Source organism: Pseudoalteromonas sp. T1lg76 (assembly GCF_002964725.1).
Classification (GTDB): domain Bacteria; phylum Pseudomonadota; class Gammaproteobacteria; order Enterobacterales; family Alteromonadaceae; genus Pseudoalteromonas.
On the sequence record NZ_PQCE01000007.1, the window covers coordinates 1 to 57,671 of the forward strand.

Here is a 57,671-nt window from a genome sequence, read left to right on the forward strand (position 1 = left end):
AAATGGTGCCCGGGGCCGGACTTGAACCGGCACGCTGTTACCAGCGAGGGATTTTAAATCCCTTGTGTCTACCAATTCCACCACCCGGGCATCGGGTTGCTTGCGCATGTGGATAGTGTTGAGAAAATGGAGGCGGAACCCGGAGTCGAACCGAGGTGGACGGATTTGCAATCCGCTGCATGGCCACTCTGCCATTCCGCCATCAAAGATTGGAGCGAGTAACGAGGTTCGAACTCGTGACCTCAACCTTGGCAAGGTTGCGCTCTACCAGCTGAGCTATACTCGCATCCTACAGTGAGACATTCTCACTGCACGAAAAGCTTGGCTTTTCGTTTACTTTGATTGGGCTAGCGCCCTCTCAACACCGACGCATTCTACAGAGATTATTAAACGCGTCAATACAAAAAATATCAGTTTTGAATCGTTTGCTTAATTTTTATCTAAAACGGTGTGTAATTATACATTTAGCCGTTATCGGCCAGTAAACTATGACGTGCTGCCATTAAATATTGCACCATAGAACCAAAGGTCAACAAGGTAGCAATGTATAACAACACATAGCTTAAACTCACCATCCAGGGCTGGAACTGCCAAATCAAGCCGATAATGGCTAACATCTGAGCGGCGGTTTTAATTTTCCCTAGCTGGGATACGGCCACTTGACCCCGCTTACCCTGTTCGGCCATCCATTCACGCAATGCGGAAATGACGATTTCCCGAGAAACAATGATGATCGCCGGCACCGTCATCCATAAACTCTGATAATGACTAACCAGTAACACCAAAGCAACACTGACCATGACCTTATCGGCTACAGGATCCAAAAAGGCACCAAAGGGAGTCGACTGATTTAAGCGTCGCGCCAGATAGCCATCGAGAATATCCGTGATCGACGCCAACCAAAATACAAATGCCGCTGCGAAAAACGCCCATTGATAAGGTAAATAAAAAATAACTAAAAAAATTGGAATAAGGCACAACCTAAAGGTTGTTAACGTATTGGGAATGTTCCACATAACTACTAGCAGCGTCTTCTTTTTTTTAATATTCGCACGAAGGGCTATGCCTTGTCATGCAAATGGTTAAATATCTTTTCAGCCATGGCCTGGCTGATCCCCGGAGCTTGGCTCAACTGCTCCCTCGTTGCATTCTTAACTCCCTGCATTCCTCCTAGGTATTTGAGCAGCGCCTGGCGTCGTTTTTGGCCCACGCCACTGATTTCTTCTAGCACCGAGCGGTTACGCTGTTTCTGGCGCTTGTTGCGATGCCCAGCAATGGCAAATCGGTGGGACTCATCCCGTATATGCTGGATCAGATGCAGCGCAGGCGAATCACTACTTAAATTCACTGTTTTACGCCCGGCATCGATCAACAAGGTTTCTAGGCCTGGCTTTCGGCTGGTGCCTTTGGCCACCCCAACCAATAAGGGCTCTTTTTCAAAGGGCCAATCACTAAAAAATTCAACCGCCTGATTTAACTGCCCTTTACCGCCGTCGATAAAAATCACGTCGGGGATCTTGGTTTCATCCACCAGCTTGGAATAACGCTTTTTCAAAGCAAATGCCATGGCCGCATAGTCATCCCCAGGGGTGATATCGGTTACATTAAAACGCCGATATTGGGACTTATTTGGCCCTTGGGCGTCAAACACCACACAAGAGGCAACCGTGTTCTCCCCCATGGTATGGCTGATATCGAAACATTCCATGCGGCTAATATCATCTAGATTCAACGCATCTTTTAACAGCGCATAGCGTTTATTGATGGAATCCTGGGTGCTTTGTTTCACCTCCAGGCTACTACGGGCATTTTTATTTGCCAGTTGCAGGTATTGTGCACGCTCCCCCCTTTGCACCGTCACCAGCTTGACCGCTGCCGATTTTAGCTCACTCATGGCCGCTGCCAATTCGGCTTGCTCATCAATGGCAAAGGGTAAGATCAGCTCCTTGGCGATGCGTCCACTGGCTCCCGGTGTGCAGTAGTATTGAGCAATAAAAGAGGTGAGCACTTCATCGTCGCTGCTGTTTTTAGGTACCTTAGGAAACAGAGTCTTGCTGCCCAGCACCTTATGATCGCGCACCATAAGAATATGTATGGCGATCAAGCCATTATGGGAGTAATAACCTATGGCGTCGAGCTCGGCATGCTTACCCGATACCGATTGTTGCTCCTGCACCTTACGCAGCAGCTGGATTTGGTCGCGATATTTGGCTGCCTTCTCAAACGCCAACTCCTCGCTGGCCTGCTCCATTTTTGCTACCAGCTCGGCGATCACCTCTTGGGATTTGCCGCCCAAAAACTTGCGCACAAAGTTTACCTGAGCATCGTAATCTTCATCACTAACCTTACCCACGCAAGGGGCACTACAGCGTTTTAACTGATACTGTAAACAAGGACGACTGCGCGCTTTATAGTAACTATCCTCGCACTGACGCACCGGAAACAGCTTTTGCATTAAGCGTAAGCTGTCGGACACCGCGCTGCTACTGGGAAAAGGACCAAAATATTCGCCCTGAATTTTACGGGCGCCACGGTGGAAAGCTAAACGAGGGTGCTGGTGCTTAGTCAACAGAATATAAGGGTAAGACTTATCGTCACGCAGCAGGATGTTATAACGCGGCTGATACTTTTTGATCAGGTTATTTTCGAGCAGCAAGGCCTCGGTTTCGGTGTTAGTCAGAGTTACCTGGATATCACAGATATTACTCACCAAGACCTGTGTCTTAGTATCTAAACCGGTTTTACGAAAATAACTGGAAAGGCGTTTTTTTAGATTTTTAGCTTTGCCGACGTATATCACCTGCTCTTCTTTGTCGAGCATACGGTATACGCCGGGTTCTTCAGAGACCGTTTTAAGAAACTGGTCAGCAGCAAAGGTCATAAGGTTTGATCAGTGATCGCTATCAATATCGATCATTTTATGGCGGATAGCCAAATGTGTCAGCTCTACGTCGCCGTTCACCGCAAGCTTTTCGAAAATTCGATAACGATAACTGTTGACTGTTTTCGAACTCAGATTCAGCTGCTCGGCAATGCTTTGCGCCTTATCACCCTTAGTGATCATCAGCATAATTTGCAGTTCACGATCGGACAGAGTCTGGAAAGGGCTCTCATCGGTACGACCACTAAACTTGGCCAAAGCTATCTGCTGGGCGATTTCCGGAGCAATGTAGCGCTGACCGGCATTCACGGAGCGAATGGCTTGGATCACTTCTTCCGAGCCGGCGCCCTTAGTGAGATAACCATGGGCACCTATTTGCATCACTTTGCTAGGGAAAGGATCTTCACAGTGTACGGTCAATACGATGACCTTTACATCGGGGCAATACCGGCAGATCTTCTTGGTCGCTTCCAGGCCACCAATACCGGGCATATTCATATCCATCAAGACGATATCCGGCTCATTCTGACGGCAAAACTGCACCGCTTCTTCACCGGTTTTAGCTTCGCCTATCACCTTAAAGCCACGAACATCGTCAAGAATACGTTTAATTCCTGTACGTACCAGTTCGTGATCATCTACAAGTAATACATTAATCAACAGGATTACCCTCTTTAGTTACGCTCAAGTAATTCCTTGTTACCCGAGCGTACCTGTAAACACCTTACTCAAGCCTCTGTTTTAACAGAAAAACGGTCGACCCACAATGCTATGATGCCATCACCGGTAACATTACAAGCGGTACCAAAACTGTCTTGAGCTAAATACAAGGCGATCATAAGCGCAATTGCCGCATCATTAAAGCCCAACATGCTAGTTAGCAGACCCAAGGCCGACATCACAGCACCACCAGGAGCGCCAGGAGCCGCGATCATCACTATGCCTAGCATAAACACAAAGGGCAGCATCTCGGTTAAACTACCAACGCTCATACCCGGCGACAAGGCCATCACTGCCATGGCACAGGTCACTATGGTAATAGTCGAACCGGACAGGTGAATGGTGGCACACAGGGGCACGCTGAAGTTGGCAATATTTTCTTTTACGCCATTGTTTTTACTTGCCTGCAAGGACACAGGAATAGTGGCTGCACTGGACATGGTACCCAAGGCGGTAAAATACGCAGGCAACATGTTTTTAATTAGTTCTAGCGGAGAGCGGCCAAGCAAAATGCCCGTGCCCACATACAACACGGTCAGCCATAACCAGTGCATTACCAATGCAATGGCCAATACCACAGCAAAGGTTTGCAAGGTCGAGGCCACGGTACCGGCGACCGTCATATCGGCAAAGACGCCGGCGATATAAAAAGGCAGCGCCGGAATGATCACCTTGGCCAATAAGGCATCGATCACTTCTCGGCCTTGGTCAACAACCGTTTGCAGCTCACTTAACTGGCGCTGGCTGATGGCTATACCAAAGGTAAAAGCGGTGGCCAAAGCCGTCATCACACCCATTAAGGGTGGGATTTGAATATCAATAAAGCTTTTTAGTGCGCTCTCTTCAGAGCCGGAAAAACTGATGCTACCGCTTAGGTGTGGCGCCGCCCAGATCATCACTAAAGTGGCCAAAGTACCGGCGATAACCGTTGAGCCATAGGCAAACCCAACGGTTTTACCCAACAAGTGATTGGCTCCACGGGGCAACCCGGCAATACCTGAACAAATGTAAAACAGGATGATCAAAGGAATGGTAAAACCAATCAGCTCGCCGATCAGGGCTTTTACCGTGTACAACACCCGCGCCACCAATTCAGGAGCAAAGGCACCAATAACAATCCCCAACAGGATGCCGGCTATCAATTTAACAATAAGCTTCATAATATTAGAATCTAATTTAACAATACTGATGTTTTACCATCTTTTAACACTTATGTACGCATAAATCCGTTCAATCACGCATCGGATGAGTAAGGATTGAACAAACAACTGCCTTATACGCATGCCACTCATGTATATAGAGAACTGGCAAAACGCCCTAGCATGCGCCAGAATTATTTCACCTTCTGGTAAGGAACTGCGAATAAAATTAAAGCATCAGGAATATCAAACTTTGTTTTTATACCCTGCTGTTATAACCGATTAGCTATATCATATAGCCAATCTTTCCTTTAGTTTTGCGCTTCAAATAGTAAAGTGAAGGCATTACCGAATATACGGTCACATTTAGCTAGGTACTGAATATGTCAAAGATTTACGAAGATAATTCGCTTTCAATTGGAAACACCCCGTTAGTCAAACTTAACCGCGTCACCTCTGGTAATGTTTACGCCAAAATCGAAGCTCGCAACCCGAGCTTTAGTGTTAAATGCCGCATCGGTGCGTCAATGATTTGGGAAGCCGAAAAATCTGGCGAATTAACCGAAGGCAAAGAATTGATCGAGCCGACATCAGGTAATACAGGTATCGCCCTGGCCTTTGTTGCTGCATCTCGTGGCTATAAGCTAACCCTAACCATGCCCAACACCATGAGCTTAGAGCGTCGTAAGCTGTTGAAGGCATTAGGTGCAAACCTGGTACTTACCGACGGCGCCAAAGGCATGAAAGGCGCTATCGAGAAAGCCAAAGAAATTCGCGATAGTAACCCTGAAAAATATATTTTATTGCAACAGTTTGAAAACCCAGCTAACCCTAAGATTCACTTCGAAACCACAGGCCCGGAAATCTATGATGCCCTAGATGGCAAGATTGATTTCTTTGTTGCCGGTGTTGGCACAGGCGGCACCATCACAGGTGTGAGCCGCTACTTGAAGCAGGAAAAAGGCGTGGATGTTAAGTCTATCGCCGTTGAGCCAAGCGACTCACCAGTGATCAGCCAAACCATGGCCGGTGAAGAGGTAAAACCGGGCCCCCATAAAATTCAGGGCATAGGTGCCGGCTTTATTCCTGGCAACCTGGATTTAGAATTGCTTGATGGCGTTGAACTAGTCAGTAATGAAGAATCCATGGAGATGGCCCATGAGCTGATGAAACGTGAAGGTATCCTTGCGGGTATTTCATCTGGTGCTGCCGTGGTAGCTGCCAAGCGCATCGCCGAGCGTCCTGAAAACGCAGGTAAAAACATTGTGGTTATCTTACCTAGCTCAGCTGAGCGTTATCTATCTAGTGCCCTGTTTGCCGATGAATTTAGCGACCAAGAGTTAGTACAATAACTCAGCTTATGATTCTTTATTCGTAATTAAAAGGCGCTCAGGCGCCTTTTTCTTTGCTTGTGATTCGGGCTAATATCCTACAGCGGCTAAATCTGAGCCGGACATTAAAAAAGGGCCTAGTGGCCCTTTTTAGTAGTTATTGAACTTGGCTAGGCAAACTCATCGGCGTCAAAAACATCGACGGCTATCACTTTTTGCCTTAATTCCTCAGCCTTGGATAACAAATTATATTGCTCCTCGGTGATCTTCTCTTTTTCTTTTGCATCCTCAATAAGCTCGGCCAGAGTTAACCCGCGGATCTCTTTGTCGCGTTTAAGTTTATTCAGTGCTTTGTAAGCAGATGCAGCTTGATGCTGGGCTTCGAGTGCCGCTTCAAGCACGCCAGTGCCATTTTTTTCATCAACCACGCACAAGTGGGTTAAGCGCTCGCGCACTACACCTATTTGAGTCATGTGCTTGGCCACGGCTCTAGCAACCTCGTCTTTTGGCATTTTAAAGTGATTGCCTAAGGGGAACACCACCAGACGTAACAGGCTACGTAGCGCTAAGCCACCAACATTAGTGATGAACTCGTCAAAGGCCTTGGCGCACAGATACAGGTTACGTTCTACCGAATATTGCACAAAAGGCAGGTCAGCATGCTGATGCCCTTCGTCTTCAAAACGCTTCAGCACAGCAGAAGCAAGATAAAGGTGACTTAATACATCACCCAAACGGGCCGAAAGCATTTCTTTGCGCTTAAGCTCGCCACCAAAGCGCAGCATGGCGATGTCAGAACAAAACGCCAAGGCTCTAGAGAAACGGCCAAGATAACGATAGTAATGTGCTGTGGCACCACCTACGGGGGTACGGGCAAAGTAGCTACAAGTCAAGGCGTGCACAAAGGCCATGGCGCCATTGTTCGCGCTATAGAGGATATGCTGACACAAGAGAGGATCAAATTCCTTCACCCCTTTTTCGCCATCCTCATGTGCGGCGGCCGCCATTTCATCGAGCACATAAGGGTGACAGCGAATGGCACCCTGACCGAAAATCATCAGGTTACGCGTGAGAATATTCGCGCCCTCAACTGTGATCGAAACTGGCGTGCCCATATAGCAGTGTGCCAAATAATTCGAGGGTCCCATTTGAATGCCCTTGCCGGCATGAATATCCAAGGCATCATTGATCACCTGGCGACCCATTTCCGTCATATGGTATTTGGCGATAGCAGTGATCACAGCGGGGCTCAGTTTTTGATCTATGGCCGTGGCAGTTAGCACCCGGGTGGCCTCAAGCTGATAGGTTAAGCCACCGATACGCGCAAGGGCTTCCTGTACGCCTTCAAACTCGCCAATGGCCACACCAAATTGTTGGCGCAGCGCCGCATAAGCACCACTTGTGCGGGCACTTAAATGTCCGGTTGCGGTACTAAGCGCGGGTAAGGAAATGCCCCGCCCCGCTGATAAACACTCGACCAGCATACGCCAGCCATTACCGGCCTGCACTTCACCACCGATAATCCAGTCAAGGGGAATAAATACATCTTCACCCGTGGTGGTGCCGTTAAGGAACCCCATATTCATGGGCTTATGACGCATACCCGTATTCACCCCGGGGTGATCCGTGGGGATCAGGGCGCAGGTGATACCGATATTCTTGGTGTGCCCCAATAGGCCATCTGGGTCGAACATCTTAAATGCCAGGCCAAGCACCGTGGCTTTAGGCGCCAGAGTTATATAGCGTTTTGACCAGTTGAGTCTTAAACCCAGTACTTCCTCCCCCTGGTATTCGCCCTTACAAACGATGCCCGTATCCGGGATGGCGCCGGCATCGGAGCCCGCATCCGGTGCGGTTAGCGCAAAGCAAGGCAATTCTTCGCCCTTGGCCAGCTTAGGAAGCCAAAGGTTTTGCTGCTCCAAAGTACCATAGTGCAATAACAACTCAGCCGGGCCCAAACTATTGGGCACCATCACGGTTACCGCCGCACTTAAGCTCTTAGTGGCAATTTTCGCCACTATGGTGGAGTTTGCTAAGGCCGAAAATTCATGACCACCGTGCTCTTTAGGAATTATCAAAGCAAAAAAGCCTTGGTCTTTAAGGTATTGCCAGACGGGCTCGCTTAAATCCTGATTCCGGGTGATCTCTTCGTCATCAAGCATGCTGCACAAGGTAGCCACCTGATTGTCGATAAACTCACGCTCTTCGCTGCTTAATATGGTGGTTGCGTATTGATGCAGGGTATGCCAGTTGGGATTGCCGCGAAAAAGCTCGCCATCCCACCAGATATCCCCCGCTTCCATAGCATCACGCTCGGTTTGCGACAGCGGCGGCAATGCATTTTTAAACCATTTAAACAACGGCCGGGTAATAATATTCATGCGAATATCACGCACCCCAAACACCACAATAATGGCGACCAAAATAAGGATAAATAACCAACTCATTGCTTTGTTCCTTGATACTCGATCTTAGCCCTCAGTATGGACGAACTATCAAGATTTACAATCATTTGCGACATCTGCATTGTACCAATTCGCAGCGCACTGCTATTATTCTGCTGCTTTAACCGGGATATTTAACCCGGGTCTAACAACAAGAGGAATCTTCATGACCAATTTGCCATTTAAACCAAGCCTAAGCGCCTTGGTTGTCTGCGCGGCGCTCGGCCTAACTGCCTGCTCGGATGCCAACACCGCAGAAACAAAACAACAAGGTGTTGCTAAAACCCAGGTGAGTGTTGCCGATGCTCAGCGTTTCTTAGATAAAACCGAGCAAGACCTAGCCGCCCTATATCTTGAGTCAAGCCGTGCCGAGTGGATTTACGCCAACTTTATTACTCATGATACCGCCGAGCTTTCTGCCGAAGTAAACCGCAAGATGACCGAAACCGTGGTGCGTCTTGCCAACGAAGCGGCTAAGTTTGACAGCTTGGAACTTGATTATGATGCCCGTCGTAAGCTCGACAAGCTTAAGCTTGCTTTAACTCTGCCTGCACCTCAGGATGCCGAGAAAACAGCCAAACTTTCTCAGTTGGTTGCCGAGTTAGGCGGTTTATACGGTAAAGGTAAATATTGTAAAGAAGACGGTACCTGTTTAAGCCTGGGCGAGATGACCGCCACCATGGCCACCAGCCGTGATTACAACGAACTGCTGGACTTATGGCAGGGCTGGCGCCAAGTGTCTAAACCCATGCGCCCGCTTTACGAGCAGCAAGTAGCACTTACCAATGAAGGTGCACAGGAGTTGGGTTATGCCGACACCGGCGCCATGTGGCGCAGCAAATACGATATGCCAGCCGATGACTTCGCCAAAGAGCTAGATCGCATCTGGGGTCAGGTAAAACCGCTTTATGATTCACTGCACTGCCATGTGCGCGCCAAATTGGGCGAAAAATACGGCGAAGACAAGGTACCGCAAGATCAACCTATCCCGGCTCACCTGCTAGGTAATATGTGGGCGCAAACCTGGGGTAACATTTATGACGTGGTCGCCCCGGAAAATGCCGATCCTGGTTATGATGTTACCGAACTGCTCGCCAAGCATAACTATGACGAGATCAAGATGGTCAAAGGCGCTGAGAAGTTCTTCACTTCTATGGGCTTTGCACCGCTACCACAAACCTTCTACGAGCGCTCCTTGTTCACTAAGCCTCAGGACCGTGATGTGCAATGTCATGCCTCGGCCTGGAACATCGACAGCAAGGACGATCTGCGTATTAAGATGTGTATCCAGCGCACCGGTGAAGAGTTCTCTGTTATTCACCACGAACTGGGCCACAATTTCTACCAGAGAGCCTACAACACGCAGCCGCTTTATTATCAGGAAAGCGCCAACGATGGTTTCCATGAGGCCATTGGCGACACCATAGCCCTGTCTGTGACTCCGGCTTACCTAAAAGAAATCGGCCTGCTTGATGAAGTGCCGGATGAGTCAAAAGACATCGGCCTGCTGATGAAGATGGCATTGGATAAAGTAGCCTTTATTCCTTTCGGTCTGCTCGTTGACCAATGGCGCTGGCAGGTATTCTCAGGTGAAATTACTCCTGAGAACTATAACCAAGCCTGGTGGGATCTGCGTGAGAAGTATCAAGGTGTACAAGCGCCTATCGCCCGCTCTGAAGCCGACTTTGATCCCGGTGCGAAATACCATGTACCAGGCAATACGCCATACACGCGTTATTTCCTAGCGCATATTCTGCAGTTCGACTTCCACCGTAGCCTGTGTGAAATCGCCGGTAACGAAGAAGCGATTCATCGCTGTTCGGTATACAACTCGAAAGAAGCCGGTGAAAAGCTTAACGCCATGCTAGAGATGGGTTCAAGCCGCCCATGGCAAGAAGCCCTGGCCAGCGTGACGGGTAAAGAAGAAATGGATGCCACCGCCATCCTGGATTACTTTGCCCCGCTTCAAGCTTACCTTGATGAGCAAAACAAAGGCCGTCAGTGCGGCTGGTAATTTTCTAACCAAAGGTTGAAAACAAAAAAGCCGCGATAATCGCGGCTTTTTTTATTCCTAAAGCGAAGCAGATTAGAACTGCGCCGTGGCTTTTAGGTAGTACTGATCTAGGCCTGAGTCATCCCAGTTGTTACCATAACCAGCAGTCACAGCAAAGTTAGTAGTGAAGAAGTGCTTAGCACCAAAACCGTAGTTGTCTTCTTCATCAAACTCAACGAATGCCGAAGTTGCTTTGCTGAAGTAGTAGCTAGAGCCAAGTTGCCAGTAGCTGTCTCCATCTTCAATATCGATAAATGTCCCTTCAACCGTTAGGTAGTTACCGTGCTGCAGGTCTTTAAAGTATTTTGCACTTACTTCACGATGATCGAATCCGTCATCAATTTTTGCAGTGAAACCGATGTAATCGGTGGCGTTTAGCGCGTGATTGTATTGACCTGAAAAGTAGAAAACGTCGCTTGCCTGTTCATAATCTTCACGTTCAACTTTGAACAACAAGTTGTCGTTTACCAGGTAACCTAGGCTTAGTGTATAACCATCGATGTCACCGAAATCATCGTAGTCTGTTGTGTTATATGACGCGCCAAATACAAAGCTGTTGTAGAAGTACTCACCGCCTACATTGTAGCTAGTGGCGAAGTCACTATCAGCAAGACCGCCGTATACATTGGTGGTTTTGTTGATGTATTCAAACTGATCCAACGGGCCAAGTACTTGCTTAGGCGCGAAATAGTACTTAGAGCTTAAAGAAACAAAGTCATCAGAGTCGAAGTTAACGTATTCAAGGTCGGTGATCGACTGATAAGACTGGGCGAATGCAGCGCCTGAGAAAAGTACAGATGCGATGGCAACAGTTAGTTTTTTCATAATAGATTTCCCTATATCTAAATAAAGCAGCGCCACTCTAGCGCCGCTGAACTGAATTATAACTTAACTAACCATTTGATTGTTTTAATTAAATGTTAGGGATTGTTAGATATGGGTACAAATTCTTACAAAGCATAGCGTGACAATATTCGATAAACCTCATTAATGTTGTCGCCAGCCTTGAAGTTTTTCGTCAACGGCTCCTTATCCGAGCCAATCCAGATTTTCAGCTCCGCATCCATATCGAAGTGACCGGCGCTTTCTTTACTGAATTTAGTAATTTTGCCGTAAGGAATGCTCAACACTTCCATTTTTGACCCTGTCATACCTTGTTTGTCCACCAAGATTAAGCGCTTGTTGGTAAACAAGAATAAATCGCGGATCACCTTGTACGCTTTTTCCAGATTCTCTCCCGGGGCAAGAATTTCTTCGAGCAGGGTTTCCAGCTCCTCACCGTCCACTTCACTGGCATTACCCATTAGTCCGCTTAAAAGTCCCATATTAGGCTCCTGTTGCAAAAAGTTGATTTTCTAGAGTGTGACCATTAACCAGCGCACGATACTGCCACCCTTGTTGATGACATAATCTTAGCACCTGAATGTCCATGGCCTCAGAATTGACCTGATGTTCGTAGCCGATCACAAATTCATTACTTTGACTATTACTCACCTCAATCACCCGTTCAAGGGTTTTTAGTCGCTCTACGACTTGCGCATCTTGCGCTCGCAATTGCAGGGTAAGATACCTCAGCTGCGTGCCGCCTTGATTAAGTTCGTGGGTTGCCAATTGCCCCTGGCGTAAATATAAAACGCGATCACATAAGCGTTCTAGCTCGGATAAATCATGGGAGCTGAGCACAAAGGTGGTGTGGTCGCTGTGCATACTCACCAGCTCACGAATAGCCCTGGCATTGACCGGATCAAGCCCCGCGGTGGCCTCATCCAACATCACCAGTTTAGGCGAGCCGATCAGCGCCTGCGCTATGCAGATACGTTTTTTCATGCCGTGTGACAGCTCATTGGGACGGTTATTTAAAGTCTCGGGCAGACTCACCAGCTCCAATACCCGCTCACATTCGCTTCGCGCCTCGGCGCGGCTAAATCCTTGCAATCGCGCGAACAGATTTAACTGTTCACCAACGCTAAAATCCGGGCTTAGCAAGGCATCTTGGGGCAAGGCCGCAAGCTGACCAAACAAGGCAGCACTGCCCGGCTTATGACCAAGCACGCGCAACTCACCCCGGCTCGGTTGCAAGTAGCCGCAGATTAAACTGAATAAGGTGGTCTTACCGGCACCGTTAGGGCCGACCAGGGCAATGGGCTTACCCGCAGTCAATTCGATATTCACGTCTTGCAGCGCTTGCTTGGCACCGAAGAAATGGCTGACGCCCTTGGCTTCTATTAAAAAACTCATAGACTGCCTCGCTGAAATTTATAAAAGCCAAGCCCTAGGAAGAGCCCCGTTTGCACCAGCGGCCACAACACCGCGCTCATTAAGGGCGGGCGTAAGGTCGCAATCTGGTCGAGCGGCTCACCGGGGAACAAATAATCCAGCGCCTCGGGCACACCCAGTTTCACCTGCAGTATGGATAAGATCAGCAAGCCCAGGGTGTAGAGCAAGATCACGTAAATCAGTGCCATTCGCGATGAGCGCGCCACGGTGTTGAGCAAAGACATAAGAGCAATAAAGGGCAGTAAATTAACCAGCAGTAAGAGTTCAAACTGCAGGGCATGCCAAAGCGCTTGTGGAAGAATACTGATATCGCGCAGCGCCACCAAAATAAGCGCCCCGCACAAACTAATGGCAATCAAGAATGCGGTACTTAAGGCGTGGCCGAAAAAGCGTCCCAGTACGATTTCCAAACGTGTGGCGCGCAAAGCAATAAAACGCAGAGTGCCGCGCTCGCGATCGCTGACAAACTGATCGCTGCACAAGTAAATGATAAAGGGTGGAAAGGTGAGCATGGCGATTAGGCAATACACCGCCATCTCGGCGTCGGGCCAATGTAACAGACTCTGCAGACCCAGGTTGCCAAACACGGCTAAAATAAACTGCTCAAACTCCGGCTGAGCCAAGATATTCACCGCTTCATACACGCCATAGCGGTAAATCATCAGCCACACTAGGGCAAAGGCCAACAGTGCCAGCCAGGCTTTCTTAGTTAAAAAATGCCGCGCTAGCTCAAACTGCATAAGCTTGCCGATACGCACAGGGTCCATGGCGTTATCCTTATTATTATACCAATTTTATTAAAGTTCTTATCATTCTTGCGAGCTAAATAACCCACTTACATCGTTTAAAATTACAGATGTAGAACAACTACATACTGAAATTTTCGCCTTGTCATTGGGCCATTTATCTGACGCCATAATAGACCATCTATTTAATGCAATTGGTATTATTAATTGCTTACCACTATAAATGAAAAAAGCGCTCAAAAGTATGAGCGCTTGTAAAAAGATGTTTCAGTAAAGTCTACGGCTTATGGACACTAAGCCTGAGCACAAACCTTGGCGTACACATCCAGGCCCTGACTCAGGTCGTCAATCAAGTCATCAACATTCTCTAAACCAATATGCAGACGAATAATTGGCCCATGCGCCCATCCGGTGACGCTGCGCAGCGGTGCCATGGTAAGGCCTGTGGTGATCAGGCTCTCATAGCCACCCCAGGAAAAGCCCATTTTAAAGTGATGCAAGGCCTCAACCAAGGCATCCAGCGCCGCCTGATTGCCCTCTTTCATCACCACGGAGAACAACCCATTGCTGCCGTGAAAATCGCGCTTAAAGTGCTCATGTCCCGGGCACGTTGATAATGCAGGATGACGCACATGGTCGACCAGCGGGTGCGTACTTAACCAGTTCGCTACTTCTAACGCCGCCTGCTCATGCTGCGCCAAACGTACCGCCATGGTGCGCAGGCCACGCAGTGCCATATAAGCATCATCGGCGCTGCAACACTGACCAAGCAGGTAGGATTGCTCGCGCAAGGTTGGCCAATAGTGCTCGTTAGCAACGCTGACACCCATCATCACATCGCTGTGGCCGACGATATATTTGGTTGCCGCCTGGATGCTGATATCAACACCGTGATCTAAGGGACGAAACTGCAGGCCATTGCCGTATGTATTATCGAGCATGGTGATTAAACCATGATCTTTGGCCACCTTAACCAGGGCCGGTACGTCCTGCACCTCCATGGTGATGGAGCCGGGAGATTCCATAAACAGCACTCGGGTGTTGTCTTGAATTAGCTCGCTCATGCCTGCGCCTATCATGGGATCGTAATAGGTGGTGTTTACGCCCAATCCGCTCAGTACCTTGTTGCAAAAATCACGAGTCGGCTCGTAAGCGGTATCCATCATCAGGATATGATCCCCGGCCTTCACAAATGACAGCAGGGTATTGGCGATGGCCGCTGCGCCGCTTGGGTACAAGGCACAACCAGCGCCGCCTTCAAGCTCGGTAATGGCTTCTTGCAGGGCAAAGTGGGTATTGGTGCCGCGACGACCGTAAAATAAGGCGCGATTACCGCGATTTTTAGCCGCTTCTTTAAATTCGGCCACGCTGTCGAATACCACGGTGGATGCCCGCTGCAATACCGGGTTCACAACCCCCTGAGTGTACTTTTTACTGCGCCCGGCGGCGATCAGTTGTGTTTCTTTTTTCATTCCTGGTCCTCATTCTGTGCTATCCAAGAGTCGATCAAAAACCGTGAGATAGAGTCTTTACGGGGCAATTTGAAATGCTCGCCCTCGTCCCCCCAGTTACCGAAATCGCGCAGCTCCTGGCGGGAAAACCATCTCGCCTCACTTATTTCATCCTGGTCGATAAATATATCTGTGCTATTTGCCTTAGCCATATAACCCAGCATTAAAGAGCTTGGAAAAGGCCAAGGCTGAGAGGCGATATACCTGGGACTTTCAACAGCCACTCCAGCCTCTTCCATCACCTCACGAGCCACTGCAGCCTCTAAGGTTTCGCCCGGGTCTACAAAACCAGCCAAGGTAGAATAAACGCCTTGAGGCCAACTCGCCTGGCGGCCCAGTAAACAGCGTTCAACGCCATCGCTAAAGGGATAATGAACCAGCATGATCACCGCAGGATCGGTTCTTGGGAAGGTTAAATGACGGCAGTCTTTGTTGCTGCATTTACGCGCATGACCGGCTTCTGCAATAAAGTTTTGGGTGCCACAGCGACCACAAAACTTATGCGTTTTATGCCAGTGACACAGACCTCGGGCCAGCACTAAAATGGCCGCATCATGGGCATCAACCACAGGCCCGTATTTGCGGATATCAACGAATTCATAGCCGGCGAACTGCCTCTCTTCGGCCAGCGGCACGCTTACATCCAGGGCAAAATAATGCTGCTGCTCATGCTCGCCCAGATAGATGGCATTATCCACATCAAACTCTTTTACGGCTTGGTAATCGACAAAAGCGGCGATGGGTGAGTCTGCGATAAACAAATTATGGTCGTTATTGATAAGCACATAACGCCCACCTTGGCGCTTGTTAATAAGCCAATTTGGGTCTTTGCGGTCACTGGAGTGACGGTCGAGGGGCAACTGGGAGTATTGCAACATCTAAATCTAAACACGGGCCAAAAAATCGAATGCCCCTACCCTAGCATATTTGCGCGCCCCCGACAGCGACAATAAAAGCTCATTTTAATCTAGCTAATGAAGAAGTTATCTTTTGCCAAGGCGCTTTAACAGCTTTTGGTTTTCGGCTTCAATATGTTTGTAGAAATCTACATCCGCCAATTGACTTGCCGCAGCCTCATCTATCACCAGCACGGCGTTTTGATGCATTTGCAGCGCCGATGCCGGGCAAGCGGCACTGAGTGGCCCTTCGACCGTAGCGGTAATGGCCGCAGCCTTACTCTCGCCAGTTGCCAGTAATACCACCTTCTTGGCATCCAATATGGTGCCTATGCCCATGGTGATGGATAAATGGGGCTGGTATTCGCCTTCGGCAAAGAAGCGCGCATTATCGGCAATGGTTGCTTTGGTCAGGGTTTTTACCCGGGTACGCGAGGTCAAGCCGGACGAGGGTTCATTAAAACCAATATGGCCGTTGCGACCAATGCCAAGTAGTTGCAAATCAATCCCACCTGCCTCTGCTATTTGCCGCTCGTACTGCTCGCAGGCCGCAATGGGATCGTCCGCATTGCCTGGCGGCACATGGGTGTTGTTAATATCTATATCAATATGATTAAACAGCTGCTGATTCATAAAGTAGCGGTAACTTTGCGGATGTTCACCGGGCAAGCCCAGGTATTCATCGAGGTTAAAACTTTGCGCCTGAGCAAAGCTTATGTCCCCTTGCTGGTTTAGCTTGATAAGGTTTTGATACAAGGCCACGGGCGTTGAACCGGTCGCTAAACCCAATACCGAGGCAGGCTGTTTGTTTAACTGCGCCGCAAACAACTCACTGCCATAGTGAGCAACCGCCGCCGCGTCTTTTAGAATCACAATTTGCATGTCTAGCTCGTTGTTAAAGTTGAAAAAAATGGGATCTATGGTCAAGCGCTCCGTGCAATTGGCCCATGACCATAGATCAGCACCTAATAGGATGGTTATTAGGTCACACCATTATGACAACGTTGTCATTTTTACCTTTTTCATTTCCCCTTGTAAAGCCAAAGCGACGAAACAGGCATGGATTTTTGATTTAGCTTTGTTCGCTGTTACCTACGCCGGATAAAGGCCTAGACACTGACAAAGATCTTGCGCCTATACATCCAGTGTAGCACCAGCAACTGTACGCCCAGCAGCGCTATTACACCGACCAAGGGCTGCCAGGGCTCGGGCACGGCACGTATCACGCCGCCGAACAGACTTTTCGATATATGGCTCCAGCTCACCAGGCTTGAGGCCAGGTAAATAATGATGGAATTGGCGCCGATAATCACAAAGGAATACGCCCATTTTTGCAAGCCAAGTACGTCCACTAGCACATAGAACAGTGCCAACAGCATGGCACTCCAGCCTACTGTCACCAGCACAAAAGAGCTGGTCCAAAGCTCTTTGTTAACGGGAAAAATTCCATCCCATAACCAGCCAAGCATCAGGCTAACAAGCCCGCTGCCGAATAAAATAGCGGCTATTCGCCACTGCCCGCGCTCCTGTGCCTGAGCTATCAGACGCCCGGCAAAGACTCCCATCATGGCGTTGGCCACGGCGGGAATATTCGACAATATCCCCTCAGGATCAACCGGCCTATTCTGATAACTAATGCCCGGTAACAGGCGCTGATCAATCCAGGCGTTCCAACTGCCCTCGGCACTGAGGTCACCGGCAAGGCCACCGGGCACGGGAATAAAACAAAGCCAAAGCCAATAACCCACTAAGATGCCAACCAGCGCCATCACCTGAGTGCGCATCGAGGTGTGCCAGACCAGCATGGCGGCAATAAACCAGGCAATAGCAATGCGGCCAAGCACACTGGCGTAGCGAATTTCATCCAGCGCCATAGGCATGCCCGTGCCCCAGCCATGGTTATAGAGCACCCCAAAGGCTGATAAAATAACCAGTCGTTTCAGCGCCTTTTGGTAATAAGGCAGTCGTTCCTTAAGAGGTAAATGGTCGATGCGTTTAGGGCTTAAGCCCATGGCCACGCCCGATAAGAAGATAAAGAGCGGAAAAATCAGATCATAAAAGGTGAAGCCATGCCAAGGTGAGTGCACTGTCTGGGCCTCAAATGCTTTCCAGCCCTGCCAACCCGTTAACACCAAAAGTGCGGCAAATATGCCTTGACCGCCAAGGATCCAAAACATGTCGAAGCCGCGTAAGGCATCCAAAGAGGCCAGGCGTTGCTTCTTTTTAACCGTGTCAGTTGTTGTCATATACTCTCACTAGTTGCCCGCTCGCATTTCTGGCTGGGCACAATAAAAAGCCCCGCGTTACTGCCTGCGGGGTCTCCAGGGATTAACCTTAAAGCAAGTGCCCACCCAGGTAGGTTGCCTGTGCCTGCAGTTGCTGGTCAAGCACCACAAAGTCGGCATCAAAGTCTTCCAGCAGACGCCCCTTAGTATTCTGTAAGCCCAAATAGTGCGCCGGATAAAGCGAGGCCATTCGTAACGCTTCGCCAAGGCCAATATCCAGGGTATTGACCGTATTGCGCACGGCACTGGCCATATCGAGCACACTGCCCGCCAGCTCTCCGGTACTGGAATTCAAACGATCGCCGGTGCGGTACACCTTACGACCATCGAAGAAATCAAACTCGGTGGCGTCCGTGCCAACCGGCGGCATAGCATCTGTCACCAGCATGATTTTGCCGCGCTGCTTGGTACGAATGGCCAGCTTGGCGGAGTCAGGATGCAGATGATGACCATCCACTATCAATCCACACCAGCTGTTGTCATGCCAAAGGGCTGCACCCACCACACCGGGCTCTCGGGAGGTAAAAGGTGACATGGCATTAAATAAATGAGTGAAGCCATCGGCGCCGGCATCGAGAGCCGCCATGGTGGTGGCATAATCCGCATTGGTATGGCCAAGGGAGACTTTAACACCCAAGGCCACCAGACGCTTGATGTCGGCGATACTGACATGCTCCGGCGCCAGGGTGAGCATTTTCAGACCCAGATCATCGCGCTCGTAAATGGCCATTTCTGCGGCGCTGGTAGGACGAATAAACTGCTCACTGTGAGTGCCTTTTTTGGGCAAACTCAGATGCGGCCCTTCGAAATGAACGCCGGCAATACCCGGCACCTGAGCGCTGATAGCCTGAGCAATGGCGTCGGCCGCAGCGCCCATCACCTTAATATCATCTGTGATCAGGGTCGGCATCATGGCCGTGGTGCCAAATTGACCATGGGCATGCACCATCTTCTTGAGACAGGCAAGGTTGGGCTCGGCATTAAAAAACGCACCGCCACCACCATTGACCTGAACATCGATAAACCCAGGTACCACTAAGCCCTCAAGTCGAGTGGCCTGATCTTGTGGCGATGTCAGGAAATGCAATTTTCCCGCACGCACCTGAAAATAGACGTCTGTTAAAAAACGTTCACCATCAAATAAGCGCTGAGCATGGAAGGCTGTATTCATTTTATTTATAACCTTAGAGTCTGTGGTGCCAATTTATTCTTGCGCCGATTTATTCCTGTGCCAACGATTGTTGCGCAAAGTAAACCGCCCCTAATTCCGGCGGCTGTTTGGGCGTTGCGACACGCGCGGCAATATCCGCATCCAGCCACGGCTGCAGGGGCTCTGCCAGGCCGCCAATCATGGATAAACGCGGCGGCTCAAGTGCCAACAAGCGCTTGGCCATCATGCTGATATATCGGGCACCATCTTTAACTATCTCGGTGGCCAAAGGATCGCCCTGTTGCGCCGCATCCAGGACCATACGTGCCAATTTAGCATAACTACTTGAGGGTTGGCCTGCCATTTGTTCGGCAATCACCATCGCCGATTGCGTATTAAAGTGTAAGGTAAACATAGCCGTAAGCTGGGTATGGGGCCCTAAACCATCCAAATCGAGCAACACTGCCTTTAATGCTTCAAGACCGAGCCAGGCGCCACTGCCCTTATCGCCTTGAGCAAAACCATGACCACCATAGCTTTTGCTCTTGCCCTGAACGGTGACATACCCACAGGAGCCAGTGCCCGTGATGATAACCGCCCCATCCTGCCCTTCATGGGCACCAATACAGGCGGTGTGCAAATCCGTGGTCAGGTACATTTTTTTAAAGGGGTGCTGCCAACCACTGATCTGTTCATACAAGCTCGGCAAATTAACCCCGGCCAGGCCTAAACCGGCCACCAGCTCATGAACGCTGTGCAAATTCATAGAGGCATCGCGTAACGCCTGCTGGGTCGACATTATGATCGACTCCAAGGTGCGCTCCAGACCATGCAAGGGGTTGGCGGGCCCGCCAAGGCCAGTGCCCAAGACTCCATGCGTGGGGCTATAAATGGTCGCCCGGCATTTGGTTCCCCCGCCGTCGATACCAATAAATAGCTGCTCCTGCGTTGCCGCGTCTACCCTCATTACCAGACCTCTATACCTTAATTCAATCCGGGCAAAAACGCTGTACGCGCCTTGCCTCAAACCACCTGCTCTTTCATGTTGAAATTATGTTACCCAATTAATGACAGCGTTGTCATTAACTTTTTTAGAATTTATCAACAAAAATCCCATTTGCGGTATAGCTATCTGATATCGTTATGGTTTGCTAATTTTAAGCACCTGGCTAAATACACCAAAAAGACAGGCATTCCTGGCAAGAAAAAGCAAAGCTTGTACTTTTAAGGGGGAGTAACTATATTTAGTTACAAATAAAGATGTAACTATTTTCAGTTACTTTCAATTAAGTAACCAAAATACACGGAGATCTATGTCCACGGCCAATTACACAGTACTGAGCGGCGATATTGTCGGCTCCAGCGAGCAGGCGGGCGCACAATACGACGGCCTGCTTTATACCTTGGAGCAAGGCTTGCGCGCCCTGTGCGAACGCTTTGATGGGCACTTCAACATTTACCGCGGCGATGCTTTTCAATGCATTCTTGGCAAGGCCCCTGTCCCTTTACAAGCGACCTTGATGTTACGTCTTTATTTGCGCAGCCATGCCCTTGATGCCCGTGTTAGCGAAGCTATAGGGCCAATTGATAACTATCGCCAGGATGTAAAAACCGCCACCGGCGCCGCCCTGATGCTCTCCGGTAAGGGACTGGATACGATTAAAAACAAGCGCCTGAGTCTAAGCCTCTATCAAAGCCCCTTGAGCGCCAGCTTTGCCTTAAACATCCGCTTCCTTGACCATCTAATTAACCACACCAGTCAAAAGCAGGCCCAGGCCCTGTACTGGTATCACTGGCTGGAAAACAAGGATCATGCCGCTATTGCTGCTCAGCTGGGCAGCTCACGAGCCAATGTCACCAAATTACTCAATGCCGGGCAATATCATTTGCTCGATGAATTTCTAGCGGTCGCCGCCAAGGAGTACACACATGAATGAGCAAATCGCCCTGCTGCTTGGGCTGTTGTTGGCCCATGTGGTCGCCGACTTTTTTTTACAACCCTTAAGTTGGGTTCACCAGCGCAATAAACACCATTTTAAATCCCCTAAGTTGGTATTGCATACCTTGGTGCACGGAGCTCTGAGCGGCTCCTTATTATGGGCCTGGGAGTGCTATTACGGCCTCGGTGATTGGCTCCCTGTGCTGGCGGCCACCGCACTTATTATGACCAGCCACTGGCTGATTGATGTTGCCAAATCCTACAGCAGCCGTGGCTTTGTGCCCTTTATTGTCGACCAAGGCGCGCATATTCTTATTCTTGTGGCGCTAAGCTGCTATTTAACGGATGCCGATACACTCGGCCAGTGGTTTAACGCTCAGCTGATGCACAGTAATACTTATGTGCTGTTGCTCGCCTATTTATTAGTGCTTAACCCCAGTTCCGTGGCCATTCGTATGCTGCTGGAGCGCTGGCACCTGCCCGCCAGCATCGCTGCTGATAAGAGAACAACGCTGCCACAGGCCGGGCACAGCATCGGCCTGTTAGAGCGCCTGCTTATGCTGACCTTTATCATAATCGATGAATTAGCCGGGGTGGGATTTGTGCTTGCAGCCAAGTCGGTCTTTCGCTTTGGCGATTTAACCAATGCCAAGGATAAACAACTTACCGAGTATGTGATGTTAGGCACCCTCTTAAGCGTGGTGATCACGCTCGGTATCGGCCTGGCGGCCCGTGCCTTACTGATAAGCTAAGCATTATAAATGCCAAAACAAAAAAGCCCGTTTTTAACGGGCTTTTTTTTGTGGTCACTCTATGGGCGTTATTTTACGCCGAGTTCGCGTAAACGCTCCTGCAAATAGCTGTCGGCGGTGTAACGCTCAGACAGCACCACATCTGGGCGTGGGTGCAAAAACAGGGGTAACGAGATACGCGACTTGGTCGAAGCCTTACCCGTTGGGTTAATTACCCTGTGAATAGTCGATGGGAAGTAACCACCAGATGCCTCTTGCAGCATATCGCCGATATTGATGATCAGATTACCAAAGTCGCTTGGAACATCCAGCCAGCCACCCTCTTTGGTTTGCACCTGTAACCCCGGCTCGTTCGCCGCAGGCAGCACGGTCAGCAGGTTGATATCGCCATGAGCGGCGGCACGAATGGCGCCCGGCTCTTCATCGCCCGTCATCGGTGGATAGTGCAAAATACGCAGTAAGGTTTGCTCCGAATTCTTGATCATGTCTTTAAGGTCAATGGAGAACTTAGCCTGCACATCCGCCGGCGCATGGGCCTGCACCCAGCTCAGTAATTCGCTGGCAAACTCATTGGCCAAGCGATAATACTCACGAATTTTCTCTTCCAGCTGCTCAGGTACCCGGCCCTTAGGATAGACATGGTAGTATTCTTTGATGTCTTTAACCTTGCAGCCTTTGGCCACTTCACTTATCTCGGGTGGGAAATAACCGTCCTGAGTTTGTTTATCAAAAAGAAACTCATGCTTTTGCTCTGAGTTAAAAAAAGCCTGCCAATCCTGATAAATTGACTCCACCAGCGATTGTGGGATCGGATGGTTGGTTAACACCCCAAAACCGGTATTGCGAAGCGATTCGACAAATTCGGCTGGCGCGTTCGGCGATTGATAGTCCACTGTCGGTAAGTGCATGGTTATTTCACCTGTTTGTTATAGCGCGAGAAGCACTGACTGTGCTTCATTTTAGCGCCAGAGCTTAGTCAAAGCCACTTTAGATCATAAGGACAATTGTCCGCTAAAGGCAGGGCTCTGCAACTTGCTTGCGGCAGATCAACACCCCATCATCCATCTTGGCGGCTAATCCTTACAGGCATAAAAAAACCCGATAACAAATCGGGCTTTTTCTAAGAGTAATCTGAAGCTTAGTCCTTTACCTGCCAGTTCAGCATTTCACCGGCACAAATAGGAATGACCTTGTCTTCTCCCAGCGGGTAGCTTTGCGGCACTTGCCACGGCTCACGTACCAGGGTCACTGTATCGGTATTGCGGGCAATGCCGTAGAAATCAGGACCGAAGTGGCTGGCAAAGGCTTCAAGCTTGTCCAGGGCACCGGCCTGTTCAAAGGCTTCAGCATATAGCTCAAGTGGCGCGTGCGCCGTGTATGCACCAGCACAACCACAAGCCGCTTCTTTTTTGTCCTTAAGGTGTGGCGCCGAATCGGTACCTAGGAAGAACTTGCTGTTACCACTGGTGGCGGCTTCGATCAGGGCTTCCTGATGGGTATTACGCTTAAGGATAGGCAAGCAGTAATAATGCGGACGAATGCCACCGGCAAGCATATGGTTGCGGTTATAAAGCAGGTGATGCGCGGTAATGGTCGCCGCCACATTGGCCGAGGCCGAGCTTACAAACTCAACCGCATCCTTGGTAGTGATGTGCTCTAACACCACTTTAAGCTCAGGGAAGTCCTTCACTACCTTCTTCAGTTTGGTTTCGATAAAGACCTTTTCACGGTCGAAAATATCGATACTTGAATCGGTCACCTCACCGTGAACCAACAACAGCATGCCTACTTCCTGCATGGCTTCAAGCACAGGGTAGATGTTTTCGATATCGGTCACACCTGAGTCCGAGTTGGTGGTCGCACCGGCTGGATACAGCTTGGCAGCAACGATTTTACCCGATGCCTTGGCTTTGCGAATTTCATCAGCCGTGGTGTTATCCGTGAGATACAGCACCATCAGGGGTTCAAAATGCGCCTTTGGCCCCGCAGCCATAATGCGATCACGATAAGCTAGCGCCGTGTCGGTACAGGTCGCCGGTGGCACCAAATTAGGCATGATGATGGCGCGGCCGATATAGCGGCTGGCGTCTCTTACCGTGTCTTTTAGTTGCTCGCCATCACGAAGGTGAATGTGCCAATCATCAGGACGAGTGAGGGTAATACGTTGCGGGGTATGTGTCATTGCGCTTATCCACTAGAAATTTAGTGTGATCTTATGAGGGAAGGCTGTGAAAGTAAAGGGTGAGAAAGGCTTAAAAAAGAGCGGACATTTATAACGTCCGCTCTTTTATGACTCTTTTTGCTAGGCGCTTAATTCCTGGCGCAGCTCCTTGGTGGCAATCACCATGTTTTGCAGGGCCTCACGGGTTTCCGGCCAGGCTCGGGTTTTCAAGCCGCAATCCGGGTTCACCCACAGGCGCTCAACCGGAACTTTCGCCGCCGCCTTGTGGATCAAGTCCTTGATCCATTTGACCTCAGGCACATTCGGGGTATGGATATCATACACCCCAGGGCCAATATCATTGGGGTAATCGAAGTGTTCAAAGGCATCGAGCAGCTCCATGTTCGAGCGCGATGTCTCTATGGTGATCACATCCGCATCCATGGCGGCAATGGCGCCAATAATGTCGTTGAACTCGCTGTAACACATATGAGTGTGAATTTGCGTGCTGTCATCAACGCCGCTGGCCGACACACGGAAGGCATAGGCCGCCCAATCAAGGTAACTTTGCCACTGGCTGGCTTTAAGTGGCATACCCTCGCGAAACGCCGGTTCATCGATTTGAATCACCTTAATGCCCGCATCCTGCAGATCCACCACCTCGTCGCGCAGCGCCAAGGCAATTTGCTTAGCTATGGTCGGCTTATCCAGATCATCGCGCACAAAAGACCAGAACAAAATAGTCACAGGACCCGTGAGCATGCCCTTCATATGCTTGTCGGTGAGCGACTGGGCATACTGGGTCCATTGTAATGTCATAGGCGCGGCACGAGACACATCACCCCAGATCAAAGGCGGCTTCACACAGCGGGTGCCATAACTTTGTACCCAACCGAACTGGCTAAAGGCAAAACCATGGAGCAATTCACCGAAGTATTCGACCATGTCGTTTCGCTCCGCCTCACCATGCACCAATACATCTATATCCAGTGCTTCTTGCTCACGCACCGCGTATTGAATCTGTTCCTGCATCTGCTGCTCATAAGCCTGGGCACTTAACTCCCCAGCCTTAAAGTCGCGACGGGCCTTACGAATATCCGATGTCTGCGGGAAGGAGCCAATAGTAGTAGTCGGCAACAGTGGCAATTGCAGGGCCGCCTTCTGTTTTTCAGCACGCACCGCAAACTCGCTGTGACGTTGACCGTGATCCAAACTTAACTGAGCCACACGCTGCTGCACTAGTGCGTTGTTTACCCTGCTTGAAGTACGGCGGTTTTTCACCGGTGCACTATAAGTGTCGATATCTTGCGTGTTGCAGCGCTCCAGAGCCACTTTCAGCAAATTAAGCTCTTCGCCTTTTTGCTTGGCAAAGGCCAACCAGCTTTTCAATTCACCGTCCAGCAGTTGCTCTTGCTCCAAGTCCACCGGGGTATGCAATAAAGAGCAAGATGGCGCCAGCCACAATGAATCACCACGCTGGGCGGCAATATCTTGCACCTGCTCATAGATGGCACTGAGATCGGCGCGCCAAATATTACGGCCGTTGATCACCCCAATAGACAACACCCGCTGCTCGCCAAGGGCTTTGTCCAGCGCTTCAATGTTTTGCGGTGTAGCAACCAAGTCGAAATGCGCGCCATCGATGGCATACTCACTGATATCTTTTAAGTAGGCGCTCACCTCATCAAAATAAGTCGCCAGCAGCAGCTTCACGCCCTGATTTGCCAAGGCGGCGAAGCTTTTAGTTAAAGCGCTGCGGTAGTGGGTATCCAGCTCCAAGGCCAAAATTGGCTCATCGATTTGCACCCACTCCACCCCTTGTGCCGCCAACTTGGCCAGCACCTGTTGATACACTGGCAATAGGCGCTCCAACAAGGTGAGCTTATCGAACTCTTCCCCGGCGCATTTAGCCAGGTACAAATAGGTAACCGGGCCAACCAGCACGGGCTTAACCTTATGCCCTAAATTCTGCGCTTCTTCTACCTGCTCAAAAAGTTCGTTAAAGCTCAGCGCAAACTGCTGCTCGGCACTTAGCTCAGGCACAATATAGTGGTAGTTGGTATTAAACCATTTGGTCATCTCACTGGCGGCACAGGCGCAGCCCGTTGGTGCACGACCACGGCCGATACGGAACAGGGTGTCCAGTGCATTGCTGCTGTCGCTTTGATGGCGCGCCGGAATGGCTCCTACCAGCATAGAGGTAGATAGCACCTGATCGTACCAGGCAAAATCGCCCACCGGCACAAGCTCTATGCCCGCCTCGCTTTGCATTGCCCAATTTTCTTGGCGGATTTGCGCACCGCGCTGGCGCAGCTCTTCCTGAGTAATATCGCCAGCCCAGTAGGCCTCGATAGCAAATTTCAATTCGCGGCGTTTGCCGATACGGGGAAAACCTAAGTTATGTATACGTGCCATGATGTAAATATCCGTTTAGCTGTTTAGATGGCTAAACATTACCTCTCAGATCTTGGGGACACAAACGAAGCTTACTCACATTGCTAATGAATTAAATTCATATCAGCGCGTTAACTCACCGCTGAATAAATTTAAAAACAGAGAAAATAGACATTTTTCACAATGAATTTTATCTTTTAATAGCCAACTGAGTATAAAAGTGATAATTTTTTAGCCGTCTAGACTTTTATACATTTATCCAGCGCGGTTTAGTCGCAATCATTATGAGATATGTGACTGGCTTTTATGAGATTTACTAAAGATGATTGAAATTAAACACCTTAAAACCATAGCCACCTTGAAAGAAACCGGTTCTTTAGTGAATACCGCCCGTGAATTATTTCTAACCCAGTCAGCTTTATCTCATCAAATCAAAGACTTGGAAAACAAGCTGGATTGTCAGCTGTTTGAGCGTAAAACCCATCCGGTGCGCTTTACCCCTCAAGGCATGCTGCTATTAGAACTGGCGCAGGATGTGTTACCTAAGGTCGAAGCCACCAAATGCCGCCTGAAAGAAAGTTTAAATCAGCCTATTTCGCAACTGCGCCTAAGTGTGGAATGCCACGCCTGTTTTCACTGGTTGCTGCCGACCATTAAAGAATTCAATAATTTCTGGCCCGATATACATGTGGATTATGAACGCGGGTTTAGTTATGACGCCATTCCCGAGCTGCTTGATGGGGATTTAGATCTGGTTCTGACCTCGGACATTCGTGAGCCGGATCGCTTGGAATTTGCCCACCTGTTTGATTTTAAACTTAAGCTTATCGTGGCGCCGGACCACCCCTTGGCCAATAAAGCTTATGTGACCGCCTTAGATTTAAAAGATGAGACCATCATCTCCTACCCTATTCCGCGGGAACGACAGGATATATTCAAACACTTTATTCAAAATGCCCGTTTCGATGGCACCTTAAAAACCGTGGATCAGGGCTTGTTGATTTTCCAATTGGTCAGTGCAGGCATGGGCGTGGCCGCCCTGCCGGATTGGCTGGTGACGCCCTATGAGGCGCAGGGCTTGATCAAGTCAATTCCTTTAGGCGCCCTGGGATTGAACCGCCCCATGTATTTGGCGATGAAAAAAGAAATGAAGGACAACCCGGTTTACCGCCACTTCCTTAATACCTGTAAGCAAAATAACAGCCGCAAATAATTTGTTGCAGCGACAATAAAAAAGGAGCCCCTGGCTCCTTTTAATACCAATTCTGTTAAGTATGTGATCAGATATAGCGCTGGATAAATGATGTGATAACAAGGCGGAATTTTTTTATGTAGTTATTCTCGGCTTTGGCTCCTGCGCCGCTCTACCGCCTACATCCGTGTAGGCGTACATCGAAAAATTTCAACACAGTTAGCACGATATTTAGCCCGCTAGGGTGATTAGCTATTTAAGTGAATTGGTATAATCTTTATACCGGATTGTCGATGTCAATAAAGGTTACATCCAAACCAAACTCATCCGCTAAAAACTCCCCCAGCGCCTTAGCACCATAGCGCTCGGTGGCGTGGTGCCCGGCGGCAAAGAAATCTATGCCCTGCTCGGTGGAACTATGTATGGTTTGCTCCGAGGCCTCGCCGGTCAGGTAGGCATCCAAACCTTGCGCCGCCGCCAGGTCGATATAACCCTGACCACCGCCGGTACACAGGCCTATGGTTTCAATCACCTCAGAGCGCACCACAGAGCTGAGCGGCGTGCGCCCGAGCACGGATTCAATGCGCTTGGTAAATTCCTCGCCACTGACAGGCTCGTTGAGCTTACCCCACACCGGCACGCTAACTGGTCCCGGCTCCATGCCGCCCAGGATCTCGATGCCCAGTAGCTTAGCAAGCTGGGCGTTATTACCTAGCTCGGGGTGCACATCCAAGGGTAAGTGGTAGGCGAACAGGTTAATATCCGCCGCCAGCAGCGCTTTTAGGCGGCGCTTTTTCATGCCACTGATCACTTGCGACTCACCCTTCCAAAAGTAGCCATGGTGCACAACCAGGGCATCGGCTTGCAGCTCTATGGCCTTATCGACCAGGGCCTGACTGGCGGTCACTCCGGTGACGATTTTTTTAATATGCTCGGTGCCTTCAACCTGCAGACCATTGGGACAAAAGTCTTTGATTTGCTCCGGTGCCAGCTTGGCATTCAAAATAGCGAGTAGCTCGTTGCGTTTCATAATCACCTCATGACCTAATTTAGGCCTAAATTTTCCCGTCATTGGCGGAAAAAATAAAGGAAATTAGCAATTTCGCCACAAAAAATTGAAAATCCCAGGACAAATGGGTATAAATATATACTTGTAATAAAATTAACCTGCGTTAACGACTAGGATCTTTTGATGAGTAAACTAGACAAAACAGAAGTGTTAGCTGCTTTTGAAGCTGCGTATGAAGCGGCGAATGGCAAAAAGCCAGAAATCACCACCAAGCCTGGCTGGTACAGCATTGATGGCGGCAAAAACATGCGCCTTGCTGAGGTAGCTGAACTTACTGAAGAGCTTACTTCTGGTAAAACAGAAACAGTCGCTAAAGTAGAAGAAAAGGCTCCTGCCAAAGCAAGCAAAAAAACAACAACCAAAAAAGCGGCTCCTGCGGCAAAAGCAACTGAGAAAAAGGCTGCCTTTACTGTCGTTAGTGAAAACAAAGATGGTTTCACTGCCGAAGAATTTTGGATTAAAGAGCTTGCAGAGAAAGAGCACGACTGTCGCCTACCGCGTGGCGTTGTCTAATTCACCTTCTGCTTTAATAAAAAAAGCCGCTTGAAGCGGCTTTTTTTATGTCTACTCGCCTAATTCAGGCTCTGGTACACGCACCCAGCCTTCCATTAAGCGGCGGGCACTGCGGCTCATGCTGACACTGTGCACATCAGCCTGACCATCAAGCATATTTACCGCTGCACCCACTTGCAGCGTGCCCGAAGGGTGGCCAAAGGTCAGCGACTGGCGTGCTACACCACCTGCAGCCAGGTTCACCAAGGTGCCTTCGATGGCGGCCGCGGTAGCGATGGCAACGGCGGCGGTGCCCATCATGGCATGGTGCAGCTTACCCATGGACAAGGCGCGAACCTGTACATCTATATCTGCCGCATCAATGCGCTTGCCGCTGGATGCCACATAGCTGCTTGCCGGTGCCACCATGGCGATTTTCGGCGTATGCTGGCGCGTTTTCGCCTCTTCAATATCACTGATCAGCCCCATTTGCACCGCACCATAAGCACGAATACGCTCAAAGCGTGCTAAGGCCTTCTCATCATTATTGATATCGTCCTGCAGCTCTGCCCCGCTGTAACCCAGCTCGCTGGCATTCACGAAAATAGTAGGGATACCGGCATTGATAAAACTTGCCTGTAGCTCGCCCTCGCCCGGCACCACTAAGGTATCGACCAGGTTACCCGTTGGCAGTACTGCACCATCACCGACAGGCGATAAGAAGTCGACCTTCACCTCAGCGGCGGGAAAGGTCACACCATCGAGTTCAAAGTCACCAAGCTCTTGCACCAAGCCATCACACATAGGCACATGAGCGACAATGGTTTTGTGAATATTGGCCTGCCAGATCCGCACTTCGGTGATGCCATTTTCACAAATGCGTGACGCATCCACCAAGCCATTATTAATGGCAAAGGCACCCACCGCAGCGGTTAGGTTGCCACAGTTACCGCTCCAATCGATAAACGGCTTATCAATAGCAACCTGGCCAAACAGGTAGTCAACATCATGATCCGCCTTATCGCTTTTGGATAAGATCACCGTTTTACTGGTACTGGATGTCGCCCCACCCATGCCATCGGTATGTTTGCCGTAGGGATCAGGGCTGCCGATGACCCGCAAAAGCAAGGCATCACGATAGGCGCCCGGCTGCTGCGCTTGTGCAGGCAAGTCATGCAGTGCAAAGAACACCCCTTTACTGGTGCCTCCGCGCATATAGGTTGCCGGTATTTTTAGCTGTTGTGTCATTATTAACCTCAAAAAAAGGTGAGATCCCACCTCTAAAAATGGGCTCTCACCTTCTGCAATTTATACTGAGCCTTCAAGGAAGTCCTGCGCAAAGCGTTGCAATACACCGCCTGCACTGTAGATGGACAATTCCTCTTGGGTATCAAGGCGACATTTGGTGGTAATAGTCAGCTGTTCACCATTGGCGCGGGTGATCTGCACTTGCATATCCGCACCCGGTGCTGGCTCGCCTAACACCGTATAGGTCTCGCTACCATCAAGGTTAAAGGTCTTACGGTTTTCACCCGCTTTAAACTCCAGAGGTAACACACCCATGCCAATCAAGTTGGTACGGTGAATACGCTCGAAACCTTCGGCGATGATCACTTCCACACCCGCTAGGCGAACGCCTTTGGCTGCCCAGTCACGGCTTGAACCCTGACCATAGTCGGCACCGGCAACGATACATAGCGGTTGCTTACGCTCCATATAGGTTTCAATGGCTTCCCACATACGAGTAACCTGGCCTTCTGGCTCAATACGCGCCAGTGAACCTTGCTTCACCTCACCGTTTTCATCGCGCACCATTTCGTTAAACAGCTTAGGGTTAGCGAAGGTGGCACGTTGCGCCGTTAGGTGGTCACCACGGTGCGTGGCGTACGAGTTAAAATCTTCTTCAGGCAGACCCATTTTCGCCAGGTATTCACCGGCCGCACTGCTGGCCAGAATCGCATTCGATGGTGACAAGTGGTCGGTAGTGATGTTGTCACCTAGCACCGCCAGTGGACGCATGTCTTTCATGGTACGTGGTGCCGCAAGCGCCCCTTCCCAATAAGGAGGACGACGAATATAGGTGCTCATTTCGCGCCAGTCGTACAATGGATTGTTCTTTTCACCGTAATCCACTTCTAAATCGAACATGGGTTCGTACACCTGACGGAAGTGCTCTGGCTTCACGCTCTTGGCAATAACCGCATCGATTTCTTCGTCGCTTGGCCATAGATCCTTCAAGGTAATAGGCTGACCTTGCTTATCATATCCCAGGGCATCTTTTTCGATGTCGAAACGTATGGTACCGGCAATGGCATACGCCACCACCAATGGCGGTGAAGCCAAAAAGGCCTGTTTAGCATAGGGGTGGATACGACCATCAAAATTACGGTTACCTGAAAGTACCGCCGTCGCGTAAAGGTCGCGCTCGATCACCTCTTGCTGGATTTTCGGGTCTAACGCGCCACTCATGCCGTTACATGAGGTACAGGCAAAACCCACCACGCCGAAGCCCAGGGCTTCCAGTTCAGGCAGCAGATTCGCTTCTTCTAAATAAAGTTTTACCGCTTTTGAACCCGGTGCCAGTGAGGTTTTCACCCAAGGCTTGCGCACTAAGCCAAACTTGTTGGCGTTACGGGCTAACAAGGCTGCGGCAATCACGTTGCGCGGGTTAGAGGTATTGGTACAGCTGGTGATAGCGGCGATAATGACCGCGCCATCCGGCATCAGGCCCTCTTCTTGCTCAACATGCTTGGCGATACCACGGGCTTGCAAGTCCGCCGTCGCTAAACGGGCATGCGGGTTTGATGGACCGGCCAGATTACGACCCACAGAGGACAAATCAAAGCTTAATACGCGCTCGTATTTCGCACCCGTCATGGCATCGGCCCACAAACCAGTTTCTTTGGCATATTGTTCAACCAGCTTAACCTGCTCGTCTTCACGGCCAGTCAGTTTCAAATAGTCGATAGTTTGCTCATCGATATAGAACATGGCCGCCGTGGCACCGTATTCCGGTGTCATATTCGAGATGGTGGCACGATCGCCCAGAGTCAGATGCGAGGCACCCTCACCGAAGAATTCAAGGTAACTTGAAACCACACGCTCTTTACGTAGGAATTCGGTCAGCGCCAGTACGATATCTGTGGCGGTAATGCCCGGCTGCGGCTTACCCGTCAACTCAACACCAATAATGTCCGGCAGGCGCATGTAAGAGGCACGACCCAGCATCACGCTTTCGGCTTCAAGACCACCCACACCCACGGCGATTACGCCCAGCGCATCAACATGCGGGGTATGACTGTCGGTACCTACCAGGGTATCTGGGAAGCGACTCCATCGCGTACCTGGATCACCGGCGACATCTTCTCCAGGTTGATCTGGTGCATGATGCCGTTACCCGGCGGGATCACATCAACGTTTTTAAACGCTGTTTTGGTCCAGTTAATAAAGTGAAATCTGTCTTCGTTACGACGGTCTTCAATGGCACGGTTCTTCTCGAACGCGTCTGGGTCAAAGCCTGGCGCTTCGACCGCCAACGAGTGGTCAACGATCAATTGGGTCGGTACCACGGGGTTTACCTTGGCCGGATCGCCGCCTTTGGCAGCAATGGCATCACGCAGACCGGCAAGATCCACCAGCGCCGTTTGACCTAAGATATCGTGGCACACCACGCGGGCCGGGAACCAAGGGAAATCATGCTCGCGCTTACGATAAATAAGCTGCTCAAGGCTTTGCGTTAAATCTTCAGGGTTACAACGGCGAACCAGGTTTTCGGCAAGCACTTTAGAGGTATAAGGCAAGCCATCGTAGGCGCCAGCTTCGATTGCATCAACGGCCGCTCGGGTATCGTAATAAACCAGCTCTGAGCCCGGCAGCGTCTTACGGTATTGGGTATTCATAATCATCTCTACATTGCGAATGGATGTGGTGCGCCAACGAATGTGCCGCACCGACAGGCTAGGTCGCTAAGCCGTGGCTTAGCGCTCGCTTAGCTCAGGTACAGGGCGCGCTTCTGGGCCGACATAACCCGCACTTGGGCGGATAATACGGTTGTTAGCACGCTGCTCTTTCACGTGTGCAGTCCAGCCCGTTACGCGACTCATTACAAAGATAGGCGTAAACAATTTGGTTGGAATGCCCATAAAGTGATAGGCCGAAGCGTGGAAGAAATCGGCATTACAGAATAGCTTCTTCTCGCGCCACATCACTTCTTCACAACGTACAGACACAGGGTAAAGCACATCATCGCCTACCTCTTGAGCCAAACGCTCTGACCATTTTTTGATGATCACATTACGCGGATCGCTTTCACGGTAAATCGCATGACCGAAGCCCATGATCTTCTCTTTGCGCTCAAGCATGCCCATCAGCTCCTGCTCGGCTTCATCGGCATTGCTGAAACGCTCAATCAGTTCCATCGCCGCTTCGTTAGCACCACCGTGCAATGGACCACGCAGTGAACCGATAGCACCGGTTACGCATGAATGAATGTCAGACAGGGTTGACGCACATACGCGAGCGGTGAAGGTTGAGGCGTTAAACTCGTGCTCTGCATAGAGAATCAAAGACACATTCATCACGTCTGCAAACAACTGCGATGGCGCTTTGTCGTGTAACAGATGTAGGAAGTGAGCGCCCACCGAATCGTCATCGGTTTCAACGTCAATGCGCACGCCATCGTGGCTAAAGCGGTACCAGTAACAGATGATGCTTGGGAAAATAGCAACCATGCGATCGATGGCATCATTGGCCTGGTCGAAATCGGTTTCCATTTCCAGGTTACCCAGCATAGAACAGCCGGTACGCATCACATCCATTGGGTGCGCATCTTTTGGAATGGCTTCTAGCACTGTTTTAAGTGCCGCCGGTAGGCCGCGCAGTGATTTAAGCTTGGCTTTGTATTCAACCAATTCACCTGCGGTAGGTAGCTCACCGCGCGAAAGTAAAAAGGCCACTTCTTCGAACTGTACTTTATCCGCCAGCTCGCTGATGTCATAACCACAATAAGTCAGGCCTGAACCTGTTTTACCTACCGTACAAAGGGCTGTTTGACCCGCTTCTTGACCGCGCAGACCCGCGCCACCTAATGCTTTATCTACCATAATAATTCTCCTGAATTTTTCCTGTTGAAACTCGGTTACTTATTCTTGCCTTCGGCAAAAAGGGCATCGAGTTTTTGTTCGTATTCGTGATAGCCAAGATAATCGTACAGCTCCATACGAGTTTGCATGGTGTCTATTACGGCTTTTTGATCGCCGTTAGCCAGAATCGATTTGTATACGTTTTCTGCCGCCTTGTTCATGGCACGGAATGCCGACAATGGGTAAAGCACCATGTCCACACCCCACTCGCCTAGCTCTTTGCAGTTCCACAATTCGGTTTTACCGAACTCGGTGATGTTCGCAAGGATTGGCACGTCTAAGGCGTCGGCAAAGGCGCGGTAATGCTCTTCGGTTTGTACCGCTTCGGCAAAGATACCGTCGGCACCGGCGGCCACATAAGCCTTGGCACGTGCAATAGCGGCTTCTAAGCCTTCTTGGGCAAATGAGTCGGTACGAGCCATGATGAAGAAATCTGGGTCGGTACGGGCATCTACCGCCGCTTTAATACGGTCGACCATTTCTTCAACGGGAACGATTTCTTTATTTGGACGGTGACCACAGCGCTTTTGCGCCACCTGGTCTTCGATGTGCACCGCAGCGGCACCGGCTTTTTCCATATCGCGGATGGTCTTGGCAATGTTAAATGCACCGCCCCAACCCGTGTCGATATCCACCATTAGCGGTAAGTCGCAGGCCGAGGTAATACGCTGTACATCGGCAATCACATCGTTCAATGAAGTCATACCTAAGTCAGGCAGACCGTATGAGGCGTTGGCCACGCCACCACCGGACAGATAAATAGCCTGATGGCCTAGTTGTTTAGCCATCATGGCACAGTAAGCATTGATAGTGCCGACAATCTGCAATGGCTGATTGGCTGTTAATGCGTCTCTAAATTTTTTTCCTGCGGACATTGTAAACTCCTGCTCTGTGAACGGTTGCGGTTATTGCGCCGCGTTAAATTTATTTTCTATGTTATTCATTGAATAGCTGATATGTCGCTTCATCAACATCTCAGCCAATTCGCCATCACGATTTTCAATGGCGTTAATAATAGCCAAATGTTCGTCAAATGCTTTGGAAACTCGAGGGCCCGTCATCCCCATTTGCACTCGGTACATGCGAATAAGCTGATATAAATCGTGAATTAGCAAATTAAATAGGTGCTCGTTTTTTGAACCCTTAATGATGCGATAGTGAAAATCCAGGTCGCCAGCCTCTTGGTAATAGGACTCCCCCTCTTTCACTCGTTGCTCATTAAGATGCTTGTTTAACAAGGCTTTAATATTGGCAATTTCCTCGTCGCTCATGTTCTGCGCGGCAAGCCGACAGGCCAAACCTTCGAGGGCGGCACGCACCTGATACACCTCGATAAGGCGCTCCGGCGTCAAGGCCACCACGCGACAACCGACATTGGCTTTGCGCTCAACCAGGTTGCAGGCTTCTAAACGGTTTAAGGCATCGCGCAGGGTGGCGCGCGATACACCATAGCGTTTTGCCAATTCCGGCTCGGAAATTTTCGACCCCTGTGCCACGTCTCCCTCGACGATGGCGCGGCGCAGCTCCACAAAGACTTGGTCTACTGCGGTTGTCACCTGGTTTTGCGGTTCTATTGATTCATTAGTCACGGATTGATTGCTCACGCCTTTCTCAAATTGTCGACAATCTTGGCACCTACTATGGGAGAGGATGGGGATATTGTCAACCGTACGCCCCGCATTGTCGACATAAATCCTGTTTATACCGGCTAAAGTTAGCACTTTGTGTAAAATTAAAACAAAAATGTCGACACTTTAAAAACATCGGCATTCACTATGGTGATGCGATACACTATGCCTAGATTATTTGCCCGTCATTACCCTATCTATGAACATCAACACCTATATCCCTGATGCTTTTATTGAAGATGTTAAAAGCTATTTGCCCGATCACCTTGAACTAGAAGACTTTATTAACGCCTGCCAAACCCCGCTAAAACGCGCGGTGCGGGTTAATACGCTAAAGATGTCGACCGAAGAGTTTGAGCAAGTATGTAGTGAGCGCAACTGGCAAATAGTCCAGGTACCCTGGTGTGAAGAAGGTTATTGGTTAGAGCGTCCCGAGCAGGAAGAAGAGGCCCTGCCTTTGGGCAGAACCGATTTGCACTTAAGTGGCTGCATCTATGTACAAGAGGCCAGCTCCATGCTGCCACCCACCGCCTTGAAAGATGCCTTAGACAATGCCTTTGGCGTTACCCATACAGTACTGGATATGGCTGCGGCCCCGGGCAGTAAAACCTCACAGTTAGTGGCCATGCTTGATAATGAGGGCTTCTTAGTCGCCAACGAATATTCCTCGTCACGTTTAAAGGCACTGAGCGCTACCCTTAAACGCGTCGGCGCCCATAATGTTGGGCTCACGCATTTTGATGGCGCCGTATTTGGCGATTATATGCCGGAGATGTTCGACGCCATTTTATTGGATGCCCCATGCTCCGGCGAAGGCACGGTGCGTAAAGATGCCGATGCGTTAAAAAACTGGTCGTTGCAATCGAATATCGATATCGCCGAGGTACAGAAATCGCTGATCAAAAGTGCTTTCCATGCCCTTAAGGTTGGCGGCACCTTGGTTTATTCCACCTGTACTCTGACTCCGGTAGAAAATCAGACGGTGTGCCAGTACCTGCTCGACGAGTTTGATGGCTTAATCGAAGTAGAGCCGCTGAATGATTTGTTTACCGGCGCAGAAAAAGCGGCGACACAGGAAGGCTATCTGCATATCTGGCCACAGCTGTTCGACAGCGAAGGTTTCTTTATTGCCAAGTTTAAGAAAACCGGAGCCAAAGCGGTCAGCGAGCCGAAAAGTAAAAAAGGCACCTTCCCTTTTGCGCCAATGTCAGCGAAACAACTGCAAGAATTTATGCAGTATCTTAAAAAGCAGTTTGGGATAAAAGCCTTACCCGGCACCCTGTATGTCCGCGATAAAGAAGTATGGTTGTTCCCGGATGCAGAGAATGTGCAGTTGTTTGAGGCGGTTAAATACTCCCGCATCGGTATCTTGATCGGCACCACACACAAAAATGGCGTGCGTCTTGAACATGAATTTGGCAGTTGCCTAGGTAAACTAGCCAACAAAAACATCATTGAATTAACTGCCGAGCAAGGCGCCGACTACTTTAATGGCAAAGATGTGCGCCTAAGCGAGCCAAGTGCGGCTCAAGGCGAGGTGATCATCCGCTTAAATGGGGCCAGTGTCGGTCTTGGTAAGTGGCAGAAGAATAAAATAAAAAACTCCCTGGCTCGGGATCTGGTGCTGGATGGGCGGTTAATAACTTGGGTATAACTTGGGTATAAGGGGTATAAAAAAACACCAGTTATTTTTACAGTTTTTCACAAAGACCAGTAACACACTGTTTTAAATGCATTTTAATCTTGTTCATTTATTTCACTTTTTGCAGTGTGTTAACTACAATTAAGAAGACTTTCGCTTCTCCCGTACGAATGTGAACAGTTTATTTAGTTAGCGCACGGCTCATCAAGAGCCATTCCCCTAGGCCCAGGACAATGCGGATTCGTCCTGGGCGTTTTTTATTCCACTTTTAAATTTTCACAAGAAACTTCAAGCTGTTGCGAGAGATTCTTGCGGCGTTTCTGCGTCCTTAATCGAGTTCATATTCGGTGCAGCTGCCATCACTGTGTAGCAAGCGATAGCGACTCAGCTCGCCCTGCTCCAACTCAATCAGACTGATCGCTGCCTGGCTCACCAAATGCTTTTGCGGCCCCGTGGTGGTATCGTGCTTATCGACCTTCATTTGCCAACGTTTAGTAAACATATTCAAGGGGCTGCGCGGCGAATAGAGTATGGAGTCGAGCCTATCCAAAAAGTTAATCAGCTTACGAGGAAATTCATTTTTAATGCCACTGGCGGTCAGCTGCCAAATACGGTTATCACGCTCACCAAAGCGCGCCTTTACTGAAAAGCAAAAGGAGTAATGAACATCGCCGGAGAGAATAATGGTTTCTTCCGGTGTCTCTAAGCGCCGGAAGATATCGAGTAACTTTTTCGCTGAGCCCTCATGGGCCATCCAGTTTTCACAATCCACCATCAGCGGCTTGCCGCACAAGGTAAAGAGCGCCTGTATCGCCTCGATAGACTTAACCCCAAATACGGGGGCGGCAGAAACCAGCAAGACCTTGTCACATCCTTCCAAGGTGCTCTCCAGCTCGAGTAATCGCTCCCAGTCCAATAAGCCCGAGGGCTCATTAAAGTCCTGCTCATTACGCCATCTATGGGTGCGGGTATCGAGCACCACCACCTTAGGTACGGTGGGGAGCTCATAATGCCAGTAGTCGTAATGCAGTAAGGGCTTATACACGTCCTTCAAGTGCCAGTGATTCTCTCGCGAGGCGCTATTGAGCAAGGAGAAAAATGGCCAGTCCTGTTTCGCATCCGTGTTTCCCCAGCCCTGAAACAGAGCATACGCCAACATGGCATTACAAATAATGCCGCGGCTGGCGCCATGGGTATACACAGCTTGCTCCCAATTGGCGGTCAGGTTCCAGTCATCGGTAACGTCATGATCGTCGAAGATCATTAAGGTACTGGTCTGGGCCAACAGCCGCGCCACCCGAGCCTGACTGGCGGCAAATTTACGCAAATGCTCACGCTCGGCGCTAAACTGGGCATGCTGTGGGTGCTCGGCGGCAAGATCTAAGCGGGCAAAGTCGACCAATTGCCAACTCGCAGCGCTAAAGCTCAACAAGTACAGAGCAATAAACTCTTCAAAGTGGATTAAATGGTTGGCACTTTTAATGCTGCTAAAGTGCGCCTCGTCTTTGCGCAGCCAATAGCCGCTATGCCACTTTGACAGCTGCTGCCAAGGGGTTTTCGGAAGCAACTCGGCGCGCCTATAGAGCTCATCCACAACCTGCTCGCTCACAGCTAACAGTGGCGCCGATTCGGTGTAAATCCCCAGCTTAGCAATCAACTGATGAATCGCCATTAACATGGGACCCGCCACATCATCGGCATACACCTGATCACCAGAGAGCAGGAGCAGCTGCGGACGCTGAGTCTCACTGCCGTGCTCCATTGAGAGTGCCAGTAAGGCATCGGCTTGCACTAGGGCATCGTCACTATAATGATGGGGATTGCGACAAGAGCCGTGCAGCACTGAGTGTAATAGCTGGGGTATTAATAAGGTCGGGCTGGCTTGGCCTGGGTAGCAAAACGCATTTAAATCGATGCGCTCTAGGCCATCAAACAACTCGTAGGCAATGGCAAGATCGCTTACAAAGGTGCCGTTGACGGGCGTTATGGTCAGGTTGTAAAGGTATAAATGCTCGCCCAAGCGACACATATCCACCTGCTGATAAAGCTCGACCCCGCTGAGCTCTAATCTTGGGTTAATCGCCTTAGAGGTCGCCAGTTGCAGACGAATAAGCTCGGGCTCGGCGCGCCGTAGCAAAGGGCCAAGCAGCAGCAGAGGAAATTCTGTCACAATATTGGCCCCATCAATCCTTAACGCCTGTTGATACCGTTAAACAAACGATAAAAGTTATCCGTTGTTGCGCTGGCCAGCTCTTTATAACTCACCCCTTTGAGGTCGGCAATAAAGTAGGCCACATCCTGCACATAGGCCGGTTGATTGGTTTTACCCCGATGCGGCACCGGCGCTAAATAGGGTGAGTCGGTTTCAATAAGCAAGCGATCCAAAGGCACCTGTTTGACCACATCCCGCAATTGCTCTGCATTGCGGAAAGTGACTATACCTGAAATGGAAATATAAAAGCCTAGATCCATGGCCTTTTTAGCCATATCCAGGTCTTCGGTAAAGCAATGCAAGACGCCACCGCAGCGCTCAGCATTATGCTCACGCATCAAATTAATGGTGTCGGCTTTGGCATCTCGGGTATGAATGATCAGCGGTTTATTAAGCTCATTGGCCACCTGAATATGACCGACAAAGCTGTCTTGCTGCACCTGTTTGGTGTCGCCGCTGTAGTAGTAATCTAGCCCGGTTTCACCTATGGCAACCACCTTATCATGCACCGCCAAACGGCGCAGCAGGTCGATATCCAAGGCATCTTTTTGGTCTAAAGGATGCACACCGCAGGAAGCGGAAACATCATCAAAAGCGGCGATTTTTTCCAACATTTGTGGAAACTGCTGCAAGGTCACGCTGACACATAAGAAGTGTTCAACATCTTTGGCGCGTGCCTGAGCTAATACACTTGGCAAGTCTTGACCAAGCTTATCGAAATCCAACCTATCCAGGTGGCAGTGGGAGTCTACAATCATGTGTTACTGCAATATGAATGTAAGGCCGAAGGCCTTACATGGTGTACGTGGGATGTCCGGAGTTTAGCATGGTTCCGAGCTGCTTTTCGATTTTATCACGCAGATGCACTTTATCATCTACGAAGCCAATGCCGATACCCGGCGGGTTGGAGCTCTGAGCACCAATGGGCGTCACCCATACTACCTTGCCTGTTACCACCTCTTCTTCGAGGGAATTGGGTAGACTCACGCGCAGCGCCAAAGACTGACCCATTTCATAGCTCATGTTTGTGCGTACAAACAAACCACCGGTTTTTAGATAAGGCATATAACAACGATATAATTCGTCCAGATCGTCTAATTCTACAAGTAACTCTTGCACAACGGCTCCTTTGTTATCCTAATTCTTGCTTTAATACACGCAACAGCTTTGCCAGTGCTAAGGACATATTTAGCCCTGGGGTTTGCGTTACCTGCTCACTAAAGTGTTGTAATTGCCTATAACAGCGTTCAAAAGCCGTAAAGCTTAACCCCTGCTGAGACTTATGTAATAAAAACTGGCTGACGAACAGCCTAAAGATAGCAATATATTGTGAGTTTTGCGCCAAAATATCAACCAGCTTTTGTTCGTCACCCGCCAATTGCTGTTCATACAGCGCCTGGTATAAGGTTTGGATTTGCCCTAGTTCATCGTTTTCCTGCCATTGGCGTAATAACAAGGGCTGAGTTTTAAAATGTACGGCAAAGGGCTGCTGTATCGCCAACGAGGCATGATTCTGCAGCCAGGTATCCAAGGCTTCATTGTCCTGCACCGTGATCTGTTGCTTAGCACAGCGACTCAAGATGGTGGCCGATAAATTGGCGGTGCCTGGACTTAATAACCATAAATAACAATGATTATTGGGCTCTTCCAAGGTTTTCAGCAAGGCATTGCTCGCCGCTACCGTCATACGCTGGGCATTGGGAATAATCACGCATTTGGCGCCGCCTTGCTGGGCACTGTGTTGGATAAAGTCGCTGATCGCACGTATGGCATCCACGCCTATGCTGCTGCCATCGCCGCTGAGCATAAGTAAATCCGGATGGGTGCCAGCAGCGATTAGCTTACAGCCCTTACATTGGCCGCAGGGCTGCATCTGCAGCGGTTGTTCGCACAGTAGCGCCTGACTGAGCTGCTCGGCCAAGGCGCGTTTTCCCACACCTTCAGCGCCGTATAGCAGGTGGGCATGGTGCAATCGCCCTTGCTGCTGCTGTTGGGCATATTGTTGCTGTACTGTGCTAAGCCAGGGATACATTATTGCTCCGCAATAAAGGGCACAAGCACATCGGCAAGAGCCTGATGCACCTGCTCCATGCTTTGACTGGCATCGATAATATATATGCTGTCATCCGCATGCGCCAAAGCCAGATAACGCTCTCGGGTGCGGACAAAAAACGACAGGTCTTCTTGTTCGATGCGATCCAGCTCACCACGGCCTCGGGCACGTTCAAGGCCCAACGCCGGGTCGATATCCAGATACAAGGTCAAGTCCGGGCGCAGCCCGTCTAATACATATTTGCCAAGAAAACTCATCACCTCGGCGTCAACTTCTCGGCCACCGCCCTGATAGGCCTGAGACGATAAGTCATGGCGGTCGCCCAGCACCCAGGTGCCCTGTGTCAGGGCCGGGCGGATCACATTTTCCAGCAACTGAGAGCGCGCCGCATACATAAGCAGCAATTCGGTTTGGGTGCTGATTTGCTCACCCTGACATTCCTTTACCACACTGCGCAATTGCTCGGCCACAGGCGTACCGCCCGGCTCCCGCGTGGTGATAAAGTCAATGCCGGCATTCTTTAATAGCTCGGCACAGACCTTCATGGCGGTGGACTTGCCACTGCCTTCAAGGCCTTCAATCACAATAAACTTAGCTGTCATTTGATCTTCTTAACTGATACTGGCGCACGGCGCGGTTATGCTCCGCGAGTTGCTTGGAAAATTGATGACTGCCATCGCCTTTGGCGACGAAATAATAATAGTCCGACTGTGCCGGTTGCACAGCTGCTAAGAGCGCTTTGCGCGATGGCATGGCAATAGGCGTCGGCGGCAGGCCATGGATACGGTAGGTATTGTACGGCGTCGTCTGGCGTAAATGGGCACGGGTAATATTGCCATCGAAATCCGGACCGATCCCATAGATCACTGTGGGATCCGTTTGCAAACGCATACCCTTGTTTAAACGATTTACGAACACGGATGCAATCAAAGCGCGCTCGCCGGCCACACCGGTTTCCTTTTCAATAATAGACGCCAAGATCAAGGCTTCATAAGCGCTTTTCAGTGGCGTGCTCTCGTCACGTTGCTGCCAGATCTGGGCTAACTGCGATTCCATTTTATTGTAGGCGCGCATTAGGATCTGCTCGGCATCTTCATGAGCATGGTAATGATAGGTGTCGGGGAACAACTTGCCCTCGAAACGCTCATCCAGGGGCTGGTCGATAAAGCTATCGCCCCATTGCAATGGCGCGCTCACATATGCGGACTGGGCCAATCGTGCCAATACCTGACGCAGGTTGTCACCTTCGATAATGGTGAAGCTGAATTCATGCTCCTGACCCTGACTTATCTGTCTAAAGGCACCAAGCGCTGTGCCCGGTACCAACTGATACACGCCGGCTTTTAAATCGGTCAGAGTGGGATCGAGCTTGGCGAGCACCTGCAGCGGCCAACACTCTTCGACCCATTGTTTTTGCTGCCACTGACGGCATAACTGGTTGAAACCAGTGCCGCTTGGAATTTCAACTAATTGGGTGTGCTCAATATTAAAGGGCGCTAGCATGGCTTGACGCAATTGATAATATCCAGCAGAAGTAAGTACTAACGCCAGCAATACAACGCCGACAATGACCCTTATCATATCTTGATCCCTTGTTTTGCTAGCAGGCTATGAGCGACATCCAAATTAAAATCATGGTGAGCGATGCGGGTAATGGGCACCAAGCCCATCAGGCTATTACAGCAAAACACCGCATCCATCGACAATACCTGGGCCAAATTGAGCTGACAACTGATCACCGGCATACGCTCTTGCAGATGGGCTAAATACACGCCCTGCACTCCGGCCTGATCTAGGCTTGGTGTGTACCACTGCCCCTGCTTATACATCAGCAGATTTGCGCTGGATGTTTCTATCACCTTGTCTGTGGTGTCTAATACTAACAAATCGTCGCTGTTTTGCTGCGCCGCTTCTTGCTTGATAAAGACTTGCTCAAGACGATTGAGGGTTTTTAGACCGGCCAATAAAGGCTGTTGCGCTAACCGTGTTTTGGCCACTGAAAGACTCAGGCCTTTTTGCGCTATCTCTCGGTATGCATCGGGATAAGGCAACAAGCTAAGTATGCGCGTAGGCTGAACATCACTCGGAGGCGCATAACCTCGCCCACCACTGCCACGGGTGTAGAGCACCTTAAGCACCGCCGGCTCATCAAGGGCGTTTTCGCGGCTATTGAGCAGCTGCGCCACGTCCTGCTCAAGGGCGGCAAAATCCAAATCCCCAAAGCCTAAACAACGGGCACATTCACTTAGACGAGCACGGTGTAAGGGCCATAGTTGCACCTTGGCGTCGACCACTTTGGCCGTAGTAAAAAAACCATCACCGTAGTTTAAACCGCGGTCATTAATATCGATTAGGTGCCCCAGCTGGCCATTTATAATAGTTTTAGTCATAAAAAAAGCTCGGTCATAACCGAGCTTATGTTACCAGCTTAGTCCTAACTTGGTCTACGCTGGTAGGCAGTTGATTTCACTGTTAGATCTTTTTAAATAGCAGTGAGCCGTTAGTGCCACCGAAACCAAACGAGTTACACAGCGCATAGTCTAGTTTTACATCACGCGCAGTGTGGGCGATGTAATCCAGATCGCAGCCTTCATCCGGGTTATCCAGGTTGATGGTTGGTGATACTTTTTGGTCTTGTAGAGACAGTACCGTGATGATTGATTCTACCGAACCGGCAGCACCTAGCAGGTGACCCATCATAGACTTAGACGAGCCTACCATCACTTTGTCGGCAGCGGCGCCAAAGATGCTCTTAACCGCACTGGTTTCGGCCTTATCACCCGCAGGTGTTGAAGTACCGTGAGCATTGATGTAACCCACTTGCTCAGCATTGATGCCTGCATCTTTAATAGCGTTAGCCATAGCAAGTGCCGCACCGGCGCCGTCTTCTGGCGGCGAGGTCATATGATAAGCGTCACCACTCATACCGAAACCAACAAGCTCGGCATAAATCTTCGCACCACGTGCTTTGGCGTGTTCATACTCTTCAAGAACCACAACACCGGCACCGTCAGACAGTACAAAACCGTCACGGTCTTTATCCCAAGGGCGTGACGCCGCTTGCGGGTTGTCGGTTACGCGTTGACAAGGCACGCGCCGCACTGAAGCCACCCATGCCCATAGGCGTAGAGGCTTTCTCAGCACCACCGGCAACCATGGCATCCGCATCGCCGTAAGCGATCATTCGTGCCGCATGGCCAATGTTGTGCAGGCCGGTTGTACAGGCGGTAACGATAGAAATGTTCGGTCCACGCAGGCCCTTCATAATAGAAAGGTGACCTGAGATCATATTAATGATGGTTGACGGCACATAAAATGGCGACAACTTGCGCGGCCCAACATTTAAAAGTTTTTCATGGTTTTCTTCGATCAGTGTTAAACCACCGATCCCTGAGCCCACAGCAACACCAATACGGTCGGCATTGGCTTCGGTCACTTCCAAGCCTGAATCATCTAAGGCTTGAATACCAGCGGCGATACCATATTGGATAAACAAATCCATTTTCTTGGCATCTTTTTTCGCCATGTATGCTTCGGCATCAAAATCTTTGATTAAACCAGCAAATTTGGTACCAAAATCTGTTGTATCGAAATGGGTTATAGCACCTATGCCACTTTGACCATTCAATAAGCCCTGCCAGGTTGACGCTACATCATTACCCAGCGGCGTAAGCATACCTAAGCCAGTAACTACGACTCGACGTTTAGCCACGGTGTCCTCCAAAAAGGGAATAAAAGATGGGGGTCTCAGATAGACTAAGGGCAGCGGATGCTGCCCTTAAAAGAAATGCGTTGATTACTCAGCGTGAGCTGTAACGTAATCGATAGCAGCTTGAACTGTAGTGATCTTCTCAGCTTCTTCGTCTGGGATCTCAGTATCAAATTCTTCTTCTAGCGCCATTACTAGCTCAACAGTATCAAGAGAGTCCGCACCTAGATCATCAACGAAAGACGCTTCAGATTTTACTTCTTCTTCTTTAACACCTAGTTGCTCAACGATGATTTTCTTTACGCGTTCTTGGATGTCGCTCATTCTTCTTTCCTTTATTTAAACGCTACTGCGTTATTTTTTCAGATTGCGGCGTAGTTTACGCAGCATATTTGTCTGATTCAAGGATTTGCCCTGAGTTTTTTCTCTGGTCAAACCTGTATCAAAGTAAAGTTGCACTTTTATCGCCCATTTTCATAGCGATTTCAAGTATGTTTAAAGCAAGATCACAAAAACTTCAATCTTTTTAGTCGAGTTTTTGTGACCTTTTTTGGCCCCGATAGAGCCTTAAACCATATACATCGCGCCGTTAACGTGCAGAGTTTCGCCGGAAACGTACGCCGCGGCGTCAGACGCCAAATAGCATACAGCCGCTGCAATTTCATTCGGTTGACCAAGACGACCAGCCGGTACATTGGCAAGCGTTGCCGCCTTTTGCTCTTCGGTTAGCTCGTCTGTCATATCGGTTTGGATAAAGCCAGGAGCAACAACGTTCACCGTGATACCACGTGAGGCCACTTCACGAGCCAACGACTTAGAAAAACCAATTACGCCGGCTTTTGCAGCAGCATAGTTGGCCTGACCAGCGTTACCCATGGTGCCTACAACAGAACCTATGTTGATGATACGGCCCGACTTTTTCTTCATCATAGGACGCAATACGGCTTTTGACAGGCGGAAGATAGACGATAGGTTAGTATCGATAATATCCTGCCATTCGTCGTCTTTCATGCGCATTAGCAGATTATCGCGAGTGATACCGGCATTGTTTACCAATACATCTATGTCACCCAGATCTGCTTTAATCGCCGCCAAAGTTGCTTCGATTGACTCGGCATCGGTCACGTTTAGCTTATAACCCTTGCCGTTCTCACCAAGGTAAGCAGAGATCTTCTCAGCACCACCGTCGCTGGTTGCCGTGCCCGCAACTTTTGCGCCCTGCGCAACCAATTGCTCAGCAACTGCTTTACCAATACCACGGCTTGCACCTGTTACTAGGACTACCTTGCCCTCTAGGGAAAATAAATTTGCCATTTTTGTTCTCTTTTATTTAGCTGCTTCTGCGCTGGCACTGTCGTTAACAGCGCTGCAATCAAGGGTTTTATCAATTCGTTTTACCAGGCCGGTTAGAACCTTGCCAGGACCAAATTCAAAGGCCTGAGTAACGCCCATTTTAGCAATGGCTTGTACGGTTTCAGTCCAGCGAACTGGGCTGTAAAGCTGGCGTACCAAGGCATCTTTAATGGCTTCAACATCCTGCTCGGCAGCCACATCAACGTTGTTGATCACCGTGTATTGAGGCGCGTTTAGTGCTAAGGCGTCAAGGTCGCCTTTAAGCTGCTCGGCGGCAGGCTTCATCAGTTCACAGTGTGAAGGTACACTTACCGCAAGCGGCAGTGCACGCTTAGCTCCTGCTTCTTTACAGGCTTCGCTGGCGCGATCTACGGCTTCTTTATTGCCGGCGATCACCACCTGACCCGGTGAATTGTAGTTCACTGGCGCAACTACCTGGTCTTGGGCACTGTCGGCACAGGCTTTAGCAATTGCATCATCGTCAAGACCAATGATGGCCGCCATTGAACCTACACCAGCAGGTACTGCTTGCTGCATATATTGACCGCGCTTTTCAACCAGCTTAACGCCATCTGCCAGGCTCAGTACACCGGCACATACCAACGCCGAGTATTCGCCTAGACTGTGACCAGCCAATACCACTTCTTGCTCTACACCGCCTAGTTGTTGCCAGTGACGGAAAATAGCCACTGAAGAACACAATAACGCAGGTTGTGTACGGTGAGTTTGATTTAGCTCTTCTTCTGGACCATTAAGCACTAGCTCTGCCAAGTCATAGCCAAGGGCTTCTGATGCTTCTGCAAAGGTGGCTTTAACTACCTCAGACTCGCTCAGTAGCTCGGATAACATGCCAACGCTTTGTGAGCCTTGACCAGGAAATAATATTGCGATTTTTTCAGACATATGCTGCTCTTTCGTATTGTTTTAGCGATGTTCGCGAATTTTGGCAGGCATTAATGAGGAGGGAGTTTACGAGTTTTCTGCGCTCGTATCTGGCGTTGGCTCGTTCTCAGCAAAGGCCGCTTGAATCTTCTCGGGCAACTGTCGTTGCACTTCCTTAACAGCCTCATTAATTGCCGCTAGAAATGCACTTGCCGATGCATTTCCATGACTTTTAACCACTATACCGCGCAATCCTACCAAAGATGCGCCGTTATACTGGTCGGGGTTCACCTTTTTATAGATCTTTTTTATGACAGGCATAAGTAATAGCGCCAAGCCACGATAAAGCAAATGCTTTTTCAAGGCTTTAGTCATCTTATGCATGATCAGTTTTGCAATTCCTTCACAGGTTTTTAGTGCCACATTACCGACAAAACCTTCACAGACGATCACATCGGCCTTGCCACTGAAAATATCACTACCCTCGCTGTAACCCGTGTAGTTAATGCTGTTACAGCGCGTCATCAACTGAGCTGCCTCTTTGATACCCTCATGACCCTTAATGTCTTCGGAGCCGATATTGAGCAAGCTAACCTTAGGGTGTTCAATGTCTTGCACCTCGCGCGCCACCACAGCGCCCATGATCCCGAATTGATACAGGGTATTAGCATCGCAATGGACATTGGCGCCAAGATCCAATAAATAAACCGGTCGTTTTGTTTCTGTGGGTACCGAAGAGATCAGCGCCGGGCGTTTAATGCCGGGCAACATTTTCAGAACATAATGAGCAATGGCGAATAACGCCCCTGTGTTGCCGGAACTTACACAGGCCTGAGCTTCCCCAGATTTAACCAAATCAAGGGCCACACGCATAGACGCATCTTTTTTATTACGTAACGCATACGCGGGTTCATCGGCATTGGTGACGATTTGCGTACAATGTTTGATTTTTAAGCGTGGGTGCTGCAGCGCGTCTAAACGGGAAAGCTGCTCTTGAATTAGGGTTTCATTACCGCAGAGGATCAGGGTAAGTGAACTATGAAGATGGACCGCTTCAACTGCGGCTGGGATAGATGAACGGGGGCCGTAATCGCCCCCCATCATATCTAACGCAATGGTTAGACTGCGTTGCATAAAGCAATCTCTTACTTAGAAATTACTTTAACGCCTTTGTAGTAGCCGTCTGCAGTGATGTGGTGACGACGGTGAGTTTCACCAGTCACTTTATCAACTGTTAGAGCTGGACCACTGATCGCATCGTGTGAACGACGCATACCACGTCTTGCACGAGACTTCTTGCTTTTTTGTACCGCCATTAGCCTTCTCCTAAGAATCTTTCTTAAGTTGTTTCAAAATTTCAAATGGATTTGGTTTTTCATCTTCTTCGTCGATTTTACCAAAGCTTTTTTGTTGCTCTGAGTAACGACAAGATGCTTCGTCATGCATAGGCACGATAGGAATGGCCAAAATCAACTCGTCTTCAACTAATTGTCGAATGTTGACTTCTCCGTTCTCATCTAGCTCCACAAGATCGTAGTAATCAGGGAGATGATCTGACTCTGCACCCATGCCAACCGGCGTATACGCAAAGTCTTGTTCCAAATCCAACCCAAACTCTTCATTACAACGCTGACAAATAAGGGTGGCTCGGGCCTTTAAAGAACCACTTAGCACAGTTAAACCTTGTTCGTCCTGCTTGCAATGAATTTGTACCGCTACTTCACCACTTTTATCCAGCACAACTTGCTCGAATCGAGAAAGTTCTTCAAACATCACCACGCCATCATAACTTAGCTGACGCTGTGCTGCCCTGCCCGGATCAAGGGTGACGGGAATCTTCACCTTTTGCATAGGGGCTGCATCATATAGATAGTTATCATTAGAGTCAAAATAAAATTCGACTTTCCTTTTGTTTTTCGCCCGATTGCGCCGTATTCTAGAGCCGATATTTAACAATTCGATGATCGGGCAATGAAAACAGCTTTTATCTTAGCCTCAAGTTCGCCTTTTAGGCAGCAATTATTAAAAAAAATTATCCCTGAATTTCACCATTTTTCACCCGAAATTGACGAGTCAGCCAAAGCCGACGAAAAGCCGGAGCAACTGGTACGCCGTTTGGCTCTGGAAAAAGCCCAAACCGCGTGTAACTTGTATGACAAAGGGCTGGTGATTGGTTCAGATCAGGTGGCTCTGCACCAGGGGGATATACTTGGAAAACCCCACACCGTGGCCAAGGCCGAAGCGCAGCTGGCTCGTTTTAGCGGCGAAAAAGTCACCTTTTTAACCTCTTTAGCCCTGCTCGACATAGAAACGGGCAAAAATACGGTAATAGTCGAGCCATTTGAGGTTCATTTTCGCCATTTAAGTGCCGAGCAAATACGTCTTTATGTGGCCAAAGAGCAACCGCTTAATTGTGCCGGCAGCTTTAAAAGCGAAGGCTTAGGGATTTGTCTTTTTGAAGCCCTTAAGGGCGATGATCCCAATGCTCTAGTTGGCCTGCCTTTATTACGCCTTAACCAACTCTTGTTAGATTGGGGCATAGATCCGCTGGCGCTGTAACTGTGCCAGCACACCAGCACAAAAATGGCGCTTAAAATAGCGCCAATAATTCCCGATAACTGTTTACAGTCGCCTTGGGATTGAAGATTTCCAGTTCTTCCTTGGCATGCACACCAAAGGTCACGCCTATGCTGTCAACCCCAGCATTGGCTGCCAGTTGCATGTCGATTTGCGTATCCCCTATCATCACCGCCTGCTGTGGCGACAGTTGATAAAAATCAAGGATTTGCTCCAGCATCTGCGGATGCGGCTTAGATTGGGCCTCACAAGCAGTACGGGTTATATCAAAAAAATGCGCCAGACCGGTTTCACCCATTAATCTGTCTAAGCCCTTACGGCTTTTACCGGTTGCCACCGCCAAGGCATAACCTTTATTCTTTAGCGCCGTGAGCGTGCTTTCAACATCATCAAACAGCGGCGTTGGTGTGGTGTCAACGGCCAGATAATGGTGCTTATATTGCTCTTCAAGGGCCTGATGAAACTCGCTATGCTCGGGGAACAAGGTGGCCACCGCGGTATCTAGGCTTAGGCCTATGATATTCTTTGCGCTCACCGGGTCTGGCTCGGGCACGCTCAATGCGCGCGCCGCACTTTGCAGTGTCGCCACAATTTTCGGCACCGAGTCCATAATGGTGCCGTCCCAATCGAATATCAGCAGCTCTTTGTTATTGATTTTGCTCACGTAAGCGTCCTAAACAATGTTCCAATGCCGCATCTAAAGGCGCTTCCAGAGCCAAGGTAGTTTCCGTTTGCGGATGGAAAAAGCGCAGCTCACGAGCGTGCAAGAATAAGCGGTTTAAGCCCTGAGCACGCATTTGCGCATCAAAAGCTTGATCGCCATATTTATCATCACAGGCGATAGGATGACCCTTACACTGAGTATGCACACGAATTTGGTGAGTACGCCCGGTCACAGGTGATGCCTGCACCAAGGAGCAATTTTCAAAACGCTCCAGAACGCGAAAACGCGTATGGGAGGCTTTACCGCGCTCATGGTCAACACGCACCACGCGCTCACCGGATTGCAGGGTATTTTTATTTAGCGGCTCATTCACATTACGCACCTTGGCATCCCACTGCCCGGCTACTAAGGCCCAGTAGTTCTTCTCCATGGTTTTTTCGCGCAATTGCTCGTGCAGAGACTTCAAGACCGAGCGTTTTTTCGAGATAAGCAGACAGCCCGAGGTATCTCGGTCTAAGCGGTGCACCAGCTCCAGGTTTCTGTCATTGGGGCGCAGCGCACGCAATGCTTCGATAAGACCAAAACTCAAGCCACTACCACCGTGCACAGCCATACCGGCAGGCTTGTTGATAACAATAAGATATTTGTCTTCAAACAAGATGGCATCTTCGAGCTTACTCACCTTATCTAAATTGGTCGGTATAGGCTGCTCGCTGCGCTCGGCCACCTTAATCGGCGGAATACGTACAGTATCACCCGCTTGTAATTTATACACAGGCTTGACACGTTTTTTATTCACCCGCACCTCGCCTTTGCGCAAAATACGGTATACCGCACTTTTTGGCACCCCTTTGAGTTTGGTTATCAAAAAGTTATCTATGCGTTGTCCGCTGTAGTCTTCATCAACGGTTACAAAGCAAACCTGGGTGCCAATTGTCTCTTTCATTACCTAATCACTGATTTGAGTCATAATTTAGTTGCTTATGCTGAGGTTTTAGTGGGATAATCGCCCTTGTAAAACCTGTGCATAACACAAGATTTTACATCACCTTTGGTTTTAACCAAAACTTGCGTGCAACACATTCTGGGAATGGCGATCATACAGATTCGAGCTCGTATTTCCACAGCTTTATCACCCAGAAACCACGTGAATGCAGTGACAAACAATGCGCGTAATAGATTGTTTGTTTGGCTGCGACCGCAAGTGGTGATTAGCCCAACGGGGTAATAATAGGAAACGAAGAATAGAACATTAGGTCTTTTGCGCACGATTCAGCATTAAATAGAACGTCAGCGAACGGCCTGTAATTAAACAAAATCATAATGCTATCGACCACCATTTGGTGTAACGGTAAACGACTATTGCCTTGTGCGTCGCCTGTCAGCCCCTAGCTGAGGGCATAAACTTAGATGTGGTGTAGTGGCTCAAAATTACTGCCAAACCACTCCAAGGTAGATTTAAAACGTTAAGCTTTTTCGTTAAAAGCCCAGTCGTGAGACTGTACCTAAGACACAAAGAAGAGCGCCGAACGACCCAAATCAGGTCGGGCACTATGTAAAGAATTTAAGAGTAACAATATGAAACGCATGCTAATCAATGCGACGCAGCAAGAAGAAATGCGCGTAGCACTGGTTGATGGCCAGCGCCTGTACGATCTAGACATCGAAAGCCCTGGACACGAACAAAAGAAAGCAAACATCTACAAGGGTAAAATTACCCGTATCGAACCTTCACTTGAAGCCGCTTTTGTTGACTACGGCGCCGAACGCCATGGCTTCTTACCACTGAAAGAAATTGCCCGCACTTACTTCCCTAGCGGTTATACCTTCAGCGGCCGTCCTAATATCAAGGATGTGATCCGTGAAGGTCAGGAAGTGATCGTCCAGGTTGATAAAGAAGAACGTGGCCAAAAAGGCGCTGCGCTAACCACCTTTATCAGTGTTGCCGGTAGCTACCTGGTGCTTATGCCAAATAACCCTCGTGCTGGCGGTATTTCTCGTCGTATCGAAGGGGATGAGCGCGCCGAGCTTAAAGAAGCGCTAAGCCGCCTGGACCTGCCTAAAGGCATGGGCCTGATTGTTCGCACCGCAGGTGTAGGCAAATCATACGAAGAGCTTGACTACGACTTAAAAGCGCTTCTGGTACATTGGCAGGCGATTAAAGATGCAGCCGACAGCGGCAAGGCACCTTTCTTAATTCACCAGGAAAGCAACGTTATTTTCCGCGCTATTCGTGACTATCTACGTCGCGATATCGGTGAAATCCTAATCGACAAGCCGCGCGTATTCGAAGAAGCAAAAGCCCATATCGAACGCTTCCGCCCAGACTTTATGAATCGCGTGAAGCTGTACCAAAACGATGTGCCCCTGTTTACGCATTATCAAATTGAAAGCCAAATTGAGTCGGCCTTCCAACGCGAAGTACGTCTGCCTTCTGGTGGTTCAATCGTTATTGACCCGACGGAAGCACTGACCTCTATCGATATCAACTCATCAAAAGCGACAAAAGGTAGCGATATTGAGGAAACCGCACTTAATACCAACTTGGAAGCCGCCGATGAAATCGCCCGCCAGTTACGCCTGCGTGACCTGGGTGGTTTGATTGTTATCGACTTTATCGATATGACGCCGCCGCGCCATCAACGTGAAGTAGAAAACCGCCTTAAAGATGCGGCACGTCAAGACCGTGCCCGCGTGCAGATCGGCAAAATTTCTCGTTTTGGCCTGTTGGAAATGTCACGTCAGCGCCTGCGCCCTTCACTGGGTGAAGCGAGCCAAGGCAGCTGCCCACGTTGTAGTGGCCAAGGTACCATTCGTTCAAACGAGTCTATCGCCTTGTCTATCTTGCGCTTAATCGAAGAAGAAGCGATCAAGGACAATACCGCTCAGGTTAATGCTCAGGTACCAGTTGCCGTTGGCGCCTACCTGCTCAACGAAAAGCGCCGCAGCGTGCAGCGCATTGAAAAACGACACAACTGTGATGTGGTGATCATTCCTAATCAACATATGGAAACACCGCATTACGAAGTCGTACGTTTACGCAAAGACGAGACCCTAGAAGCAGCAAGCTACGAGCAAATCATTGAGCCGGAGCCGGAAGCAATTGAGTACTCACGTGCGCCGGCTATGCCACAACGTGAAGAGCCTGTGCTTAAAGGCGTAGTCATGCCACACGAGCCTGCACCTGTTGCTCAGCCTAAAGCGGCCGGCCCTCAAGCCAAAGCGCCTGCACAACTAGGCCTGCTTGAGCGCATCGGCAAATGGCTTAAAGGTCTGTTCGGCGGCGAAGAGCAAAAAGAGCAAGATAAAAAGTCAGGTCAAGAAGAGCAAAAAGAGCGCCGCTCTGGTGAACGTCGTCGCAATAACCAGCGTCGTCGCAGCAATCAGTCGCGTAACCGTGGTAAAGGCCCGCAGCAAAAAGGCGGTGAAAAGCCAGAAGCTGAGAAGAGCGAAAGCAACGAGCAAAATCGCAGCGATGAGCGCGGCGGCCAACGTGGTGGTCAGCGCAGCAACGAGCGTGATGATAATCGTAGCTCGGATAACCGCAATAAACGCCGTCGTTCGCAAAACCGTCGTCGCGATAACCGCAACGATAACGAGGAAGTGCGCAAAGAAGCGGTTGTTGAAGCTCAAGAAGAGCAACAACAAGAGCAAGATCAAAAGCCTAAGCAGCGCCGTCAGCGACGTAATCTTCGTAAGAAGGTACGTGTGTCAAATCAGACAGAGCAAACGCTTACAACCGAAACAGCAACGCCTGTGGTTGAGCCTGCAGTAGATGCTCAAGAGCAACAAGCAGCGCCAGTTATTGCAGCAACTCAAGAAGTTGCCGTGCAAGAACAGCAAGCTGATGCAGCACAAGAAAAGGCTTCACCAAAAGCTGAATCTAAGCCTGCACCTAAGGCAGAGCCAAAAGCAGAGCCAGCCGCTCAGGTGGAAAACGCCAACGCTGAGACGCAAGAAGGTGAAGAGCAAGCCGAGGGTGAAAAAGAAGGCCGCACTCGCAGCCGTCGTTCACCACGCCACCTGCGCGCCGCCGGTCAACGTCGTCGCCGTGAAAAGTAAGAAGGCGAAGTGGAAAAGGCTGCCTTTATTCCGGTAGCGGATCAAGCCATGGCGGAAGAAGCGAAGCAAGATACTGTACCTGCAGAGCAGACAGCCGAGCAGTCGGTAGAAACGCCAGTGGAACAAGTAGCCGTTGAAGCTGCTCCAGCACCAAGCCAAGAGAGCCCAGAGCCTCAAGCCGAAGTGGTTGCAGAAACTGTTGAGCCACAAGCTGAAGAAGCGGTTGTTGAAACGCCTGCGACTAGCAGCGAAGAGCCAGCGGTAGAAGTTATCGCCGAGCAAGATGAAGCGAAACCAGCTGAAGCTGAAGTTGAAGCTCAGGTTGAAACACTTGCTGAGACTTCCGTCGAAACTGCTGTCGAGACTGCCGTCGAGACAGTTGTTGAAACACCAGCCGAGCCTGTTCAGGAGGAAAAGGTTGAAGTTGTAGCTGAAGAAGCACCTGTTGCGGAAACTGCAGAAGCCCCACAAGTTGAAGCAGAGGTTACAGCAACGGTCGAGCCAGCAGCTAAAGCCGTACGCGCAATCGGTCATGCCTCTGCGCCTATGACACAGCCGGTAACCCCAGCCATGCAACCTCTGGGTGAATTGCCACAGCCAATGCCTGCAGAGCAGCGTGCAGCCGTGGTCAACAGTGGCTTGAAGCCAGGGTCAGTTGCACCTGTACACCATGCATTCTGTGGCGCGGCGACACCAAAAGCCCCACAGATTGCCGCTGAGCCGGTGCCTGAAGTAGCTCAGGCTGATGCCGAGTAATTAAGGTAAACGCAAAAAGCCGCTGATTTCAGCGGCTTTTTTTATGTCTTTTATATTCCTAAGACTAGAAGCAGGTTTACCCCCTACTCCTTATCCAACTGCTCAAGCTGGTCTTTTAGATTTGGCGGCACGCCCTTGATAGTCAGGGTGTCATTAACCGGGTCGTAAATAACCCGCTCACCCAAGTGCTTGCGCTCAAAGCCAACGCTCACTCCACCACCCATGCCAGATAACTTCACCATGCCGGTTACGGTTTTCTTATCGATCGGGAATGACTCGGCCAAATCATAATTTTGCTGCTGATAAAAATCGTTAAAGCTGTTCTCATCATCCTTGCTGATAGCCTTACCAATTTCATCGATTTGAGCATCTTCGCCACTGCTTAAGCGGTCACTGCAATAATCAAAGACTTCGCGGCGACGTTCATCTTTTTCCGTCTTGTCTAAGCCTTGCTCGCTTAGGTAGTCTTCAACTGCGTTCAACATGGAGCGACTTTGTTGTTTCGGGTCGATACCTTCTTCACAGCCGAGGAAGTCCAAGAAGAAATCGGCAACCTTACGCCCGGCTCGACCTTTGATAAAGGAGATATAACGGTTATCGTCTGCCTGCGTGTCCCAGGCTGCTAAGTCGATGCGCGCCGCCAATTGCATGCGGGTGATATCCAGGTGACGGGAAGAGGCCAAGTCCAGCTCAGAGGTAATGCTGTAATGCTCTTTAATATTAATTAGGGCAATTAAAATATATTCCGTGGCAACATACTGATAATGACAAAACACCAGATAGCCGGTTTCATTAAAGGCATATTTATCAAGCTCTTCTTTTAATACCGTAGCGGCCTGCTCGGTGACTTGCCAAAAGCCAAGCTCATGATTACGGTAGCTTTGCATGGCACTTGCCACAACGCTGCTTTTGTCTGCACTGAAGGCACAAAAACCCTTGCCTGGCTTGCCGTTATAGGCGTGATGTAACTGCTCGATAAACACATTAACGCGCTCATTGATGGGCATTTCGTCATTGCGCAAGTGAATTTGGGTATTACCGTCGTCTTTATCGACGTAATGTACAACCAGCTTCTTAACCTCAGTGGTCATCTTTGTTTTTCACTCCTACGGTGTTAAAATACAAGGACATATATAAATCAGTAATGAACCACCGATGCCAGCGTTATCCAAATATACCAATGAAGAAGTAGAACAACTTGTCGACCAGCTTGTAGCTGTACTTGCCGAAAAAAAGGCACCGGTTGATTTAAGCCTGATGTGTCTGGGCAATACTATCACGCATATTATTAAAGAGCATGTGCCTGCGGCAAAAAGAGCTGCAGTGGCGCAAAACTTTGCTAATGCCCTAACGGATTCGTTGAAGTAACCAATGAACCTGACAACGCAAAATCAATTTTCTTCTCGAGTCAGTCAGTTACTGGCCTGGGGTCACTGGTTTACCCTGGCTAATATTGGTCTTGCGTTGTTGCTTAGCCTTGCCTATTTATTTGCCGATGCGCATCCAGCAACGGCTATCGGCACCTTTTATATGGTGGTGACCTGGTTAAGCCACACCGCC

At 49.6% G+C, this 57,671-nt stretch carries 49 protein-coding genes, 3 tRNA genes and 3 pseudogenes (1 of these 55 running past the window's edge); 11 read left to right on the forward strand and 44 right to left on the reverse strand.

The features are described from left to right. Window positions 1-3: 3 nt before the first annotated feature. The 7 genes from C2M35_RS02645 to C2M35_RS02675 form a co-directional block, all read right to left on the reverse strand. Window positions 4-90, reverse strand: a tRNA-Leu gene (locus tag C2M35_RS02645). Between the two features lie 37 nt (window positions 91-127). After that, a tRNA-Cys gene (locus C2M35_RS02650) sits at window positions 128-201 on the reverse strand. A gap of 9 nt (window positions 202-210) precedes the next feature. Further along, window positions 211-286: transfer RNA gene (locus C2M35_RS02655), tRNA-Gly, on the reverse strand. 178 nt (window positions 287-464) lie between these two features. Continuing rightward, window positions 465-1,016, reverse strand: a complete 552-nt coding sequence (gene pgsA / locus C2M35_RS02660) for a CDP-diacylglycerol--glycerol-3-phosphate 3-phosphatidyltransferase (RefSeq protein ID WP_105200435.1) — start codon at window positions 1,014-1,016, stop codon at window positions 465-467. A 44-nt stretch (window positions 1,017-1,060) separates the two neighbouring features. Then, entirely contained in the window at window positions 1,061-2,881 is a 1,821-nt protein-coding gene (gene uvrC / locus C2M35_RS02665) for an excinuclease ABC subunit UvrC (protein WP_105200436.1), read from the reverse strand. A gap of 9 nt (window positions 2,882-2,890) precedes the next feature. Then, complete coding sequence (gene uvrY / locus C2M35_RS02670) at window positions 2,891-3,541, reverse strand: UvrY/SirA/GacA family response regulator transcription factor (RefSeq protein WP_105258429.1); 651 nt, start codon at window positions 3,539-3,541, stop codon at window positions 2,891-2,893. Between the two features lie 68 nt (window positions 3,542-3,609). Continuing rightward, on the reverse strand, window positions 3,610-4,761 hold the full coding sequence (locus tag C2M35_RS02675; RefSeq protein WP_105200438.1) for a dicarboxylate/amino acid:cation symporter: 1,152 nt from the start codon (window positions 4,759-4,761) through the stop codon (window positions 3,610-3,612). A 362-nt stretch (window positions 4,762-5,123) separates the two neighbouring features. Between C2M35_RS02675 and cysK the strand changes: the two genes are divergently transcribed. Further along, a complete protein-coding gene (gene cysK / locus C2M35_RS02680; protein ID WP_105200439.1) occupies window positions 5,124-6,092 on the forward strand; it encodes a cysteine synthase A in 969 nt (322 codons plus the stop codon). Between the two features lie 149 nt (window positions 6,093-6,241). On the opposite strand, the gene C2M35_RS02685 is transcribed toward cysK, so the two are convergent. Beyond that, window positions 6,242-8,518, reverse strand: coding sequence for an acyl-CoA dehydrogenase (locus tag C2M35_RS02685; RefSeq protein ID WP_105264550.1), 2,277 nt, complete (start codon window positions 8,516-8,518; stop codon window positions 6,242-6,244). Window positions 8,519-8,681: 163 nt separating this feature from the next. Here C2M35_RS02685 and C2M35_RS02690 point away from each other — a divergent pair, with 163 nt between their 5' ends. Further along, on the forward strand, window positions 8,682-10,529 hold the full coding sequence (locus C2M35_RS02690) for a M2 family metallopeptidase (protein WP_105200441.1): 1,848 nt from the start codon (window positions 8,682-8,684) through the stop codon (window positions 10,527-10,529). 72 nt (window positions 10,530-10,601) lie between these two features. Here C2M35_RS02690 and C2M35_RS02695 read toward each other — a convergent pair whose 3' ends face one another. The 10 genes from C2M35_RS02695 to nagK form a co-directional block, all read right to left on the reverse strand. Next, complete coding sequence (locus C2M35_RS02695) at window positions 10,602-11,393, reverse strand: putative porin (protein ID WP_105200442.1); 792 nt, start codon at window positions 11,391-11,393, stop codon at window positions 10,602-10,604. Window positions 11,394-11,518: 125 nt separating this feature from the next. Then, window positions 11,519-11,893, reverse strand: coding sequence for a PH domain-containing protein (locus C2M35_RS02700; RefSeq protein ID WP_105200443.1), 375 nt, complete (start codon window positions 11,891-11,893; stop codon window positions 11,519-11,521). Window position 11,894: 1 nt separating this feature from the next. Beyond that, the gene (locus C2M35_RS02705; protein WP_105258426.1) at window positions 11,895-12,806 is read right to left on the reverse strand and encodes an ABC transporter ATP-binding protein; all 912 of its coding nucleotides are present in this window, start codon (window positions 12,804-12,806) and stop codon (window positions 11,895-11,897) included. After that, complete coding sequence (locus C2M35_RS02710) at window positions 12,803-13,612, reverse strand: ABC transporter permease subunit (protein ID WP_105200445.1); 810 nt, start codon at window positions 13,610-13,612, stop codon at window positions 12,803-12,805. Before C2M35_RS02710 ends, C2M35_RS02705 begins: the two co-directional genes overlap by 4 nt. Window positions 13,613-13,884: 272 nt before the next feature. Beyond that, a complete protein-coding gene (locus C2M35_RS02715; RefSeq protein ID WP_105264551.1) occupies window positions 13,885-15,063 on the reverse strand; it encodes a cystathionine beta-lyase in 1,179 nt (392 codons plus the stop codon). Beyond that, window positions 15,060-15,980, reverse strand: coding sequence for an NAD(+) diphosphatase (gene nudC / locus C2M35_RS02720; RefSeq protein WP_105264552.1), 921 nt, complete (start codon window positions 15,978-15,980; stop codon window positions 15,060-15,062). Before nudC ends, C2M35_RS02715 begins: the two co-directional genes overlap by 4 nt. A 105-nt stretch (window positions 15,981-16,085) precedes the next feature. Then, window positions 16,086-16,880: a glucosamine-6-phosphate deaminase gene (nagB, locus tag C2M35_RS02725; protein WP_105264575.1), complete on the reverse strand. Its 795-nt coding sequence runs from the start codon at window positions 16,878-16,880 to the stop codon at window positions 16,086-16,088. A 227-nt stretch (window positions 16,881-17,107) separates the two neighbouring features. After that, a complete protein-coding gene (nagX, locus tag C2M35_RS02730; RefSeq protein WP_105264553.1) occupies window positions 17,108-18,244 on the reverse strand; it encodes a transmembrane glucosamine N-acetyltransferase NagX in 1,137 nt (378 codons plus the stop codon). A gap of 88 nt (window positions 18,245-18,332) precedes the next feature. Then, window positions 18,333-19,454 (reverse strand): N-acetylglucosamine-6-phosphate deacetylase, encoded by a 1,122-nt coding sequence (gene nagA, locus C2M35_RS02735; RefSeq protein ID WP_105264554.1) that lies wholly within the window; start codon window positions 19,452-19,454, stop codon window positions 18,333-18,335. A gap of 49 nt (window positions 19,455-19,503) precedes the next feature. Next, the gene (gene nagK, locus C2M35_RS02740) at window positions 19,504-20,400 is read right to left on the reverse strand and encodes an N-acetylglucosamine kinase (RefSeq protein WP_105264555.1); all 897 of its coding nucleotides are present in this window, start codon (window positions 20,398-20,400) and stop codon (window positions 19,504-19,506) included. A gap of 346 nt (window positions 20,401-20,746) precedes the next feature. Between nagK and C2M35_RS02745 the strand changes: the two genes are divergently transcribed. Both C2M35_RS02745 and C2M35_RS02750 read left to right on the forward strand, forming a co-directional pair. Beyond that, the gene (locus C2M35_RS02745; protein ID WP_105200451.1) at window positions 20,747-21,370 is read left to right on the forward strand and encodes a hypothetical protein; all 624 of its coding nucleotides are present in this window, start codon (window positions 20,747-20,749) and stop codon (window positions 21,368-21,370) included. Beyond that, window positions 21,363-22,124, forward strand: a complete 762-nt coding sequence (locus C2M35_RS02750) for a DUF3307 domain-containing protein (RefSeq protein ID WP_105264556.1) — start codon at window positions 21,363-21,365, stop codon at window positions 22,122-22,124. Before C2M35_RS02745 ends, C2M35_RS02750 begins: the two co-directional genes overlap by 8 nt. 68 nt (window positions 22,125-22,192) lie before the next feature. On the opposite strand, the gene C2M35_RS02755 is transcribed toward C2M35_RS02750, so the two are convergent. From C2M35_RS02755 to metE, 3 genes are all read right to left on the reverse strand, one after another. Further along, window positions 22,193-23,032, reverse strand: a complete 840-nt coding sequence (locus C2M35_RS02755; RefSeq protein ID WP_105200453.1) for an isopenicillin N synthase family dioxygenase — start codon at window positions 23,030-23,032, stop codon at window positions 22,193-22,195. A 230-nt stretch (window positions 23,033-23,262) separates the two neighbouring features. After that, window positions 23,263-24,306: a dihydroorotase gene (gene pyrC, locus C2M35_RS02760; RefSeq protein ID WP_105200454.1), complete on the reverse strand. Its 1,044-nt coding sequence runs from the start codon at window positions 24,304-24,306 to the stop codon at window positions 23,263-23,265. A 120-nt stretch (window positions 24,307-24,426) separates the two neighbouring features. After that, window positions 24,427-26,700, reverse strand: a complete 2,274-nt coding sequence (gene metE, locus C2M35_RS02765) for a 5-methyltetrahydropteroyltriglutamate--homocysteine S-methyltransferase (protein WP_105264557.1) — start codon at window positions 26,698-26,700, stop codon at window positions 24,427-24,429. Window positions 26,701-27,001: 301 nt separating this feature from the next. Between metE and C2M35_RS02770 the strand changes: the two genes are divergently transcribed. Next, entirely contained in the window at window positions 27,002-27,892 is an 891-nt protein-coding gene (locus tag C2M35_RS02770; protein ID WP_105200456.1) for a LysR substrate-binding domain-containing protein, read from the forward strand. Between the two features lie 256 nt (window positions 27,893-28,148). On the opposite strand, the gene C2M35_RS02775 is transcribed toward C2M35_RS02770, so the two are convergent. Continuing rightward, window positions 28,149-28,901: a Nif3-like dinuclear metal center hexameric protein gene (locus C2M35_RS02775; RefSeq protein ID WP_105264558.1), complete on the reverse strand. Its 753-nt coding sequence runs from the start codon at window positions 28,899-28,901 to the stop codon at window positions 28,149-28,151. Between the two features lie 162 nt (window positions 28,902-29,063). Between C2M35_RS02775 and C2M35_RS02780 the strand changes: the two genes are divergently transcribed. After that, window positions 29,064-29,453, forward strand: a complete 390-nt coding sequence (locus C2M35_RS02780; protein WP_105200458.1) for a hypothetical protein — start codon at window positions 29,064-29,066, stop codon at window positions 29,451-29,453. 51 nt (window positions 29,454-29,504) lie between these two features. On the opposite strand, the gene prpF is transcribed toward C2M35_RS02780, so the two are convergent. The 5 genes and pseudogenes from prpF to C2M35_RS02805 all read right to left on the reverse strand — a co-directional run bounded on the left by prpF (window position 29,505) and on the right by C2M35_RS02805 (window position 36,177). Beyond that, the gene (gene prpF / locus C2M35_RS02785; RefSeq protein WP_442792745.1) at window positions 29,505-30,680 is read right to left on the reverse strand and encodes a 2-methylaconitate cis-trans isomerase PrpF; all 1,176 of its coding nucleotides are present in this window, start codon (window positions 30,678-30,680) and stop codon (window positions 29,505-29,507) included. Window positions 30,681-30,740: 60 nt separating this feature from the next. After that, window positions 30,741-33,331: pseudogene (gene acnD, locus C2M35_RS02790) on the reverse strand (Fe/S-dependent 2-methylisocitrate dehydratase AcnD). Window positions 33,332-33,409: 78 nt separating this feature from the next. After that, the gene (gene prpC, locus C2M35_RS02795) at window positions 33,410-34,534 is read right to left on the reverse strand and encodes a bifunctional 2-methylcitrate synthase/citrate synthase (protein ID WP_105264559.1); all 1,125 of its coding nucleotides are present in this window, start codon (window positions 34,532-34,534) and stop codon (window positions 33,410-33,412) included. Window positions 34,535-34,569: 35 nt separating this feature from the next. Next, window positions 34,570-35,448, reverse strand: coding sequence for a methylisocitrate lyase (gene prpB, locus C2M35_RS02800; RefSeq protein WP_105200460.1), 879 nt, complete (start codon window positions 35,446-35,448; stop codon window positions 34,570-34,572). A gap of 30 nt (window positions 35,449-35,478) precedes the next feature. After that, the gene (locus C2M35_RS02805; protein WP_233999554.1) at window positions 35,479-36,177 is read right to left on the reverse strand and encodes a GntR family transcriptional regulator; all 699 of its coding nucleotides are present in this window, start codon (window positions 36,175-36,177) and stop codon (window positions 35,479-35,481) included. A 223-nt stretch (window positions 36,178-36,400) separates the two neighbouring features. Here C2M35_RS02805 and rsmF point away from each other — a divergent pair, with 223 nt between their 5' ends. Next, the gene (gene rsmF, locus C2M35_RS02810; RefSeq protein ID WP_105264560.1) at window positions 36,401-37,855 is read left to right on the forward strand and encodes a 16S rRNA (cytosine(1407)-C(5))-methyltransferase RsmF; all 1,455 of its coding nucleotides are present in this window, start codon (window positions 36,401-36,403) and stop codon (window positions 37,853-37,855) included. Between the two features lie 316 nt (window positions 37,856-38,171). Here rsmF and C2M35_RS02815 read toward each other — a convergent pair whose 3' ends face one another. From C2M35_RS02815 to yceD, 14 genes and pseudogenes are all read right to left on the reverse strand, one after another. Further along, window positions 38,172-40,013, reverse strand: a complete 1,842-nt coding sequence (locus tag C2M35_RS02815; RefSeq protein ID WP_234000014.1) for an alkaline phosphatase D family protein — start codon at window positions 40,011-40,013, stop codon at window positions 38,172-38,174. A gap of 20 nt (window positions 40,014-40,033) precedes the next feature. Then, a complete protein-coding gene (locus C2M35_RS02820) occupies window positions 40,034-40,813 on the reverse strand; it encodes a TatD family hydrolase (protein ID WP_105200463.1) in 780 nt (259 codons plus the stop codon). A 34-nt stretch (window positions 40,814-40,847) separates the two neighbouring features. Continuing rightward, window positions 40,848-41,174: a PilZ domain-containing protein gene (locus tag C2M35_RS02825; RefSeq protein WP_105200464.1), complete on the reverse strand. Its 327-nt coding sequence runs from the start codon at window positions 41,172-41,174 to the stop codon at window positions 40,848-40,850. Window positions 41,175-41,187: 13 nt separating this feature from the next. Continuing rightward, window positions 41,188-42,087, reverse strand: a complete 900-nt coding sequence (gene holB, locus C2M35_RS02830; RefSeq protein ID WP_105258415.1) for a DNA polymerase III subunit delta' — start codon at window positions 42,085-42,087, stop codon at window positions 41,188-41,190. Then, entirely contained in the window at window positions 42,087-42,710 is a 624-nt protein-coding gene (gene tmk / locus C2M35_RS02835; protein ID WP_105200466.1) for a dTMP kinase, read from the reverse strand. The genes holB and tmk overlap by 1 nt, the downstream gene beginning before the upstream one ends. Further along, window positions 42,700-43,689, reverse strand: coding sequence for an endolytic transglycosylase MltG (gene mltG, locus C2M35_RS02840; protein ID WP_105264562.1), 990 nt, complete (start codon window positions 43,687-43,689; stop codon window positions 42,700-42,702). Before mltG ends, tmk begins: the two co-directional genes overlap by 11 nt. Continuing rightward, window positions 43,686-44,498 (reverse strand): aminodeoxychorismate lyase, encoded by an 813-nt coding sequence (gene pabC, locus C2M35_RS02845; protein ID WP_105264563.1) that lies wholly within the window; start codon window positions 44,496-44,498, stop codon window positions 43,686-43,688. The genes mltG and pabC overlap by 4 nt, the downstream gene beginning before the upstream one ends. An 82-nt stretch (window positions 44,499-44,580) precedes the next feature. Continuing rightward, a pseudogene (gene fabF / locus C2M35_RS02850) lies at window positions 44,581-45,820 on the reverse strand (beta-ketoacyl-ACP synthase II). Between the two features lie 84 nt (window positions 45,821-45,904). Further along, window positions 45,905-46,141, reverse strand: a complete 237-nt coding sequence (acpP, locus tag C2M35_RS02855) for an acyl carrier protein (RefSeq protein ID WP_010374019.1) — start codon at window positions 46,139-46,141, stop codon at window positions 45,905-45,907. 243 nt (window positions 46,142-46,384) lie between these two features. Next, complete coding sequence (fabG, locus tag C2M35_RS02860; protein ID WP_105200470.1) at window positions 46,385-47,131, reverse strand: 3-oxoacyl-ACP reductase FabG; 747 nt, start codon at window positions 47,129-47,131, stop codon at window positions 46,385-46,387. Window positions 47,132-47,143: 12 nt separating this feature from the next. Continuing rightward, the gene (gene fabD, locus C2M35_RS02865; protein ID WP_105264564.1) at window positions 47,144-48,073 is read right to left on the reverse strand and encodes an ACP S-malonyltransferase; all 930 of its coding nucleotides are present in this window, start codon (window positions 48,071-48,073) and stop codon (window positions 47,144-47,146) included. A 66-nt stretch (window positions 48,074-48,139) separates the two neighbouring features. Continuing rightward, on the reverse strand, window positions 48,140-49,186 hold the full coding sequence (gene plsX, locus C2M35_RS02870) for a phosphate acyltransferase PlsX (protein ID WP_105264565.1): 1,047 nt from the start codon (window positions 49,184-49,186) through the stop codon (window positions 48,140-48,142). An 11-nt stretch (window positions 49,187-49,197) separates the two neighbouring features. Next, the gene (gene rpmF / locus C2M35_RS02875; protein WP_105190738.1) at window positions 49,198-49,368 is read right to left on the reverse strand and encodes a 50S ribosomal protein L32; all 171 of its coding nucleotides are present in this window, start codon (window positions 49,366-49,368) and stop codon (window positions 49,198-49,200) included. Window positions 49,369-49,378: 10 nt separating this feature from the next. After that, the gene (yceD, locus tag C2M35_RS02880) at window positions 49,379-49,903 is read right to left on the reverse strand and encodes a 23S rRNA accumulation protein YceD (RefSeq protein WP_105215446.1); all 525 of its coding nucleotides are present in this window, start codon (window positions 49,901-49,903) and stop codon (window positions 49,379-49,381) included. A gap of 120 nt (window positions 49,904-50,023) precedes the next feature. On the opposite strand from yceD, the gene C2M35_RS02885 reads away from it, so the two are divergent. Next, window positions 50,024-50,611, forward strand: coding sequence for a Maf family protein (locus C2M35_RS02885; protein WP_105200474.1), 588 nt, complete (start codon window positions 50,024-50,026; stop codon window positions 50,609-50,611). Window positions 50,612-50,642: 31 nt separating this feature from the next. Here C2M35_RS02885 and C2M35_RS02890 read toward each other — a convergent pair whose 3' ends face one another. Beyond that, complete coding sequence (locus C2M35_RS02890; protein WP_325034831.1) at window positions 50,643-51,293, reverse strand: HAD-IA family hydrolase; 651 nt, start codon at window positions 51,291-51,293, stop codon at window positions 50,643-50,645. Next, complete coding sequence (gene rluC, locus C2M35_RS02895; protein WP_105200475.1) at window positions 51,277-52,239, reverse strand: 23S rRNA pseudouridine(955/2504/2580) synthase RluC; 963 nt, start codon at window positions 52,237-52,239, stop codon at window positions 51,277-51,279. The genes C2M35_RS02890 and rluC overlap by 17 nt, the downstream gene beginning before the upstream one ends. 632 nt (window positions 52,240-52,871) lie before the next feature. Between rluC and rne the strand changes: the two are divergent. Next, window positions 52,872-56,111: pseudogene (rne, locus tag C2M35_RS02900) on the forward strand (ribonuclease E). An 83-nt stretch (window positions 56,112-56,194) separates the two neighbouring features. Here rne and yejK read toward each other — a convergent pair. Further along, complete coding sequence (yejK, locus tag C2M35_RS02905; protein ID WP_105215450.1) at window positions 56,195-57,202, reverse strand: nucleoid-associated protein YejK; 1,008 nt, start codon at window positions 57,200-57,202, stop codon at window positions 56,195-56,197. A 64-nt stretch (window positions 57,203-57,266) separates the two neighbouring features. Between yejK and C2M35_RS02910 the strand changes: the two genes are divergently transcribed. Both C2M35_RS02910 and C2M35_RS02915 read left to right on the forward strand, forming a co-directional pair. Continuing rightward, a complete protein-coding gene (locus tag C2M35_RS02910; RefSeq protein ID WP_105215452.1) occupies window positions 57,267-57,479 on the forward strand; it encodes a DUF1414 domain-containing protein in 213 nt (70 codons plus the stop codon). 3 nt (window positions 57,480-57,482) lie between these two features. Further along, window positions 57,483-57,671, forward strand: partial view of a DUF3413 domain-containing protein gene (locus tag C2M35_RS02915; protein WP_105264566.1) — the start only. It continues 1,302 nt past the right edge of the window; the window shows 189 of its 1,491 coding nt (coding positions 1-189); the start codon lies at window positions 57,483-57,485; its stop codon lies beyond the right edge, outside the window.

What these genes read in the sequence shown, in the direction of transcription:
- metE (WP_105264557.1), bottom strand. Translation starts at nt 26,700, where the DNA reads ATGGCACGTATACATAACTTAGGTTTTCCCCGTATCGGCAAACGCCGC.
- plsX (WP_105264565.1), bottom strand. Translation starts at nt 49,186, where the DNA reads ATGCAACGCAGTCTAACCATTGCGTTAGATATGATGGGGGGCGATTAC.
- nudC (WP_105264552.1), bottom strand. Translation starts at nt 15,980, where the DNA reads ATGTTGCAATACTCCCAGTTGCCCCTCGACCGTCACTCCAGTGACCGC.
- C2M35_RS02910 (WP_105215452.1), top strand. Translation starts at nt 57,267, where the DNA reads ATGCCAGCGTTATCCAAATATACCAATGAAGAAGTAGAACAACTTGTC.
- uvrC (WP_105200436.1), bottom strand. Translation starts at nt 2,881, where the DNA reads ATGACCTTTGCTGCTGACCAGTTTCTTAAAACGGTCTCTGAAGAACCC.
- C2M35_RS02775 (WP_105264558.1), bottom strand. Translation starts at nt 28,901, where the DNA reads ATGAAACGCAACGAGCTACTCGCTATTTTGAATGCCAAGCTGGCACCG.
- C2M35_RS02685 (WP_105264550.1), bottom strand. Translation starts at nt 8,518, where the DNA reads ATGAGTTGGTTATTTATCCTTATTTTGGTCGCCATTATTGTGGTGTTT.
- C2M35_RS02745 (WP_105200451.1), top strand. Translation starts at nt 20,747, where the DNA reads ATGTCCACGGCCAATTACACAGTACTGAGCGGCGATATTGTCGGCTCC.
- pyrC (WP_105200454.1), bottom strand. Translation starts at nt 24,306, where the DNA reads ATGACACATACCCCGCAACGTATTACCCTCACTCGTCCTGATGATTGG.
- mltG (WP_105264562.1), bottom strand. Translation starts at nt 43,689, where the DNA reads ATGATAAGGGTCATTGTCGGCGTTGTATTGCTGGCGTTAGTACTTACT.
- rsmF (WP_105264560.1), top strand. Translation starts at nt 36,401, where the DNA reads ATGAACATCAACACCTATATCCCTGATGCTTTTATTGAAGATGTTAAA.
- C2M35_RS02770 (WP_105200456.1), top strand. Translation starts at nt 27,002, where the DNA reads ATGATTGAAATTAAACACCTTAAAACCATAGCCACCTTGAAAGAAACC.
- C2M35_RS02675 (WP_105200438.1), bottom strand. Translation starts at nt 4,761, where the DNA reads ATGAAGCTTATTGTTAAATTGATAGCCGGCATCCTGTTGGGGATTGTT.
- C2M35_RS02690 (WP_105200441.1), top strand. Translation starts at nt 8,682, where the DNA reads ATGACCAATTTGCCATTTAAACCAAGCCTAAGCGCCTTGGTTGTCTGC.
- C2M35_RS02695 (WP_105200442.1), bottom strand. Translation starts at nt 11,393, where the DNA reads ATGAAAAAACTAACTGTTGCCATCGCATCTGTACTTTTCTCAGGCGCT.
- prpF (WP_442792745.1), bottom strand. Translation starts at nt 30,680, where the DNA reads ATGACACAACAGCTAAAAATACCGGCAACCTATATGCGCGGAGGCACC.
- rpmF (WP_105190738.1), bottom strand. Translation starts at nt 49,368, where the DNA reads ATGGCGGTACAAAAAAGCAAGAAGTCTCGTGCAAGACGTGGTATGCGT.
- yejK (WP_105215450.1), bottom strand. Translation starts at nt 57,202, where the DNA reads ATGACCACTGAGGTTAAGAAGCTGGTTGTACATTACGTCGATAAAGAC.
- C2M35_RS02820 (WP_105200463.1), bottom strand. Translation starts at nt 40,813, where the DNA reads ATGATTGTAGACTCCCACTGCCACCTGGATAGGTTGGATTTCGATAAG.
- rluC (WP_105200475.1), bottom strand. Translation starts at nt 52,239, where the DNA reads ATGAAAGAGACAATTGGCACCCAGGTTTGCTTTGTAACCGTTGATGAA.
- C2M35_RS02700 (WP_105200443.1), bottom strand. Translation starts at nt 11,893, where the DNA reads ATGGGACTTTTAAGCGGACTAATGGGTAATGCCAGTGAAGTGGACGGT.
- holB (WP_105258415.1), bottom strand. Translation starts at nt 42,087, where the DNA reads ATGTATCCCTGGCTTAGCACAGTACAGCAACAATATGCCCAACAGCAG.
- yceD (WP_105215446.1), bottom strand. Translation starts at nt 49,903, where the DNA reads ATGCAAAAGGTGAAGATTCCCGTCACCCTTGATCCGGGCAGGGCAGCA.
- C2M35_RS02755 (WP_105200453.1), bottom strand. Translation starts at nt 23,032, where the DNA reads ATGCACTTACCGACAGTGGACTATCAATCGCCGAACGCGCCAGCCGAA.
- cysK (WP_105200439.1), top strand. Translation starts at nt 5,124, where the DNA reads ATGTCAAAGATTTACGAAGATAATTCGCTTTCAATTGGAAACACCCCG.
- pgsA (WP_105200435.1), bottom strand. Translation starts at nt 1,016, where the DNA reads ATGTGGAACATTCCCAATACGTTAACAACCTTTAGGTTGTGCCTTATT.
- nagA (WP_105264554.1), bottom strand. Translation starts at nt 19,454, where the DNA reads ATGAATACAGCCTTCCATGCTCAGCGCTTATTTGATGGTGAACGTTTT.
- tmk (WP_105200466.1), bottom strand. Translation starts at nt 42,710, where the DNA reads ATGACAGCTAAGTTTATTGTGATTGAAGGCCTTGAAGGCAGTGGCAAG.
- C2M35_RS02780 (WP_105200458.1), top strand. Translation starts at nt 29,064, where the DNA reads ATGAGTAAACTAGACAAAACAGAAGTGTTAGCTGCTTTTGAAGCTGCG.
- C2M35_RS02885 (WP_105200474.1), top strand. Translation starts at nt 50,024, where the DNA reads ATGAAAACAGCTTTTATCTTAGCCTCAAGTTCGCCTTTTAGGCAGCAA.
- fabD (WP_105264564.1), bottom strand. Translation starts at nt 48,073, where the DNA reads ATGTCTGAAAAAATCGCAATATTATTTCCTGGTCAAGGCTCACAAAGC.
- nagK (WP_105264555.1), bottom strand. Translation starts at nt 20,400, where the DNA reads ATGAGGGTAGACGCGGCAACGCAGGAGCAGCTATTTATTGGTATCGAC.
- prpC (WP_105264559.1), bottom strand. Translation starts at nt 34,534, where the DNA reads ATGGTAGATAAAGCATTAGGTGGCGCGGGTCTGCGCGGTCAAGAAGCG.
- nagB (WP_105264575.1), bottom strand. Translation starts at nt 16,880, where the DNA reads ATGCAAATTGTGATTCTAAAAGACGCGGCGGCGGTTGCTCACTATGGC.
- nagX (WP_105264553.1), bottom strand. Translation starts at nt 18,244, where the DNA reads ATGACAACAACTGACACGGTTAAAAAGAAGCAACGCCTGGCCTCTTTG.
- acpP (WP_010374019.1), bottom strand. Translation starts at nt 46,141, where the DNA reads ATGAGCGACATCCAAGAACGCGTAAAGAAAATCATCGTTGAGCAACTA.
- C2M35_RS02705 (WP_105258426.1), bottom strand. Translation starts at nt 12,806, where the DNA reads ATGAGTTTTTTAATAGAAGCCAAGGGCGTCAGCCATTTCTTCGGTGCC.
- C2M35_RS02715 (WP_105264551.1), bottom strand. Translation starts at nt 15,063, where the DNA reads ATGAAAAAAGAAACACAACTGATCGCCGCCGGGCGCAGTAAAAAGTAC.
- pabC (WP_105264563.1), bottom strand. Translation starts at nt 44,498, where the DNA reads ATGACTAAAACTATTATAAATGGCCAGCTGGGGCACCTAATCGATATT.
- fabG (WP_105200470.1), bottom strand. Translation starts at nt 47,131, where the DNA reads ATGGCAAATTTATTTTCCCTAGAGGGCAAGGTAGTCCTAGTAACAGGT.
- prpB (WP_105200460.1), bottom strand. Translation starts at nt 35,448, where the DNA reads ATGTCCGCAGGAAAAAAATTTAGAGACGCATTAACAGCCAATCAGCCA.
- C2M35_RS02710 (WP_105200445.1), bottom strand. Translation starts at nt 13,612, where the DNA reads ATGGACCCTGTGCGTATCGGCAAGCTTATGCAGTTTGAGCTAGCGCGG.
- C2M35_RS02750 (WP_105264556.1), top strand. Translation starts at nt 21,363, where the DNA reads ATGAATGAGCAAATCGCCCTGCTGCTTGGGCTGTTGTTGGCCCATGTG.